Below are 57,671 nucleotides of genomic sequence, written 5' to 3' on the forward strand. Positions count from 1 at the left end.
TCCATATGCCCAGCCGTGCAACAAAACTTCGTCAAACCATTTTTTGAGCAGAGACGGACTGCTGAACCAATAAAAAGGAAATTGGAAGACAATTTTATCGTAGGCTTCAACGAGTTCCTGTTCTTTTTTAATATCTAATATTTCGTCAGGATAATTTTTGTACAGTTCGTGAACGGTATACTTTTCGGGAAATTTATTCAACTCTTCCACCCATCTCCTGTTGATTAAAGATTCTTCCATTTTGGGGTGAGTTACTATTACTAATGTTTTCATATTTTAAAAATTTCTTTTACAAAAATAACAGGTGTAACTTACTTTTCCGATATTAGCCACCAATTGTATGGTACTATAAAAAATGTAAGTAATGACTAAAATAAAAGAAACCTCAACCAATTTTGCCAATAAAAAAGCCCTTGTAGAAGAGTGTCCCGAGCTTTATGCTTCGAAACTGATTGGCGGACAATGGTCACTGGCGATCTGCAGTTATCTGATTAACGGTAAACTTAGATTCGGGGAACTCAGAAAAAGTCTGGGAAATATCACAGAACGTATGCTCACGCTTCAATTGCGAAGACTGGAGGAAGACAAAATCGTCACAAGAACTGTTTTTGCCGAAGTTCCGCCAAGAGTTGAATATGAGCTGACAGAGATTGGTTACAAATTAAAACCTGTCATCGAGGAATTAGATAAATGGGGAACGATGCATAAGGCAAGTATTGAAAATTAATAATCTTAAAATGCTATATCAATGAAAATAGTTATTCTTCCTATTTTAATACTAATCTTTACTTTAAATTATTCACAAAAAGGAAATTTTCAGATTTTTCAGTTTGAAAAAAAATATTCAAAAAAAACCTCTGAAATTTCCAGAGGTCTATTTTTTAATGCATCGCATCACTCAAATCTATTTTTTCTTTGCTTTTCCGCTCTTTAATAAATAAGATAAACGGAATACAGACCAGGAAAACGACTCCCAGATAAAGGAAAACATCCATATAAGATAGCACAGTCGCCTGTTTCGTGACAGTCATATATAGGACTTTGTAGGCAGCATTCATTGCGTTGTCAGGCGTCATTCCTTTAGCAATAAAATTCGCTTTCAGACCTGCCAGTCTTTGCTGAACATCCAGACTGTCGCCGTCGAGATGGGAAATTAAATTTACCCTGTATTTCTGACTTGCATTGGCAATAAAAGTCGTGATGGCAGCGATTCCGAAAGATCCACCTAACTGTCGCATCATTCCTGTGAAAGCTGCTCCCTGCCCGATCTCCTGCCCTTTCAGTGTACTTAATGAAAGTGAAGTAATTGGAATAAATAATAAACCTAATCCCATTCCTCTTACAATCAGCATCCAGAAGAAGGCTTCTTTACTGGTATCAGGTGTTAAAATTTTGTAACCCCAGAAACTGTAGACGAAGAAGATAAATAATCCTAATGAAACCAAAATCTGCTGTTTTGCTCCTTTAGAAAGCAATCTTCCGATAATCGGCATCATGAAAGCAGTCGTTAAAGCAGCGGGAATCATCAGAGCTCCGGACTGAAGTGCCGTCCAACCCAAAATACTCTGTGTATATAAAGGAACGATGAACGTTGATCCATACAAACCAAATCCTAATACAAAAGACATTACGGTTCCGATTCTTAAATTTCCATTCTTTAAAACACGGAGTTCTACAATGGGATATTTAAAGGTTAATTCTCGCCAAAGGAACAAGATAAATCCTAAAACAGCTGTTGTAGTAAAAGTAACGATCATTCCGCTTTCAAACCAGTCTTCTTCATGACCTCTTTCCAGAATAAACTGTAGAGAACCGACAGTCAGTGCCAACAGCATAATACCTAACCAGTCGACGTCTGAAGCTTTACGTTTTTCGGAAAACTTCGGACTTTTTACAAACTGCAGTGTCATTAAAGTCGCCGCAATCCCGATTGGAATATTAATGTAAAAAATATAAGGCCAGCTGAAATTATCAACGATATAACCTCCCAACGGCGGACCTAGTGTCGGGCCGATAATGACTCCCAAACCGTAAATCGCCTGAGCCATACTTCGTTTTTCCACCGGATATGATTCGGTGATAATGGTTTGTGAAGTTACGAGCAATGCTCCACCACCAATTCCCTGACAGAGTCTGAAAAATACCAGCTCCCAGATATTATCGGCGTTCCCGCAGAGAAATGAGAAAATGGTAAAAATCACAATCGAAGCGGCGAAGTAATTTCTTCTCCCGAACTGCTGAGAAAGCCAGCTCGTCATCGGCACCACGATAACGTTACCAATGGCATACGCCGTGATTACCCAACCCACTTCAGAAAGTGTAGCTCCCAGATTCCCCTTCATTTCATTGAGGGCAACGTTCACAATCGTGGAATCCACAATTTCAAGCAGAGCACAAAGAATCGCTGTGATCGTAATGATCACTCTCCTGGCTCCATATTCTACTAATGAATCTTGCATTAATTTATTTGTGTGTTTAAAGAAGGTTGAGGCTGAGGTTAAGGTCAAGGTTAAGAAATAGATACTTTTTAAACATTAACATCATCGTTCCTCTTCTTTAAGAATTTTTTATATAAAAGTGAACTGCCAATCATCATTCGACATCGTTGTCAATTTATTCTTCACCATTTTCAATCAACATTAATCTCCAGCATTTCCATTCTGACATTAATCTTCTCCAAAATCCTCCGCAATCTTCTGCATTGAATCTCTCCGCATTGAAAATCGACTTGCCCCTGCAAAACTGACAATTCACTTATTTAAATATTATGTGAGAAAAAGTAATTTATAAACAGTTTTAAAACTTTTTACCTTTTACTTTTTACCTGGCTCCTAAGTCCAGCTCTTATTTCAAAGAAACTTCTGCTTTCACATTCATTCCTGTTCTCAGTCTTTTGGCAATATTTGGATCCAGTTTTACGAAATCAATTTTAATTGGAAGTCTTTGAACGACTTTCACGAAGTTTCCACTCGCGTTATCCGGAGGCAGAATTGAAAATGTAGAACCTGTCGCCGGAGAGAATGAACTTACAACGCCTTCAAAATCGGTATCAGGAAAAGCATCGATCTCGATTTTCACTTTCTGTCCTTCCACCATTTTAGCAACCTGAGTTTCTTTAAAGTTGGCAATCACCCATTTCTGATCATTTTTAACCAAGCTGAATAACTGTGAACCAGCCTGCAAAAACTGTCCGGCCTGAATAGGAATTTTTCCAACAAAGCCATCTTCAGGAGCGGTAATAATCGTGTAAGAAAGATTTAATTTTGCACTTTCTACATCTACTTCTCTCTGTTTCGCTACTGAACCGGCAACAGAAATCTGCTGTGAGCTTGCTGCTGTCTGAGAAGACGCAATACCCGTTTGCTGTGCAATCTGATTTCTTGTATCAACCAAAACCTGCAGCTGCTTATCTGCAGACTGTTTTGCAGCCAATGCCTGCTCATACTGCTGCTCTGTAATCGAATGGTCTTTTACCAAAACTGAATATCTTTTTAAATCCTGAGAAGTTTTCCAGACGTTTACTTTTGCAGCTTCGATTTGTGCATTTGCCGTTGCTACTGCAGCCTGAGAACTTCCGATATTTTTTGAAGTGGCATCGGTAGAAGACTGTGCAGATGAAATATTACTTTTAGCTGTTGACAAAGCTGCCTGAGCCTGTTCCAAAGCCATTCTCTGATCTTTGCTGTCTAAAATTACCAAAGTATCGCCTTTTTTCACAAACTGGTTGTCTTTCACTTTCACTTCCGCCACGTACCCTGAAATTTTAGAAATTACGGGATTCATATTGGATGCAATCTGAGCATCATCCGTTTCTTCGTGAACCTGTCCGTACGAATAGGTTCTGTAACCGTAGATTCCTCCCACGATAATGATGACCGCTAAAATAATTGGGAAAACTAAACTTTTTTTCTTTTTAGGTTCAGTTGCTTGAGTATTATTATTTTCCATTTGGATATCGTTCTGTTTTTATTTGATTGTTAAAGTTCCTGTAGTCTGCAATAGTTTTCTGTAAGCCAAAGCTGCATCGGCTTTTGCATTGATCACTCCGACGTTGGCTGCAATTTGTGCTGCATCAGCATCCAAAAGTTCTGTCATCGTTGCCAGACCGTTGTCATATTTATTTTTTGTAATTCTGTAGTTTTCATTTGCCTGAACAGCTGCTTTTTCGAAAACAGTGATTCTCTTTTTAGAATAATCTGAATTCTGATATTCTCTGTTGACTTCCAGTTTAATATTGTCATTCATCATTTCATTGGTTGCCGACAACTGCATTTCTCTTGCCTGAGACTGCTTTAAAGCTGAATTTTCCTTCCAGAGATTTGATAAATTGTAAGAAACTCCTACTCCAACATTTACCGCATTGTAAATCGTTAAAAATTTTGGAATATCTGCTGCAACATAACCACCCGTAAAAGCAATCGAAGGAAGATTTTCTGCTTTTGCAGATTTCGTTCCCAGAGCTGCAGCTTTTCGCTGTTGATCCAAAGCCTGCAAATCTTTTCGGTTTTCTCTGGCTTCATTTAAATAAAAATCAACCGGCTTTACGTCATCTGATTCATTAATATATTGCTCATCAACTTCAATTTCGGTATTATCAGGAAGTCCTAACAGCAAATCCATATTAATATTGGCGATGTTGTAATTATTTTTCGCTTCTAAAAGTTGCAATTCGATATTTGAAGTCTGAAGATTTGCCTTTAAACGGTCGTTTCTTGCAATGACTCCACTATTTTCAAGCTTAAGAAAAGTTTCGTCTCTTTTTTGAGAAGCTGAAAGATTTTCTTCTAAAACTTTAATAGACTGATTGGCTTTGAACAAATTATTGTAAGCCTGAGCCACGTTGTAAGCAATGGCAACTTTATCATTTTCGGTACTTAATTTTGATGCTTCCACCAGATATTTTGCGGACTGAATTCCGTATTTAATTCTTCCGCCGCTGTAAATCGGAACAGTCACATTTGCAGAACCGTAGGCCACCTGATGTACTTCCGGTCCTCCTGCTGTGGAAACTCCAGGGATTTTCAAATCAATCGTTGGTTTCACCGGAAGATAAAGATAGCTTGCTGATACAGAAAGATCAGGAAGCTGTCTATTCTTTGCTGCCAACAGGTCTGCGGTTGCTTCTTCTATTTTGGCAGCATCTATTTTTAAACTTTTACTGTTCTGGATTCCCAACTGTACGGCTTCATCGAGGCTGAGCTGTTTTTTCTCCTGAGCATTGCTGTACATCATTCCTGCGAAAAGGGAAAGTACAAGAACTGAGTTATTTATTCTCTTCATAACCTAAAAGGTCTTTTAAAATATGTTTTATATGTTTTGTAAGCTCGTTGAAATACGTTTCTTCAAAAACCATTTCATCTTCCTCATTTTTAAGAAAATCCTTGTACATCTGTTTGGCATTGGAAGCGTAAAATAAAGTTCCGCTCACTGTAGAATGCAATAGATAGATCGGTGGATTTTTAGTGAAAATTCCTTTTTCCAAACCGCTTTCCAGAATTTTTGAATACATTGTAATGAAACTGAGTTTGGTTTCTTTCAGAAATTCGACTATCTGCGGATTATCGCTGTACAACTGCTCCCGCTGCATTATTCTGAAAAACATTTTGTGGTGTCTCACTCTTCCTGCAAACTGATCGACAATTCTTTCCACCTTTTCCCATTCGTTAATATCGGTACGCTCCAAGAGTTCTTTTGAAAAAAACTGTCCTTCCTTCATTCTGTACTCCACCAATTTCTCGTACAGTTTTTCTTTTGAACCGAAATAATAAGAGATCATTGAAATATTAACGTTCGCTGCTTTTGAAATCTCCCGTGTTGACGTACCGGAAAAACCTTTTTCGGCAAAAAGTTGCTCGGCTGCAAACAGAATATTTTCCTCTTTTGAAATCATTGTTGTGAATTTTACGGGTGCAAAGATACATCAGGCTTCCGAAAAAATCAAACGTTTGATTGATTTTTTAATTTTATTTTAATCATTCAAATTTTTCCAATTAATTTTTATATTTACTGAAAATCAATTTTATGGGCTTTTTCAGTTTTCTTTTCGGCAAAAAAAAACAAGCAGAGAAAATCACTCCTCCAAAAGAAGAGCGACCGGTTGTATCTCCGGAACTGGGAGAAAAATTTGACAGGGAAATTATAGAAGCTTATAAAAGATACCATTCTGATCCCGCTGCTGATATCAGTTTAAATATTGAAGACCAAAACGGAAATTCGGTACCACCGCACGCAGCGTACCATCAGGTATTTTCTGAGTGGGCAAAAATACAGTCGAAATGGGACAGGATGTCTGTTCTTTATGAACTCTGGGATCAGTCTCAACTGGAAAAACTGGAAGGCTGGAAAGTAATGGAACGGTTTACTAAAGACCGTTATGCTGCAAAATCGCTGAAATATTTCAGGGAAAATATTGAAGGAAAAGATCAGTTGTCTGTCGAAGAACTTGTGGCGGCATCAAAACTTCACAGAATGTTTTTGGATAACGATTCAGCAATGATGTACGCGGAAAAAGCTTACGGAAGATCGCCAAAAAACGATCTGGCAAAAGTGGAATATGGATCTGTGCTTCATTTATCTAAAGACACTGTAAAAAAAGAAAAGAGTCATCAGATCATTGCTGATGTTTTAGACAGAAAAATAAAACAAAACGATTCAGAAAATATATACGACTGTTTTATTTTCTCAGAAAATTATCTGGACTCATCAGTCTTTGCAATGGCTTACCTTATCACGACTGATGCAGACCTTGAAATGTGGGATTATGTTTCTGAAGAATACTATTACTGCCCAGTTTTCCGGTATGAGCATGCCGTAAAATTATCTGAATCTGAAAACGGAGCTTTGCGGGCACTTGCCAAACTGACATCTTTAAGTCAGGAATTTCCGTGGTTTACAACCGCAGTGCAGTCTACTGTGAAAAATATTGAATCGATGCGGGTTCAGCTGGGGAAAGCGGATTTTATGGAGGAGGAATATGCGGAATTTAAAAATACTTTAGGGAAATGAGTTTTGTAACGCTCGAATATTTTTTTTTGAGCTTGATAATAGTGAAAATCTTCAACTATTTTTGTGCGTTTTTTTACATTAAATCGATTATTCGACCATTCTCCAATTTAAATGGTCCTTTCAAATTAATATTTTCTGCCATCGCTTCGTCCATTGCGGAATAAAATTTCTCCCAATTTTCTTGTAGTAATCTTTCATTTCCTGTTTCCCAATATTCACTTTCGTCAAAAATTTCAAGATTTGAAAAACAATCTGTAACAACATTTAATAAGTCAATAATTTTTATATGCGTTTCAATTTCAGAAAATTGAGTTTTGCAGTATTCCTGGATATACAAATCTTTATCAAACTCAAAAATTAATGGTTCTGAATTTTCATGTGGTTGTACTTGAATGCCTTTCGTAATGCCAACATAATCCCAGTCTTCTTCATTCTTTACTCTTTCTAATTTTTTTACATCATTTTGGAATTCGAAAAAACTCCAACCATGAAACTCAGAATATTCACTCACTTTTTTAATAAGCAGATTGTAATTTTCATCATTTTTAAGTTTTCCTTCAAAGTGAATTGTTATTCCCATATTTGATTTAGTTTTTATTAAAATTTCGCATTTCGGTCACGCAATTGCCGGTCAATCTGAAATCTACGAACTCTTATGAATATACCGCGACAATTTAATCCCTAGATCCGTCCACACAATTTTTGGGTTTCCGTTTCGGGTTAAATGATGATCGGCTTCGTTGATTTCTTCTAAAATAGAAACGATGTTGGCTCCGCTGATGTATTTTGAAAAACCAGCCCAGTTGAATCCGTTGGCATCAATCTTTTTATAAACCAAATCCTGCGAACCATAATTCTGAAGCATCGCCAGCCTGAAAATCTCGGAACAGTAGTTAAGGAAATTCTTCTGTTTTTCACGGTTCCATGAAGCTACTTCTCTTGCCCAACTGATGATCGATTTCAAATATTCCGGTTTCTTTTTCACCATAAAAGCGTCGCGAACCCACTGTACAAAAAGCGCTTCAAAGTCACTGTTCTTATTTTGGGAATTCAAAAGTTTTAAAGCTTCATTCAAATCTCCCTGAGCCTGATGAATAATTTCGTTAATTTTTCCTTCATCAGCCTGCGTTTTTTCTTTCATATACATTTGAAGATCCTCATCCTCAATTCTTGGTACATCAATAATCTGGGTGCGGGAAAGAATGGTGGGCAAAATATCATCAATGCTTTCTGTGGTCAGAAGAATCAGTGTTTTGGCTGGTGGTTCTTCCAGAAATTTAAGGAATTTATTGGCTGCGGAAGTATTCATTTTATCGGCTCTCCAGACGATGAGGATTTTTGTGCCGCCTTCGAAACTTTTTAAGGCAAATTTCTGGTTCTGATCATCCATTTCGTCTGCTGAGATGAAAAGCTGTTTGTTTTCAGATTCCAAAACTGCGGACCAGTCGTCAAAACTGGCATAAGGCGATTCTAAAATCATCGATCTGAATTCCTCGAAATTCTTTTTGCTTAATGAATTATTTTTTTCGGTAAAAACGGGAAAACAAAAGTGAAGATCCAGATGATTGAGATGATCAACTCTGGAAGCTGAATGCTCATTTTCGCCTCTTAATATTTCTTTTGCATACGCCAAAACCAACGGCAAAGTTCCGTATCCCTCCTTCCCTACAAACAGCTGAGCATGGCTCACCCTGTTATCTGAAATACTTTCTTTAAGCAGTTTTTTAAGATTTTTCTGCCCTGCGATGTCGTCCCAATTCATGGTTCAAAGATAAAAATTTTTGTTGGATGATGGAAGTTGGAAGATGGATGTACGGGAGTTTTTTCTAATTGCCAAATTCTGCCAAAATTAATATGACAATACCGAAAAATCCTTAATACACGACCTTTCTGATCATAATTTAAGATTGACAATTCACCATATATTCCCCTTAACAAACTTTAACCTCGGTAAATTTTTACAATTCATTAATATTTAAGATATTTGCGCATTATTTTAAAAATCTAGAATGAAAAAAATCTTTGTACTATCATTCATTTCGGTGGGATATTTCCTTAACGCGCAAAGTATAAGCAATTCGCCATACGCAACTTACGGAATTGGAGATGTAAAGTTTGATAATACGATTGAGACATCCTCTATGGGAGGCATTTCAACAGCCTACATCAGTGATTTCACGAGTAACTTCAACTTCGGGAACCCTGCCAACAATACCAATTTTGAGCTTACCAGCATCAAATTGGAGGCAACCAACGAAAACAATTACTTCAAAACGAATTATAACAATACAAAGTCTACCAAGCATTCTACGTATTTATCTAATATTTCGCTTGCATTTCCGCTTTCACCAAAAGTGAAGATGGGATTTCTTTACCAGCCGTACAGCTCAAAAAGTTATGATGTTCTGACTTCTGAAACGTTTAAGAATCCTGAAACTAATGAAGAATCAATTCATGCAAATAGATTTACCGGTAAAGGAACCTTAAATACAGCACAGGCTGCAATCTCATATAACATTGGGAAAGGACTTTCAGTAGGTGCCAAAGCTAATTTTTACTTTGGAAATCTGTATGACATCAATGAATTTACAGTTTCCGGAGCTGAATTCATCAACGGTTACGAAACCAAAAATAACATCAAGAATTTTAATTTCACTCTAGGTACAAGCTATCAGAAAATCAATACCTCAACGGATAACAAACTTACCCTTGGTGCCACTGTTACATTCGGGAATACCGGAAATATGATGACTGACTACAAAAACAGCACCTACTATTACGGTACCGCGGAAACGAAGATCAACGAAACGATCATCGAACAGAGAAGCATAAATTCTAAAAATCTGATTCCGTTGCAGGCTTCATTAGGAGCTGGATATGGCAGTAATAATGAGTGGTTTGTTTCTGCACAGCTTGATTACAAAAAAGGTGAAGACATCTCTTACTTTGGAAAAAGTTTTGACTTTCAGGATACGTACAGAATCTCTGCCGGAGGTTGGTATCTGCCAAATTACAACAACTTCAGAAACTATTTCTCGAGAGTGGTTTACAGATACGGAGCTTTTTATGAAAGAGGCGGTTTGAAAATTGCCAATAACAGCATCAACAAATACGGTATTTCTGCCGGTGTACTTCTTCCGTTCAAAACCAGCAATATCCAGAGGATGAGCGGTCTTGAGATTGGTATCGAAGCCGGAAAAAGAGGAACGCTTAATGATAATCTGATCAACCAGAATTATATCAATCTGAAACTTGGATTTAACTTTGCTGACAAATGGTTCAGAAAGAATCTTTACAACTAAAATGTTTTTGACTCCAAAAAATATAACATTAAAAAATATAGCATACCTTTTCAGTTGTGCTATATTTTTTATATTCACATCCTGCGAAGACGACCTCACCAAAGAGAAGGGCACAGACAGCAAGGATTTTCCGTCGCAGATTATCAATAATGCCTACATTATTCAGCGGGATTCGGGCTTGATTACCATGAAAGCGTATGCGCCTATCATTGAAAAATACGAACTTATAGACAGCCCCTACGTTGTGGCAAAAAAAGGAATTAAAATAGATTTCTTTGATAAAAAAAATCCAAAACCGGGAACAATCACAGCTAAATACGCCAGAATTTTTGAATACAAAAAATTTTACGAAGCCAAAGGCGATGTGAAAATCACCACCAATGAAGGACGCAGATTTGCTACACAGAGCGTTTACTGGGATCAGCGGAAGCAACGCATCTATACCCGCGATACCGTTTACCAGACCATGCCAGACGGATCTGTTTTAATCAATGCCCACGGAATGACTGCCAAAGATGATTTTTCTGAGTACAGATTCTTTAAAAATTCGGGAGATCTTGATGTGAGTCAAAGCAAACTTGCCCAATAATTTTTCAGCATGAAAACCAGAGCTATCGGATTAATGTCGGGAACGAGCCTTGACGGACTTGATATTTGCTTCGCTGAATTTGATAAAACTGACAATCAGTGGCATTTTAAAATCATTGAAGCTGAAACCATTCCCTATTCTGAAAAATGGGAAAACAATCTTAGAAATTCTATTCATTTATCTTCTGCAGATCTTTTGGCACTGAACTCAGACTACGGATTTTATTTGGGTGAAAAAGTACAAGATTTTATCAAAAGTAAAAACATTTCAAAAGTCAATCTTATTGCTTCCCACGGCCACACGGTTTTTCATCAGCCTCAAAGAAAATTTACACAACAGATTGGGGACGGAAGGGCTGTAAAACTGGTCAATTCGATTCCAGTAGTTTATGATTTCAGAAGTCAGGATGTTTTGATGGGCGGAAATGGCGCACCACTCGTACCAATCGGTGATGAACTCCTGTTTTCAGAATATGATGCCTGTCTGAATCTGGGTGGATTCTCCAATATTTCATTTAAAAAAATGGATAAAAGAATTGCCTTTGATATCTGTCCGGTGAATATTGTTTTAAATAAAATCTCACAGGATTTAGGCAAAAATTTTGATGAAAACGGAGATTTGGCAAGAACTGGAAAAGTCGATTCAAACTTACTGGAAAAACTGAACAATTTAGAATTTTACAATCAGCAACATCCGAAATCTTTGGGAATAGAATTTTGTAATCAGCATATTTTTCCGCTTTTGGAAAATATAGATTCTCTCACAGCTTTGGCAACATTTACTGAACATTCAGCGTTTCAGATTTCAAATATATTCAATAAAAATCAATTTAAAAAAGCTTTATTTACCGGCGGTGGAACTTATAATTCTTATTTGATTGAAAAAATTCAATCTAAAACTTCCGCGGAAATCATTATCCCTGAAAAAACCATTATCGATTTTAAAGAAGCTTTGATTTTCGCTTTTATGGGCGTTTTAAGAATGAATAATGAGATCAATGTACTTTCTTCTGCGACGGGAAGCTCAAGTGATCACAGCTCTGGGATTATCGCATAAAAAAACCTTCATTGCTGAAGGTTTCGGTTTTATTTATAATTTTCAATTTTATCTGTAAGCGTATTGATAAAATTCTGAAGTGGTTTCTCCACCATCATTTTAATGAAAGGATTAAATTTTCCTTCAAATAACATCTGAACTTCAGTCTGATTTTCGTTTAAAGGTTTCAAAGCAGCAGTCAGAGCAAAATCAAGACTTGAACTTGCAGATTTCAAAACTGCTTTCTCTTCGGTTACTTCGTCAATCTTTAAAGCGATTTCCGGCATACCCTGAAGTCCGAATTTGAAGCCGTCTTCACGCGTTTCAAACTTCTGCAGACCATCCGGCATAAACTGTTTGTAGTTTTCAGGAGTTTTTAATACTTCAGAAAGCTCTTTTGCAGATTTATTAACGATTATTTTTCGTCCTTCTAAATTCATTTTTTATTTTTGTATTTAAATTATTACAAATGTATAAAGTTTTTGTCAACGAAAAAAAATTATTACTCTCTAAGACTCCCGAAAACTTAGAAAAAACAGTCGGTTACGAAAACTCTACAACGCTGGAAATTGCTTTGGATCTTCTTCAAAACACATCCACTTCAGAAATGAATGTTTATGGCGAAAATCTGGAAACGATCTGGGAAGAATTTAACCGACTTTTCAGAAAGATTGAAGCTGCAGGCGGAATTGTAAATAATCCTTCAGGAGAAATTCTCTTCATTAAAAGACTCGGAAAATGGGATCTCCCAAAAGGTAAAATGGAAAAAGGCGAATCGCGTGAAGAATCTGCCATTCGTGAAATTGAAGAAGAAACCGGACTGAGAAATGTTATTTTAAAAGATTTCATCAACACAACTTACCATATTTATGTGGAAAGAAACGGCGACAAAGTTTTAAAATATACGCACTGGTTTGAAATGTTTTTTGATGGCGAAGACACCTCAAAGCCTCAAATCGAAGAAGGAATCACAGAAGTTGCCTGGAAAAACGACAGTCTGATTACCGCTGAAGTTTTCCCAAACACTTTCAAAAATATTAAACTGATTTTATCTGATTTTAAAGAATCTAAGCTTAAATAAAAACCAGTGCTTTCTCCAAGGCAATTCCTCGGGAGGCCTTTAACAGAACGTTTTCTGAACTGATTTTATTTTTTTCTAAATATTCAACGAGTTCTGATGTATTTAAAAATGCTTCAGCTGAATCATTCACATTTTTAAACTGATTTCCGACAGTAATAATTTGGTTAAAATTGAGACTTTTAGCCAGATTTAAAATATTCTGATGTTCAGTTTCACTTTCATCCCCTAATTCAAGCATGTCGCCAATCACGATCGTTTTTGTACCTTCAAAAGTGACGAAATTGTGAAGTGATGCCGTCATAGAACTCGGATTGGCGTTGTAAGTGTCTAAAACAAGCGTTTTCCCATCCTTTTTCATGATCTGCGAACGCATGTTGGTAGGCGTATAGTTTTCTACGGCATGTTTAATCTTTTCAGAATCAATTCCAAAATGAAGTCCGAGACTTGCTGCTGCACAAAGATTTGTGAAATTGTACTCTCCTGTCAGTTTTGAAACAGCGGTAGTATTGTTAAAATTTAACCCGACAAAATGTTCAGAAGAAATCAATTCAAACTGATAATCAGAATTTTCCTTACCAAAACTGATTTTTGGCGAATAATTAAGCGTCTTTTCAAACTGAACCGTGTCATTGTCATTCACCAAAATGGTCTGCTGATGATTGATTAAGTAATCATACAACTCAGATTTACCTTTAATTACACCTTCAAAACCTCCAAAACCTTCAAGATGCGCTTTCCCAAAATTGGTGATGTAACCGATTGTCGGCTTTGCAATAGTACAGAGCAATTCAATTTCCTTCTGATGATTGGCCCCCATTTCGACAACCGCCATTTCATGTTCAGGTTTAATGGAAAGAATCGTCAAAGGAACTCCGATATGGTTATTCAGATTCCCAAAAGTGTACTGTACATTGAATTTTTCGGAGAGAACTGCATGAATGATCTCTTTTGTAGTAGTCTTCCCGTTGCTGCCCGTTAGACCTATTACAGGGATCGTGAGCTGATCTCTGTGATGAACCGCCAGCTTCTGAAGGAAATCTAAAGTAGATTCCACATAAAAAATATTTTTTCCTGTATTTTCAAAGTCTTTCTGCTCGACAATCACTGCCAGAGCACCTTTAGAGATAGCATCTTCAGCAAGTGTTGCAGCATTGAAATTATCTCCTGAAAAAGCGAAAAAAATATCATTTTCACCAATCTTTCTGCTGTCGATCGTTACTTTGTTTGCCTTTAAAAATATCTGATAAAAATCCTGTACGTTCATAGCCCAAAAATAAAAAACCTTCTGAATATTCAGAAGGTTTTTGTATAATATTTTGATAATAAATTATCTTCTCGTTCTACCTTTGTTTTTTGAACTCGCATCCTGCGCTACACGGAATCCGATCCATCCGTAACCAGCGTTTTCAGCTTTATATCTTCTTTGTCCCGGATCTAACCAGTACGCTGAATCCTGCCAAGAACCTCCTTTCACAACTCTGATATCGTTAGAGATCTGAGAAGTTCTCTTCCCGGTATCTTTCTGCAATTTTACTTTACCGTTTGCATCAACGAAGAAGTTTTGTCTTGCTCCGTTATACATATTGTAAGAAGAAACAGAATCAGAAGCATTTCTGTAACTTAAAGAAGACTGTTGATCTCCATCTCTGAAGTTAGCATAGTTTGCAATAGTTTCTCTTGAATACTGACCTGGAAGGTTTCTAGCAACCAATCTTCCGTCTCTTAGAGTATCATACTTCATGTTGGTTTCGTCTACCATCTGGTAAGTTCCGTCTCCGTTTCTTACGATAGCCTGAGGAGCATTCCCTCTGTAGTAGTTGAAATCGCTGTACTCATCATCCACGATTGGTCTGTAAACATCAGCAGTCCATTCTGCAACGTTTCCGTACATACCATAAATACCGATGGCATTTGAAGGATATTGTCTTACGTCTGAAGTTTTAGCTGAACCGTCGTTTTTCCAACCTGCAGGACCTGAGTAATCTCCCTGACCTTGCTTGAAGTTTTCAAGAAGCATACCTCTGTCTCTACCTTTAGTACCTCTCAAAGACTGGATTTCAGGAGCTTTACCTAAGTACATGTTGTACTCTCTGTTTTTCTCCATTCCCAAAGCTGCGTACTCCCATTCTACTTCACTAGGAAGTCTGAATTTGGTAACCATATCTGCACCAGGAGCTCTATTTGCAGCGATAAGTCTTTGGTTAGTAGTTTTTATACCAGTTTTCTGTTGTCTTCTCTGCTCGTTGATGTAGCCTTGCATTTCAGGATCATTCGATTTGAATTTATCCATATTGAAAGCAGTTCCACCCTGGTTGTTAGATTCATTAATATATAAATCTTTAGCAATGATTCCTGCATTCATTAATGCTTTTTCATTTGCTCTGTCTGTCAACCATTCACAATATCTGTTCGCCTGAGACCAAGCCACACCTACTACCGGGTAGTAATCGTAGTTAGCATCTCTGAAATAAGTTTCGTTGAAATCATTTCTTGAAAGCTTGTTGTCCCACAATAAAGTATCCGGCAAAGCACCATTGTAGATTTCTTTAAAGCTGGGATCGCTTGGTGGGAATACATACTTCAACCATGTAAGATATTCACGGTATTCGTAGTTAGTAATTTCTGTTTCACCGATGTAGAAAGAGCTCACCTGCATTCTGCGTGGCGAGTTATTCCAATCGTGCATTACATCATCTTTCACTAATCCCATTGTGAAAGTTCCACCTTCTACATACACCATTCCTGGCCATCCCTTCTGCTCCTGCTGCTTTCCAGCAAAAAACCAACCCTGTTTTTCGTTTGGTTTCCAGCCTGTCTTAGAGACAAAACTTTTCGTACCGCCTCCTTTGCCGGTCCCGGAACCACCACAACTGGTTAATGCAAGTGTAGAACTCAATGCTATTAATGAAAACAACTTTAGTTTTTTCATAGTCGATATAAATATTATTCAAAGTACAAAGAAAAGTAAATTATTCAATAAATCAAATAAAGATTTGTTTTTTTTGATAAATCACATGAAATTAATTTTATTGTACACTATGTAATTATAAAATTTTCATTTATTTTGTAATTCGGAAATTCATCCTACAAACATGAGACTGAAAATTATATTTATATCCCTTTTCTCTTTTGCAACTACATTAAAGGCACAGCGTGTTGCCATAGAATGGAACGGTTCTAAAACTGAAGATTTTGGTACAGTAAAAAGAGTGTTGCCTGCATTTAAGAATGAAGGATTTGCATTCAGCCGAAACAATATTTTTATTCATAACAAAATACAGACGGAATCAAACCGGCTGAAGATCTCCAATCTTCAGTGGGAAAATGTTTCTAATAAAGATCTTTTTGAACTTAATGCATCGCAACTTCCCAAATACGAGATTAAAGATATTACGTATGTTGATATTGAAGGTGAACGATACGCAAGCTACAATGTTTCTTTATTTAAGAAAATAAACGGTACGGTACAGAGACTATCTTCTTTTCAGATTACAGAAGACGGAGATCCTCAAAATCTTAATGCCGCAAAAGTAGGAACAACAGCAAACCCACTATCAACAGGTGGATTTTACAAAATCAGAGTAGATAAATCGGGAATCTTCAAAATTACAACCCAGTTTTTAAAAGATATCGGGATAAATCCCTCCAACGTAAACCCTAAAAATTTCAGAATTTACGGGAATGGAGGTATTATGTTGCCTGAATTTAATCAGGACACCAAATACAGTGCGCTGCAGGAAAATGCAATACAGGTATTTGGGGAAGAAGACAATGTTTGGAATGACAATGACTATGCTTTATTTTATGCTCAGGGGCCAAACGGTTACAACAACTATGATACTTCCAACGGAAACGGATTTAAACGGAGAGAAACACGAATCGACGACAGTAATGGTCTGAAAAATATTTATGAAGACTATTCTTATTATTATATAAATTTTGACAAAGGAGCTGGTAAACGTGTACAGAATGTGGATGTAAATCTTCCGGCAACACCTTTGATCACAAGATATGATGATTATCAGGTTATCAATGTTGATCAGAAAAACTTGCTGAAGGTTGGCAGGGTATGGGCAGAAGAAACACCTTTCTCTGCAGAAAAAAGTATTACAATTAATGTAGCAACGCCAATTCAGCCAAGTGACAATATTATGTACAGAACGCAGGTTGTAGGTTTTGGTGCTCAGCAAAACAGTGTGGCTTTTTCTGTTAACAACCTTAATCCCTTTACTTCAACAGTTCCGGCGAATTCTCCAAATTACGCTTATGATTTTTTTCTTCTGAGATATGAAGGAAACATTTCCAATCTTACAGGAAATCAGATAACTTTTAAATATCTTCCTAATATAAGTACCAACCCAAACGGAGCTTTCCATTTTGATTATGTTGAAGTACAATATAAACAAGACCTTACTTATAATGGTTCTCAAATGAGTTTCAGGGACTTTTCTCTTCAAAGCGGAACCAACACTACTTATGGTTTTGGTATATCGAATGTTGGTACAATGGAGCAGGTATGGGATGTTACAGACATTACGAATGCTAACAGAAGAGTAAATAAAGGAGGTGCAGGTTTATTTAATTTTGCTTATAATGCATCAAACCAATTTTTTAATAACGAATTTGTTGCTTTCAGGGCAGATGCCGCATTTGCGCCTCAGTTTGTGGAAAAAATTGCAAATCAGGATCTCTCTGCTATGCAGAACGTTGATTATCTTATTCTTACAACTCCTGAACTGATGGGTCAGGCTCAGAGATTAGCCAATTATCATCAGACTAAAAACAGTTTCAACGTTCAGATTGTAGATCCGGCAAAGATTTATAATGAATTTGGAAGTGGAAGCCGCGACCTTACTGCTATCAGGGATTTTATAACAAAACTTAATACTCCTGCAGGACGATTAAAATATGTGATGATTCTGGGAGATGCTTCATTTGACTACAAAAACAGGATTCCGAACAACAACAATATTGTATCGGGCTACGAAAGTGAAGAATCTGCAGATTTTGTAAGTTCATATATCACAGATGATTATATTGTGATGACCGCACCGCAAACCAGTCAAAGCCTTACCAGCAATTTACCCAATCTTCCAATTGGAAGATTACCTGCTGCCAATGTTACGGAAGCTGCAAACATGATTGACAAAACTCTGGCCTACTACAATTCTCTGCCCGGACAATCCAACTCTTTCGGAGAATGGAAAATGAAACTTGATTTTGTTGTTGATGATGACAATGATGGTGGTGCCCCTTTCCATACCGTAATGAACAATTCTTTGCAGAGTGTTTTTGAGATTCCTGCAAGTACAAATCTTAAAGAATATAATGTACGCAAACTTTACCTGGATTCTTTCCAGGGACAAAGTACGGCAGGTGGTCGTAGATATCCACAGGTAAATCAGGCGATTTCTAATGATATGGGAAACAGCCTTTATCTTTTCTACTTTGGCCATGGAGGAATTAACGGATGGGCTCAGGAAAGAGTTTTTACAACCGATGAAATTCAGGCTGCCAACAACTTTTCAAATATTTACAGTAGATTCCCATTCGTTTCCACCATTACCTGTGAATTTACGTTATGGGATGAGCCGGGAACTTTTTCTGCGGGTGAGCAGCTGATCAAATTGAAACAGGGAGGTCCGGCATCTATGATTACTTCAAGCCGTGCAGTGGGTGTAGGTTATGGTATAGATTTCACCAATCTTTATACTAGAGAAATGTTTAAGCTGACTGATGATGATTTTATTACCATCGGAAATGCTCATTTAAATGCTAAAAAACTTAAACCAAGTGATCCCAACCACTTTAAAGTAAACTTTTTGGGAGATCCTGCGATGAAACTTTCGAGACCATCAAGAAGATTGGTGATCGACAACATAGAATCCCCAGTTCCTGGATTGATCAGAGGTTTGGATTTTGTAAAAGTAACCGGACATATTAATAATGCCAACGGAACTCTTAACAATACCTTCAACGGTCGTGTAGTGATCAATATATTTGATAAAAAATTAAATAAAAACACTTTAAATAATCCAGGCAACCTTACCCCAATTCTCAATTACACAGAAGAAGGAAGTGCCATTGTGAAAGCATCCGGAATCGCAACGAACGGACAATTTACGGTGGAATTTTACGTGCCAAAAGATATTAATTACACGGTTGGTGAAGGCAGAATACTTGGTTATGCAGATAATAAGGTATCAGATGTATTTAATAATCAGGCAGTGCAGGTTGGTGACATTAATCCTAACGGAATCAATGACAACGAGCCACCGAAAGTAAAACTCTACATGAACAATACTAATTTTGCCAACGGAGGTATTACCAATCAAAACCCTACTCTACTGGCTTGTTTAACTGATGATACTGGAATTAATTCAACAGGATCAGGAGTTGGTCATGATATTACGACCTATCTTGATGGACAGATTATCAACACTCTTGTTCTGAATGATTTTTATGCGTCCGGAGAAGGAAATGGATGTATCAACCCTGCATTAGCGGAGTATCAGAAAGGTAATGTAACCTACCCTTTCAGAAATTTAGCGATTGGGCAACACCAACTAACTTTTAAAGTTTGGGACATCAACAATAATTCTACGGTCTCTACGTTAAACTTTGAGGTTAAAGACCAGTCTGACCAGCATTTAATTATCAACAGACCAATGAACTGGCCAAATCCATTTACTAATAAAACGTACATCCATTTTGAGCATAACTGTGATGATATTTTGGATGTGAATGTTCAAATCTATACTATCACAGGAAAATTGGTAAAAACAATTACCTCAGCAGTAATCGCAGAACCGTTCCTACAGGGCTACAGAACGCCGAAACAGGCAATTGAATGGGACGGAAAAGATGATTTTGGTGACACAGTAGCAAAAGGTACGTATATTTTTAAGATATTTGCAAAAAGTCAGAATCAAGAAAAATGCAAAGGAAGTGCTACAGCTGTAGAAAAAATGGTACTTTTGAAGTAAAATTATAATTTAATTGAAATATATCTATAAAACTGATAATATATAAAAGACAACATATGAATTTAACTACTAAACTGCTTTTAGGAATAGGTCTGAGTGCCGGCTTCTTAAGCTACGCTCAGGATTTAAGCCAGGTAAGACCTGTTTTGACAGGAGCACCTTTCCTTAGAATCGCACCGGACGCAAGATCAGGAGGTATGGGAGATCAGGGTGTGGTAACTTCACCGGATGCATTCTCACAATTCTGGAATGCGGCTAAATATCCTTTCAGCAGAACAAGTTCTTCAATTGGTTTGAACTATACGCCTTATATGAGTAAACTTACAAATGATGTATTTTTACTGTATGGTGCTTTTCATAAATTTTTAGGATCAGAAGAAAGATCTACCATCTCTGCCAGTCTCTACTACTTCAACATGGGTGAAGTGGATCTTACGCAGTTGGTAGGAAACGAAGTAACTTCTATGGGTACTTCAAAGCCAAACGAATTCTCTATTGACGTTGCTTATGGTCTAAAGCTATCAGATTCTTATTCAATGGCCGTTACAGGTAGATTTATCCGTTCAGACTTAGCCGGAGGATTCAACACTGATACGACTCTGAAACCAGCCAATACATTCGCTGTCGACATTTCAGGTTACTATACTTCACCAAGATTTCAGAGTTTCGGAAATTATGAAGGTAGGGTAAACGGAGGTTTTGCACTTACAAACTTAGGTCCTAAACTGGATTATACAGGAAACGAAGAATCAAGATCTTATCTTCCAACAATGGCAAGATTAGGTTTAGGATATGATATGTATCTGGATGATATGAACAGAGTTGGACTTTCTGTGGAAGGTTCTAAAATTCTGGTACCAGGATCTGAATTTATCGGAAACGATCCTAATACGAGACAGCCAATGTACGCAGTACCAAACGTAGGTGTAATGGAAGGAATAGGAAAATCATTTAACAATACCAATTCTATCATGTACAGCGGTGCCTTGGAATATTCTTACGACAATGCATTTGCTTTGAGAGGAGGTTACTTCCACGAAAGTGAAGAGCAGGGAGCAAGACAGTTTGCAACTGCTGGTATTGGTTTGAAATACCGTTCATTCGGTTTAGACATTTCTTACCTGATCAACATGTCTAAAATCAATACAGCTTTAGATAACACCCTTCGTTTTGGTCTTACCTGGAATATCGGTGCAGAAACATCTAATGTAGATTATTAAGATTTTAAAATCAATATACTCAAAAGCTCCATTAGTGGGGCTTTTGCTGTTTTATCCCATAATGTTGTCACTTATCAGTACAATGTTAGACTCCCATCTCCCATCTCCCATCTCCCATCTTCCAACACCCATCACCCAACACCCAACCAAAAAAAACACATTTTGTCCAAAAACTAAACCCACCAATTCACATATTACCCCTATTTTTGCAGTATGAATTATTCTTCTGAGCTCAAAAAATTTGTAACCAGCCAGTATGTGTATTCTGCGATCAGAATTACATTGTCTACGGTACTCCCGTGTTTGGTGCTGGCACATTTTGGGATGCTCAAAGAATATTTTCTTTTTCCTCTGGGAACCAGTTTTGTTGCGCTTACAGATCAGCCCGGTCCATTTATCCGAAGAAGAAACTCACTGACTTTTGCTATTTTCTGTTTCGTCGCTGTCGCCTCAATTGCAAGTCTGGTAAAAGGAATAATTCCTCTGGTCATTTTGGAAATCGTCGCTTTCGGGATGTTCTTTTCACTGATCGGCGTTTACGGACAAAGATTGGCAGCTGTTGGTTCGCTTGCACTGGTTGTATTGGCGATATTTATTGACGGACATTTGACAGGAACCAATATTTTTAAAAGTCTGATGATTTTTGCAGCGGGATCTGTCTGGTTTCTATTGATTTTCCTTGTTGTGACCACGATTCAGCCTTACAAACTGGCAAGTCAGATGATTGGAGAAAATTATCTTCAGCTCGCAGAATTTTTAAAAATAAAGGCTAATTTTTATCAGAAAAATCCCGATTTCAATAAACTTACAACGCAGGTGATTGCGAAACAGATCGAAATAAAAAATCTTCAGGAAGAAACCCGCGAAACTGTTTTCAGAACCCGAACGATTGTCAATGAATCAACGACGCTAAGCCGTTTGCTGATGTTGATGTTTCTGAATTCTCTGGATCTGCACGAAAAGCTGATGACCTCAGAAAGTGATTACAAAAAACTTCAGGAAAGCTTTGAAGACACCACCATTTTGGTTAAAATTCATGATTATCTCAATATCCTTTCAGACGAAATTGCCAACATCGGAATTGCGTTACAAAGCAGTACCAGAGCCAGACCAATTTCGAATCTTGAACTGCATTCTGATGAATTAAACATCAGCTATTTTGAATTGCGAAACAGAGAAATGATTCCTGAAACTCTGGAAAACTTTATGATTCTCCGTCAGATTATGATGCGAATCAGCGAGATTACCAAAGAGATTAATGAGATTTATAAAGTATTTTCCCAAAACGTAAAACTGGCAAAAAGTCTTTCCACTGGTTTAGATTTAAAGAAATTTATGCCTAATGAGGAAAAACTGAATTTTAAAGTTCTTAGAAGCAATATTTCATTGACCTCATCGCACTTCCGTCATGCCATCAGAGTGACTTCGGCGTTGCTGTTAGGATATTTGGTTTCTCAGCTTCCCTTCATCGAAATCGGCCATACATACTGGATTTTGATTACCGTAGTTGCTATTTTAAAGCCCGCCTACTCCATTACAAAACAGAGAAATCTTCTGCGTTTTTACGGGACGGTTGCCGGTGCGGTCATTGCTTATGCGGTTCTGCATTATATTCAAATCAATGCTGTATTGTTTTCGATCCTCCTGGTCAGTATGATTTTGTGTTTCAGCTTTCTGAAAGGACGATATTTCTGGGCTGTCCTGTTTATGACAATGTACGTTTTTCTGAGTTTTAATTTTCTGAATCCGGGAAACGTTAATGTCATTTTTAAAGATAGAATTGTAGATACCATCATCGCCGGAATCATTGCTTTTTTGGTTTCATATCTCATTCTTCCTGTCTGGGAACATACTCAGAATCTGCAGCTGATGAAAAAGTCTGCGGAATCAAATCTCACTTATTTCCACAGCGTAATGTCGAAATTTCTGAATGAAGATTTTGATATGGAAGATTATAAAATGAAGCGTAAAAATGCTATTATTTCACTTGCCAACCTTTCTGATAACTTTCAGAGAATGATTACCGACCCGAAGAATCAGAGAAAAAAACTGGAGGTGGTGCATCAGTTTGTTGCAACATCCCATTTGATTACGGCCTACACTGCTTCACTCTCTCAGTATTCCAAAAATGAAAAAAAATATCCTGAAATAGATTCTGAAAGCTGGACGAAAAAAATTGAAGCTGAAATGAATCAGGTTTCAGTTTTGCTGAATGGCGAAAAAATTCCTGAAACTTTAAGAATGGACAGCCGTCTGGAACCGGAAGATTCTTCTATAGAAGATTTGCTTTCAAAAAGAAAAACAGAGCTTTTGGAAAATGAACATTATGACACGCGGGATCCGAATAAAATCTCCCATTTGACGGAACTGAAGAATATTCATGATGTTTTGGAACTGATTTATGATGTAGCCAAGGAGCAGCGAAAAGTAATCGAAACGTACCGCAACGAAGAGATTATTCCTCAACAATCGTAAAGCAGTATTCATCAAAAAACTCGACTCTCGCTTTCAATTCATCCGAAATTTTATCGTCGTGAACACGGCATTTTATGGAACGGAGATATTTTAGTTCAAAAGGTCTTACTTCATAATGCTTCTTCAGAGACCAGTGTTTGGAATGATGAATTTTGTACATGCTCTCTTTTACACTCCAGATAATCGTGTAAAAAACCACTTCCGTATCAAAAGGAATAAATCCACGCTCGTTTTCGTAGGTAAATTTGTCAATAACCCTTAAAATTTTAGGATTAAATTTTTCAATATCAATCCCGATTTTATTTTTTGAAATGGCAATCGCTGCAAACGGAAAAGAATGCGTAATGGAGATTTCGGCATCTTTTGGAGACAAAAACGGTTCTCTCTCTTTATAAAGAATCTTGGAATTTGGTTTTAAACTTTTTAGAAGTTTTCTTACCATTAAAACCTCAAGCAATTTTTTCGGATGATAATCTTTCACTTTTTCGGCATTTTCGGGCTCTAAAAGTATATCGATATTCAAATCTTCATTCTCGTCGTATTTCCAGACCAGAATGGTGGCATTGTCATCAGAAAAATCACGGTAAAGAGGCATGGGTTTGAAATTATTCGGTAAAAATAGGGAAATTTTTTGGGCTGGAAGAGGGATGAGGGAAGATGGAAGTTTGAAGTTTGAAGATGGGAGATGGAAGTTTTGTGATTCAAAATCTAACGTGGAAATTATTAATCGACACTACCATAAAGTTTTCATGCTGAAAACATCAAAACTAATCATATAAAACCGCAGGGATGCTTTCAGCATTACAAACAGACCGTGAAACTTAATTAGGATTAAAATTTAAACAAAAAAATTCACTTAAATTCTGAGACTTAAGTGAATCTATATTATTTAAAAGCTAAAAAAAACTATGCGCAAACATTTAAAACTTCCCGCACCCAGCTTCCCGCTTCCATCTTATTTTGCCTGGTGATTCTGATCATTTCTGTGCTCCATAATTTCAAGATTTTCATCTACGAAATAGGCACTTCCGAAACCGTTTACGTAAGAACCTTTCACAGGATGAAGTCCGATTAAGATAAAATCTTTCATTTCAGAAATTACTTCAACTACTTTACCGTGAGTTTCTTTTAATTGAGAAACTATAGTATTCCAAGTTTCAGAATCTCTTTCAACCTGAGAAGTTGATGCTTCGATGGTTAATCTTTCTCTTGCGTAGATCTGTTTTGTAGCAGATTCGTCTTCGATAAACATGATAGAAGTTTTTCTTCCGTCTGCAAGATTTTTAGTATGTTTTGCCATGAAAGAAACCAGAATATAAAATGTATTTTCTACCTGTACGAATGGTGCATAGCTGGAGTTTGGCGTGCCTTCAGCATCTACAGTTGCCAGAATAATGCTTTTTGATCTTTCTACAAGTTCTTTTACTTTCGGGGCAAGTGGCTTTGCCTGTCTTTGAGCTTCTTCCTGAGTTGGAGTATGATTCATATATAAGATTTATTTGTACCACAAAAGTACGTTAATTAGAATTAAAATAAATAAAACTAAGGCTGTAAAATCTCATATCCCTTAAATCTCCCGTGTTTTTTTATCTAAATTATATGTTGTAATTTTGCACTTTAAATATTTGAATTTAAATCATTCATAAGATATGAGTACAACAACACAATACGTTCCTTATAAAGTTAAGGACATCTCCCTTGCAGAATGGGGAAGAAAAGAAATTACCCTTGCTGAAGCAGAAATGCCGGGCTTGATGTCTATCCGTGAAGAATACGGACCGTCTCAGCCTTTGAAAGGTGCAAGAATCGCAGGATGTCTTCACATGACGATCCAGACTGCAGTTTTGATCGAGACTTTGGTTGCTTTGGGAGCTGAAGTTACATGGTCTTCTTGTAACATTTTCTCTACTCAGGATCATGCTGCTGCTGCAATTGCTGCTGCAGGAATCCCTGTGTACGCATGGAAAGGTCTTAACGAAGAAGATTTTGACTGGTGTATTGAGCAGACTCTTTTCTTCGGAGAAGACAGAAAGCCACTGAACATGATTTTGGATGATGGTGGAGATTTAACAAACATGGTTTTCGACAGATACCCAGAATTCACGAAAGACATCAAAGGTCTTTCTGAAGAAACGACTACAGGAGTTCACAGATTGTACGAAAGAATGAAAAACGGAACTTTGGTAATGCCTGCAATCAACGTAAATGATTCAGTGACAAAATCTAAGTTTGATAACAAATACGGTTGTAAAGAATCTGCAGTAGATGCGGTAAGAAGAGCAACTGACATCATGTTGGCTGGTAAAAGAGTGGTAGTTTGCGGATACGGAGACGTTGGTAAAGGTACTGCTGCTTCTTTCAGAGGTGCCGGTTCTATCGTTACTGTAACTGAAATCGACCCAATCTGTGCTTTACAGGCTGCAATGGACGGTTTTGAAGTGAAAAGATTAGATACTGTAGTTGATAATGCAGATATCATCATCACGACTACCGGTAACTTCAACATTGTAAGAGGAGAGCATTTCCTTAAAATGAAAGACAAAGCTATCGTTTGTAACATCGGTCACTTCGACAACGAAATCGATATGGCTTGGTTAAACGGTAAATACGGTCACACTAAATCTGAAGTGAAGCCACAGGTTGATATTTACACTCTTGAAGAAGGTAAAGAAATCATCATCCTTGCTGAAGGTAGATTGGTAAACTTGGGTTGCGCGACTGGTCACCCATCTTTTGTAATGTCTAACTCATTCTCTAACCAGACTTTGGCTCAAATCGAACTTTGGAACAATTCTGAAGCTTACGGAAACGAAGTTTACATGTTACCAAAACATTTAGATGAAAAAGTAGCAGCTCTTCACCTTAAGAAATTAAGCGTTGAGTTGGAAGTTCTTTCTCCCGAACAGGCTGAGTACATCGGTGTAGAAGTACAGGGACCTTACAAACCGGAATACTACAGATATTAATTATCGGTAATGAGCAATTGGTAATGAGCAATCATTGGCAATCATCAATATACAACGCTTCGGAAATTTTTCCGGAGCGTTTTTTTATACAAATTTCCTGAAACTCTCAAACTTAAATCTAATCAACTAGACCACTAAATAACCTCTCCTCAAACTCTCACACTCCCCCACTTTCCTACTTAATAAGAAGCTATTTCCCGCTAAAAGTTTATCCTGAGCTTGACGAAGGACTGTATCTTTTGCTCTTCGTTCCTCATCACAAAAGGATGCCGCTTCTATCGGGGCTAGGCCATGACTGCGCATACACCACTCCGTCAAAAAATCAAAGATTTCTTGCCACCAATGCCTCATATCTTTTATGTCTTTGTGTTTCGGCGAATCTCGTTCCTCGATTTCCAAAGGAGGGGAATTTCACTTGATTGTCTACTTTTCCAATAAAAGTGATAAAATCAACATTTAATAAGAGGCATTCGTAAAAAAATAATATATTTGGTATTGATAATATTAAAAAAATAACAATTAATGAAAAAACAGGGAGTTTCAACTGCATTCGTAGCCGCATCGTGGGTTGCGCTGGGTGCAGGAATGATAGGATTTATCGTCGGACTGGCCAGAGCCGAAATGCAGCTTAACGAAAAAGGATATTATTTCACCATCCTTCTTTACGGTTTATTTGCAGTAGTTTCGCTACAGAAAGCCGTTCGTGACAGACTAGAAAACATCAAAGTAACTGATATTTATTACGGCATCTGTTGGTTTGCGACACTTTCATCCATCGTTTTGCTGGCAATCGGCCTTTGGAATGCCACCATTTTACCAAGTGAAAAAGGATTTTACGGATTTGCATTTTTACTGGCTCTTTTCGGGGCAATTGCCGTCCAGAAAAATACGCGAGACAATATGATGCAGGAATAAAAAATACCACAAAACCCACCAGATTCGGTGGGTTTATTTTTTTTGCTATCTTTATTTCCCAAATTAATGAAAATTAAAACCTTTATTCTTGATTTTTATTTTCAACACACCAAATTAATTTTAAGATTATTGAGAATTAACACCTATCAAAATATAATATGAAAAAATCAATCTTTACTTTAATCATCACGCTACTGTGTTTCTTTCCGAAGGCACAAAACGAATTTATCACCACATGGAAGCCCAGCAACAATCATTATATTCTTCCTAACAATCCACCTTTCCCCTCGTCTGCCACACAGGCATGGGCACCTTTCCGTGGAACAGATTTCACAATCTACTGGGAAGAAGTGGGCTATCCTGCACACAATTCTACTCTGAACAATGTCACTTCACAATACCAAGTTTTACTGGATTTTGGAACACCGTTCAATCCTGTGCCTGACAATGCAACATACACAGTAAAAGTAAGCAATGGCAATGGTAATTTTCACCGCGTAGCATTCAGAGAGAGTGATTTAGGAAACTCTTTAAGCAGCGGGATGGGAGACTTTTCAAAAATTGTGGAAATTAATAATTGGGGTACTGCTGTATGGTCTTCTATGCATAATGCATTTAACGGATGCCTTTACTTAAATATGATTGCCACAGATAGTCCCAATCTTTCTATGGTAACCGATATGTCGTATATGTTTAGCGGCTGCTCCTCTATGACTGGCACTAATTCTATAAATAACTGGGACACCTCAACAGTTACCACTTTACAGGGTACTTTCACTTCATGTATGCTGTTTAATCAACCTATCGGAAACTGGAATACCAGTAATGTAGAAAGCATGGGTGCCATGTTCCTGATGTGCCAGAACTTCAATCAACCCATCGGCAACTGGGATACTTCTAAAGTAACTGCCATGGATGCTATGTTTAATAATGCCAGAACTTTCAATCAGCCTATTGGGAACTGGAATGTTGCAAGTGTAGACGAAATGGAATTTATGTTTTCAAACGCCTGGGCTTTTAATCAACCTATCGGAAACTGGAACACATCCGGCGTGTGGCAGATGAACTACATGTTTCTGAATGCAAAAGCCTTCAACCAGCCGATTGGAAGCTGGGACACTTCAAGTGCAACAGCTATGCATGGAATGTTTCAAAACGCAACAGTTTTTAACCAACCCATAGGAAACTGGAATACTTCGAATGTGACTACTATGAATACAATGTTTCAAAATGCTTCAGCTTTTAATCAGAATATCGGAAGCTGGAATACGTCACAGGTTACCACGATGCAGAACATGTTCACCGGAGCTGCAGGTTTTAATCAAAGCCTTGGCAACTGGAACCTCAGTTCACTGCTTTATGCCAGCGGTATGTTTCAGAATTCGGGGTTAAACTGCCAAAATTATGACAGTACACTCTACGGATGGAGCCAAAACCCTGCGACACCCAATAATATCAACATCAGCAGCGCCTCGCCAATGATTTACACCCATCCTGCAGCGGTAATTGCAAGAAACTACCTTATCAGCAACAAATCATGGACGATTACAGGAGATTCTTACGATGACAAATGCATGTCTGCGCTCTCCACACACGAGAATATTTTAGAGGGTGATTTTGGTTTTTATCCTAATCCTGCATCAGACTTTATTTATTTTAAAAATTTAAAAAACGGTGTAAGCTACAGGATTTTCGACAGCAGCGGAAGGTTGGTTTTAGAAAATGTTTTAGAAAAAAACCAAATTGACATTAGAAATTTAGCTAAAGGAAACTACATTATTCAAATCGTAAGCAAAAACACAGTAAAAAGCCTTAAAATTGTAAAGAACTAACATTAATTGAATACAATATGAAATGGTCTGTTTTTACCCTTGTCATCTTGCTGCTGTGTTTCTTTCCGAAAGCACAGAACGAGTTTATTACAACATGGAAACCACAGAATTTCCCCAATGCACCCTTGGTTCAAGCGCCTTTTGCATCATCATCCACACAGGTTTGGGCACCTTTTCAGGGAAATAATTATACTGTGTACTGGGAAGAAGTAGGTTATCCATCACATAACATGACGATGACTAATGTTACATCTGCCAGTCAGCTGCTTCTTGATTTTGGTACACCACTTAATCCTGCAGCACAATTGGCTATGTACAGAGTAAAAGTAAGTAACGGGAATGGCAGCTTCCAGCGTGTTGCGTTCAGAGATAATTTTCAGAGCTCAAATATGAATTATTTAATGGGTGATGCTTCTAAGATTACAGAAATCAACCAGTGGGGTTCTACGGTCTGGTCATCTATGGAAGGGGCTTTTTATGGCTGCAGAAATTTGAATATGACAGCCACAGACAGCCCGAATCTCAGCAGTGTATCAGACTTATCTTACATGTTTGCAGAATGTGAAACGCTTACAGGCAATACTTCTTTTAATAACTGGAATACTTCTGGTGTGACTACATTGTTAGGAACTTTCAGCGGCTGTACTTTATTTAACCAACCTATAGGAAACTGGAATACATCAAACGTCCAGAACATGGACAGGACTTTTTCGCTGGCTCAAAACTTCAATCAGCCCATTGGAAACTGGAATACTTCCCAGGTCAGCACAATGGTGAGTATGTTTAATACGGCCAAAAGTTTCAATCAGCCTATCGGTGGCTGGAATGTATCTAACGTGACCGATATGGGAGTTATGTTTTCTAATGCATGGGTCTTTAATCAATCTATCGGAAACTGGAACACTTCTCAGGTAACAAATATGACCGGCATGTTTTTTACCGCAAAAGCTTTCAACCAACCGATTGGGAACTGGAATACCTCCAGTGTCACCCAAATGAACTCAATGTTTTACGGTGCTTTACTTTTTAATCAACCACTGGCAAACTGGAATACAGCTAATGTAACAACCGCTAATGGAATGTTTTTTGAAGCTCCGGTTTTTAACCAAAATATCAGCAGCTGGAATACATCACAGCTGACTTCTGCACAGAGCATGTTCAGCGGAGCATCAAGTTTTAATCAGAATCTGGGCAGCTGGAATTTATCATCGCTTGTTACCGCCTTTAATATGTTTTACAATTCTGGTTTAAACTGTCAGAACTACGACTCCACACTTTATGGATGGAGCTTGAATCCTTCAACCCCAAATAACGTCAGTCTCCAGAGTGCATCTCCGATGAATTACACCCACCCTGCTGCTGTTGCTGCAAGAAATTATCTCATCACCACCAAAGGCTGGACGATTAATGGAGACACTTACAATGCCACCTGCGAATCTGATCTCTCTACTTCAGAAACCGCATTAGATAAAGAAACTTCTGTTTACCCAAATCCTGCATCCGATTTTATATTCTTTAAAGATTTAAAAGACGGTCTGAGCTACAAAGTTTTCGACAACAGCGGAAGGATTGTTTTGCAGGGAAAATTGAATGAAGATAAAATTGATGTGAGAAATTTAACCAAAGGAAATTATCTGCTTCAGATCAAAACCAAAAACGATGTGAAAAATTTAAAATTTATTAAAAATTAAAATATTTCTAAACCAAATCACCTTACACCAAAGATCTATGAAAAAATTATTTTCGGTCATACTTTTAGCATTAACATTTCAAATCTTTCAGGCGCAAAATGAGTTTGTAACAATCTGGGAGCCCGGATTTACGACTACTCCTGAAATCACTGTAAACGCACCTTATCAGGCAGGTATCAACCAAATCTGGTTTCCCGGAATAGGAGAAAATTACACCATTGAATGGGAGGAGGTAGGCGCTCCACAAAACAACGGCATCATGACCAATGTAACATCCACAAGCCAGGTTCTGATAGATTTCGGGCCTGTCAAGGAAGGCAGCAATGGAGCCACACGATACAGGGTAAAAGTATCGAACGGAAACGGTATTTTCAGACAGATAAAATTTGCCAGCCATTTGCCTTTAAACCAAAACATCGAAGTTCATGTTCCTGTTCTTCAGTTTTATGGTAATGTCGAAAAAATAAGAGAGGTAGAGCAATGGGGAAATATTGTATGGGACTCTATGCACTGTGCATTTACCAATTGCCAGAAGCTGCAGATTACAGCTGCAGACGCGCCCAACTTAAGCATGGTTACAGACGCGTCTCTCATGTTTTACAAGGACTTTGAACTTCTTGGAGCAAGCTCAATGCAAAACTGGGATACTTCCAACATTCAGAATTTCAGTTTTATGTTTGCATCGCATTATAACGGATTAAATTATTCAGTCAATGCTAATCCTTTTAATTCCCCGTATATAACCACCTGGGATATGTCTTCAGCTACAAATTTAAGCTACATGTTTACCGGAAAAGGTCTTTTCAATCAAAACCTCAACAGCTGGGATGTTTCGAATGTGCAGAAAATGAACTGGATGTTTACCTTCTGTACAAACTTCAATCAGCCGCTGAATAACTGGAACACAGAAAGCGTTCAGGATATGCATTATATGTTTGGTCATGCCTCAGCCTTTAATCAGCCTATCAACAGCTGGAACACTTCTCAGGTCATCAATCTAAACCGAACGTTTGCATATGCGACATCTTTTAATCAGCCATTAGATGCATGGAATGTGGGAAATGCTACAAAAATGACAGAAACATTTACACATGCGACGAGTTTTAATCAGCCACTTAATTCATGGAATGTCAGTAATGTAACCAATATGACTGGTATGTTTCATACAGCCTCAAGTTTTAATCAGCCATTATCATCATGGAACACAAGTAAAGTGACCAGCATGTGGGGAATGTTTATCGACAACAGCAGTTTTAATCAATCTCTGGAAACCTGGAATTTGTCGGCATTGGTTCAGGCACAAAATATGCTTGCAAACACTGGTTTAGACTGCATCAACTACAGCAAAACACTTTCTGGCTGGGCAGATAATCCTGTAACTCCCAATTCTATCGACTTAGGAACTGCTTCTCCTCTGGTGTATGCAGCCAATATTGTCCCAAAAAGAAATTTCCTCATCAGTAAAGGCTGGACGATAGCCGATGATACAATGGGAACCTGCGTTTTATCAATTAGAGAAACCGCAACCGCAACAGATTTTGTAATTTACCCAAATCCTGCATCCGATTTTATATTCTTTAAAGATTTAAAAGACGGTCTGAGCTACAAAGTTTTCGACAACAGCGGAAGAATTGTTTTGCAGGGAAAATTGAATGAAGATAAAATTGATGTGAGAAATTTAAGCCAAGGAAATTATCTGCTTCAGATCAAAACCAAAAGCGATATGAAGAATCATAAGTTTCTTAAACAGTAGCATTTTTACCTGCTTACCGCTTGATTAGACTTCAAAGCTGAAATTCGAACTATGTTTCAGGGGAAAGTTTAAAACTTCCGTGCGACAGACTTTCCCGCAATGAGAAAACTCTTTTCACGGCTGCAAGTAGTTTTCTCCTCCTTGAAACAGTTTATAAAGAACAAAATCCGCTTCGTGGCGGATTTTGTTTTGTTTTTAAATATCATAATGATTGGGATGTTTAGATTTAATATCATCCACCGTTCCCAAAACTTTATCTTTCAAAGCATCCTGGTATTTCTGAAGATTTTCAGAAACTGCCTCGTCTGCACTGGCAATGATTTTTGCTGCCAGAATTCCTGCATTCAAAGCTCCGTTCAAAGCAACAGTCGCCACCGGAATTCCGCCCGGCATCTGAAGAATCGACAAAACAGAATCCCATCCGTCTATAGAATTGCTAGATAAAATAGGAACTCCAATTACAGGCAGTGTTGTACAACTCGCTACCATTCCCGGAAGATGTGCCGCTCCTCCGGCCCCTGCAATGATTACTTTCAGACCTCTTTCTTTGGCTGTTTTAGCATACTCAAACATTCTTTCGGGCGTTCTGTGGGCAGAAACCACCGTGAGCTCATAAGGGATATCGAGTGATTTTAAAAATGTTGCTGCCTGTTCCATGATCGGCAAGTCGCTCTGACTTCCCATTATTATTCCTACCATTTTTGTCAGTTTCTTAGATGGCTCAAAGATAGAGATTCAAGATTTAAAATTCAAGGTTTAAGATTTAAGATTCGGGATACGGGTTGCGGGATTTGAGATTTGAGATTTGAGATTTGAGATTCAAAACTACTTTAAATTGAAATACTAAAACACTAAACTATTAAACCGCTAAACCATTATCAAACTAAACCACTAAATAATTAATCAACTAAGCCACTAAACTATTAAACCACTAAATTACTCAATCACTAAACTACTAAACCACCCCAAATTCTCTATCTTTGCCGCTACAATTCTCTGTCTTGAAAGATCTCAAACTCACTTTAGCCATTCTCACCGTTGCCATCGTCTGGGGAACAACATTTTTATCAATACGGGTTGCTGTGGAAACCATTCCGGGATGGTTTGTGGCAGGGATCCGTCAGTTTCTGGCTGCTATTATCATGATGCTGATTCTTCTCTACCGAAAGGAATTTAAATGGATTGGCTGGAACAACCTGAAATATCAGCTTATTTTCTCAACGCTCATGCTCATTGTTGCCAACGGAATGACGACGGTTGCGGAAGAAAGAGTGACGAGCAGTCTGGCATCTCTGGTCAGTGCCTGTTCTCCGATTATCGTTTTTCTGGGAAGCATTGCAATTGGTCTGCAAAAGTTCAGTTTCCGGGCGATGACGGGGATTATTCTCTGTTTCAGCGGAATTCTTTTTATCTTTTGGGACGGTTTGAATGACCTTGCCAATCCGGAATATCTTTTGGGTGTGATTTTCCTGTTTATCGCTATTTTCGGTTGGGCATCAGGAACGATTTTCACAAAGAAACTGAATCTGCAAAGTGGTAATATTACCCTGAATCTCTTCTACCAGTTTATCTTTGCCGGAATTGTGCAGCTTTGTTTCGCATTGGTATTTTCAGATGATTACAATTTTGAAAACTGGAGCTTTAAAAGTATTTCAGCGATGCTTTATCTTTCGGTTTTCGGTTCTGTGGCGGCATTTTTTGCATTTCACTATGCTTTAACTAAAATTTCGCCTGTGCAGGTTTCTATTTTAACTTATTTCAATACGATTATTTCCATTTTCCTCAGCTGGCTGATTTTAAATGAAAGTATTTCAGCTAAATTTTTACTGGCTGCAGTTCTGATTATTGGCGGTGTTTTTATCATTAACTACACGCCGGAAATGTTTAAAAGAAAGCAGATTAAACAATAATTTATATCTGAAAAACGATCTGCTTCAGCGACAAAATCAATTAAAATCAGTCCGGAGATTTGTCTCTGTCAAAATTTTTGCCTATATTTTTAGAACAAAAAAGTGCCTTATGACAAAAAGATCTCCATTTCTACTTCTTATTTTATTTGTGTTTTTCCTCAACTGCAACGATAAAGAAAAAAATCAGCAACTTACCGATCGTGAAAATAAACTTTTGGAAAAGGAAAAACTTTTTGCAACTAAAGAATCAGAATACCAGTCTCTTTTAAAAATGAGAGACAGCATTTTCAGCAAAAAAGATTCTGTGGAAATCATTAAAGAATGGCCCGCAGAAGTTTTTGGCGCATGGACGGGCAAGGTGATCTGTACAGAATCATCGTGCAGCGACTATGTGATAGGCGATCAGAGAATTGATACATGGGAATTTGACAGTGATTCCACGCAGCTGTTTTCAAAAATCATCAACAATAACAAACTTGTGAGATTATACGCAGGAAAATTTGAAAATAACGAAGTTAAGCTCAATTACAAAACCGATTCCACTGCAGAAAAAGCTGTGGAAATGAATGTTCTTCTGAATGAGTTTTCAGACAATAAAATTCGCGGTCAGCGCACGGTAAATATCGACAACAAATGCATGGCGAAGTTTTCTGTAGAACTGACAAGAATCTCTAAATAAACACTTATGATTTTAAGCTTACACAATCTCAGCCTGCCTCTTGAGGATCCGGTTTTGAAATTTCTGATTGTTCTCATCATTATTCTGGCGGCTCCGCTTCTGCTGAATAAAATTAAAGTTCCGCATCTTTTGGGATTGATTATTGCTGGTGCCGTGATCGGCCCCAACGGCTTCAACGTGCTTGCCAGAGACAGCAGCATTGTAGTCACCGGAACTACCGGATTACTCTACATCATGTTTCTCGCCGGTCTGGAAATCGACATGGGCGATTTCAAAAAAAATAAATGGAAAAGTCTGACCTTCGGGCTTTATACCTTCATCGTTCCTTTTGTTTTAGGTTTTGCGGGAGCTTATTATATCCTTGATTTCTCCATTCTTACTTCAATACTGTTTGCGAGTTTATTTTCTTCCCACACACTGATTGCCTATCCTTTGGTGAGCAAGCTGGGCGTGGCAAAAAATCTTTCAGTCAATATAACAGTTGGCGGAACGATGATCACCGATGTACTTGCTCTATTGGTTTTGGCTGTAATAGTCGGGATGTCTCAGGGAGAAGTTGGAACTGAATTTTGGTTAAAACTTTCCGGATCATTTCTGGTATTTGGGTTGATTGTTTTGGTGATTTTTCCGATCATCGGAAGATGGTTTTTCAAAAAGGTGGATGATAAAATTTCGCAGTATATTTTCGTTTTGGTGATGATTTATCTCGCTGCACTTCTCGCCGAACTGGCAGGTGTGGAAGCGATTATCGGTGCATTCTTCGCAGGTTTGGCTTTAAACAGACTGATTCCGCATACCTCATCATTAATGAACCGTGTGGAATTTGTCGGAAATGCCATTTTTATCCCTTTCTTCCTGATCAGCGTCGGGATGTTGATTGATTTTAAAGTATTTTTCAAGAGCTGGGAAACACTGGAAGTCGCTGCGGTAATGCTTGTCGCGTCCATCATCGGGAAGTATATTTCTGCCGTTGCCACCCAAAAAACATTCAGACTCACCAAAGAAGAAGGAAAACTTATTTTCGGTTTGAGTTCTGCCTCTGCAGCTGCAACTTTGGCGGCTGTCATGGTAGGTTACAACATTATTCTTTCTGAAAGTGAATCCGGAGAACCCGTGCGATTACTAAACGAGCACGTGCTGAACGGAAGTATTTTACTGATTTTGATTTCATGTACAATTTCCTCTTTCGTATCGATGTCGAGTGCGCAGAAAATCGCTGAAAGCGAGAATGAAGACACTGTTTCAGGCAATAATCATGAAGAGGAAAATATTCTTTTAGCTTTAAATTACGAGAAAACCGTGGAAAGAATGGTAAATATGGGAATTTTAATAAAGGCTCATTCCAACACCAAAGATATTTTTGCTCTGAATGTCATTAACGAAGACAAAAATGAATCTTCTGTAAAAAATGCCGAGAAACTTTTACATCAGGCAACCGACACAGCGGCGGCGGCAGATGTGAATCTTCAGGCATTAAAAAGGTATGACAATGACGTGATTAATGGTGTAAACAACGTCATTAAAGAACAGAAAATCACTGATTTACTTATCGGTCTTGAAGATGAAAAAGGATTTTCTGCTTCATTTTCGCACAACCTTTATAATGGATATCTGCAAAACGATAATGTGAACGTTATTGTATATCATGCTGCTCAGCCGCTTTCTACTATTAAAAAATACGCAGTGATCATTCCTGAAAACGCTCACAAGGAAGCCGGATTTTTCCATGCACTCGTTCGTGTGTGGAATATTGCAAGAAATTCCGGTGCTACAGTTGTGTTTTATGCAAAAGAAAGTATTCTTGATATTCTACAGAAAATTGTGAAGAAAGCCAATATCGAAGCTGAATTTGTCATTATGAACAACTGGAAGGATGGTGAAGAAACGGCTGCCAAACTCAAAGAAAATGAAGGTCTTATTCTTTTTATGGCCAAACGCGGCATGAAATCTTACCTTCCAAAAATGCGCACGGTTCCTGATCTTCTCAACAGAGATTTGCGTGACAATAATTATTTATTGATATTTCCGTATTCTGAATATCAGGAAGATAATACCGAAAAACGATCCGTCGGAAATCACGATGATTTTATTGAAATTGGGAATGTGATTATGAAGATTTTTAAGTAATGTAAAGTGGTCTTTGCAAGATAAAACTCAATGTAAAAGTAAATTAAAGAGATTTTTTTGGAATAATTCCCATTAATTTCTCTTTAATTTTTTCAGTCTTAAACTGCCCTTCATGATAGTAGATCAAATTCTGATTTTCATCTAAAATAATCCACAAAGGATAAACAGGCTGACTTCTATTTTTAGACAAAGCCAAAACCAATTCATGAATCCCTGAATTTCCATTAGGTAAATAGTTAAATTCTTTTCCCTGAAAATTGATTTTCTCTTTTGTTTTTTCAGCTTCAAAATTGATAAAATAAAAATTTTCATTGATGGTTTTTATTAAATCTTTGTCTTTGTTCAAACTGAAAGATTCGATTTTACAGATGGAACACCATTCGGTGTAAATGTGAATAATAATTGGTTTCGGATTTACTTTTTGCTTCGATTCAAATTCAGCAAATGAAATTGATTTCATTTGCGAGAAATAAAATTGTGGAAGTACTAATATTAAAAACAGTATAGTTTTCATCATAATATCTTGAACCATTAAGCCCCATAAGTTATGAAGTTTTTTTACCGAAATATCTGAGATATTCATTAAGCGATCTGCTTAATCCAGATTCATCTGAATCTTAACAAAACTTAGATGCTAAAATATCTAAATGTTTTAAAATCTCTCTAAATCTTTATTTCAAATTATACTTCACACCCAAAAACCCCCTAATTCTCTGCATCGGCGCATATCCATACGTCGTATCGAAAGTATATTGATTCGGATTATTGATCGGGTCATTCACATTATTATCAAACGGATCAAACGGGCGCATCAACGGATCTCTCGGCGTAAAATTGAATAAATTCTTCACTCCGCAATACACTTCAAACCCAGATTCAAAACTCTTAGACACCTGAATATTCGCCAACGAATACAGCGGAGAATATTCCGGTCGGTAATCGTTCGGCAAAACCGGCAACCGCATCGGGCCGTAAAACTGTCCGGTAAAATCGATGGCAAGATTGTTCTTAAATTTATAGGTTAGATTGTATGTTCCGCTCCATTTCGGTGCATGCAGCTGGCGGGATTTTTCTCTTTCATCATCAAATTTCTGATAAACATCCAGATAAGTGACCCCAAGATTGACAGTCAGAGGAAAATTAAAACTAAAATCCACATTCACCGATGCACCTCGGGAAATTCCGTAACCATTCAGATTATCATAAATAATTTTATCGGGTTCAGAATCAAAATCACCGACGATTTTGTTGCTGAAATAGGTGTAAAATGCAGAAGCATCCACATTGATTAAACGATCTCCAACGGGAATTTTCCAGACATAATTTAAATTTCCGTTGATCGATTTTTCAGGTTTTAGATCAGCCTGAATCACCACTTCACGGGAGCCTGTCAAAGCCGCATGATCTTCGGTAAATAAATTCACCACTCTGAAACCCGTCCCGAAATTGAATCTGAAAGTATGATACGGATTGGGAGAAAATTTCCATGCAAAACGCGGTGAATGCACGGCATGATGGATTTTATCGTAATCAAAACGGTAACCCAGCAAGACCGTATTCTTTTCATTAATTTCCCACTGATCCTGAATAAACGCTCCAAAAATCGGTGACTTCATCGGCTGATTGATTACTTCATCCGAAGCCATCGTTCCGGGAGTATTATCATCATAAAATGTCTTTTTGAAGGTCAGACCCAAAATAAAATCATGATTTCCCAGCTTTTTATCCCAATACGTTTGTGCAAAGGCGACTTTCTGCAACGCTTCGTAAGGCGTGTTTCCGTAAAATGAATTCTGGTCGTGATAATTGTAAGAAAACTGTGTGAAAATCTGCTCTTTCAAAGGCAACTGATACATCCCGAAAGCTTCTACCCTGTTTGTATAGATGCTTTCTCCATACACTTCGTCGCCGCCACGATGCGATTTATTCCACTGCATTTCTCCGCCAAAACGGTCTTCGTATAAATATCTTAAAGCAAAACTTGCCATTCGGTTTTCTTTCCGTTTAAAATTCCATTTATTAAAAACTGAAATTCTGTTTTGAAGCGCCGCATCAGTGAAATTATCTTTATTCTGATCTACTTTTTCGTTAAAACTGAAATAATTTAAACTCAGTAAAGACGCCGCATTTTTACCGACATTAAATTTTGTTGAAAGATCTACATTGTTTTCCGACCAAGTCGTTGTCATCAAATTGACGCTTAGTTTTGGAGCAGTTAAGGCATTTTTTGTGATAATATTAATGACTCCACCCATCGCTTCAGAACCGTACAGCGACGAGGCAGGACCTTTGACCACTTCAATTCTTTCAATCAGGCTGTTGGGAATTCCACTCAAACCGTAAACTGTGGAAAGCGAACTGACAATTGGCATTCCGTCAATCAAAATCATGGTGTACGGCCCTTCCAGACCATTGATGTGAATGTCTCCAGTGTTACAAACCGAACAGTTAAGCTGTGGCTGAACACCGTTAACCATCGCGATCGCTTCAAAAACACTCGGCGTAGGATTTTTCTGAAAAAATTTCTGACTGTAAATTTCCACATTCACCGGACTTTTCGATTTGCTTACCGGTTTTATCGTTCCTGTAATCACCACATCGTCAATATCACTTACTTTTTCCTTTTTTACCGGAATTTTTACTGAGTCAGATTTTTTATTCAAATCTAAACTGTCCGTTTCCTGGGAGAAACAAAATCCTGAAAAAAGTACGGCAGAAAATAATATTCGCTTCATGAAATTAAAATTGTTAGACAAAACTAACAATTAATTTTAGAACAGCAAAACTATTTTTGTTAAACCACAAAAGTCACAAAAGCTTTCTTCGTTTTTAAAGTCTTAAAACTTTGAAAGCAGAAGTTCAAAAAAGCTTTATGTGAAAATTTTCGACGCTTATTTGAACTTCTCAGAAACATTCATTAAACTTAATCTTAAGCATTCAACTATTGTGACTTTTGTGGTTTAAAAATCTTTCCACCCAATTCATTAAAAAATATTAAATTTGAGAGTCAACATAAAAAATTAAAATGAGATATCATCATTCGGGAAATATCCCACAAAAAAGACACACGGTTTTTAAATCTCCGGAGGATAAATTCTACTACGAACAGCTTTTCGGAACGGAAGGTTTTCACGGAATTTCTTCTCTACTCTATCATATACACCGTCCGACGCAGATCAAATCGATTGGCGAGCCGAAAGACGTTGCTCCAAAAATTGCGGTTGATAAAAACGTGACGCCAAGAATGTTTAAAGGAATGAATGTGACTCCTGAAGACGATTTTATGGACAGCCGAAAGTTTCTGATGGTGAACAATGACCTGAAAATGGGATTGTCGAAGCCAAGGAAATCGATGGATTATTTCTACAAAAACGCCGAGTGCGATGAACTTTTATACGTTCACAACGGAAGCGGAACTTTGAAAACTTTTGTCGGAAATCTTGAATTTTCATTTGGTGATTATTTAATTATTCCCAGAGGTACGATTTATCAGGTGGAATTAAATTCTGATGACACCGTATTTTTCGTGGTGGAAAGTCACTCTCCAATTTATACTCCGAAGCGTTACAGAAACGAATTCGGGCAGCTTTTGGAACATTCTCCATTCTGCGAAAGAGACATCATCGCACCGACTTTTGTGGAACCGAAAGACGAAAAAGGCGATTTTTTAATTAAAGTAAAAAAAGAAAACCAGATTACCGATTTCATCTACGCAACGCATCCTTTTGATGTTGTGGGTTGGGACGGTTATTTTTATCCTTATAAATTCAATATCAAAAACTTCGAGCCGATTACGGGAAGAATTCACCAACCACCGCCAGTCCATCAGACTTTTGAGGCACACAATTTTGTGGTTTGTTCGTTCTGTGCGAGAATGTACGATTACCATCCGATGGCAATTCCTGCACCTTACAATCACTCTAATATCGATTCTGATGAAGTCTTATTCTATACGGAAGGTGATTTTATGAGCCGAAACCATATCGATTTAATGGATTTCACACTCCATCCAGGCGGAGTCGTTCACGGACCTCATCCAGGAGCGATGGAAAGGAGTATCGGGAAAAAATTCACTGAAGAATATGCGGTAATGGTCGATCCTTTCCGTCCGTTAAAAATTACTGAGGAAGCGATTAAAGTTGAAGATCCTTCTTATAAAACTTCGTGGCTGGAAAGTGAGGATCACAGTTTGGAGGACAGGTCGCAGGAATAGATTTGCTTTTAGCTTGTAAATTTCAGAGTAAATAATTATAATTGATTGATTTATAAATTTGTATCTTTGTAAAGTATGAAAAAGGAAGCAATAAAAAAGGAAATAATTATCAAATCAATATCTAAAATGATAGCTGATAAGGAAGCCGTACGTTCATACATCAAAGGAGAAACTTCAATTCAGACATTAGAAAAAAAAGGAATTAAGTTTGCAAAACCATTATAATTACGTTTTTGACTCCATAACAAACACGTATAATTTCGCAACTAAAAACAATATTCTATATCGAGTTATATTTGTTGTTGACGAAACTTTTTCAGCTATTTCGGGAGAAGAAATTCCTAATATTTTTCAGTTAATCATTGAAAAGACAAGTAACGAATTAGAACCATTTGACGCCAAAGTTTCAAAAACGATTGAAAATATTGTAGATAAATTTTTTCAAAAAACAGAAAATAGTTTAATCTATGTATGTTCAGAGGATAATCAGAAAGCTGAATCAAGACATAGAATATTCGACAGATGGTATCAAATTCAGAGTATAAAAATATAATCATTAAAATCGATAATATTATAAAATTGAATATTGATGAATCTACGATTCAGTATCTTCATACATCTTTTATGTCTCATAAAGAAAATTCTAATCATGAAAAATTGTTGGAAATTTATTACCAAATCGAAAAAGTACTCAATGAGGAAAAATAATTATAATAAAAGTAGGGACTGAATTTCAATTTCAGTCCTTTTTTTTCGCTCAAGTTTCACTAAAACATGACAAATATTTTCTCTTATTTATAGTCTGTAAAAATAAGATGAGCTATCTTTAATGGATTAAAGATAATCGTAGAATCTAGCTATAAAATTTAAGAATATGTATAATTATATCAGTGCAGAAGAAGCTATTTATACCATTAAAAGCGGTAACCGTGTGTTTTTTCATGGAAGCGCGTGTACTCCAAATCATTTGATTGATGAGCTGGCAAGACAGTCTCACCGTCTGGATAATGTGGAAATGGTCTCCATTACCCAACAGGGAAATGTGGAAATCGCAAAACCTGAGTACAAAGACAAATTTTTTGTGAATTCACTTTTTGTTTCGACGCCGGTACGTGATGCAGTCAATTCTGACCGGGGAGATTTTGTTCCGGTTTTTTTAAGTGAAATTCCAATCTTATTCAGAAAAAATATTCTGCCGCTGGATGTTGCTTTGATTACGGTTTCGCCGCCCGATAAACATGGTTTCTGTACATTGGGAACCTCTGTAGATGTTGCCAGAGCAGCCGTCGATACTGCAAAAATTATCGTAGCAATTGTAAATCCTTTGATGCCAAGAACGCACGGCGACGGAATGCTTCACATCAGTAAAATTCATAAATTGGTTTGGCATGAAGAAGAGCTTCCAACAGTAGATTACGGCGCAAAAGTAGGTCCTGATGAAATGCTGGTAGGGAAAAACGTTGCCGAACTTATCGACGACAGATCGACTTTACAAATGGGTATCGGAACTATTCCTGATGCGGTTTTAAAATGTCTGGGAAATCACAAAGACTTAGGCGTTCACACCGAAATGCTGAGCGACGGGGTGATTGATTTAATTCAAAATGACGTTATCAACAATAAATACAAAGGTTATAATGACAATAAAACCATCACGAGTTTCTGTTTCGGGACGAGAAAATTATACGATTATGTTGATGATAACACCGTTTTTTCTTTCGATGATGTAAGCACGGTCAATTTCCCGATTAATATTATGAGAAATCATAAAATGGTTGCTATCAATTCAGCCATTGAAATCGATTTGACAGGTCAAGTCTGCGCAGATTCTATCGGAACCATGCAATACAGCGGTATCGGCGGACAAATGGATTTTATGCGTGGAGCAGCATTAAGTGACGATGGAAAACCAATTATTGCCATCACTTCAAGGACGAAAAGAGGCGTTTCGAGAATTGTACCTTTCCTGAAACAGGGAGCTGGAGTTGTGACGACCAGAGGTCACATTCACTGGGTAGTTACAGAATACGGAAGCGTTTATCTCTACGGTAAAAATCTTAGACAGCGAGCTCAGGAATTAATCAGCATTGCGCATCCTGATGACAGAGAGATGTTGGAGAGAGCGGCTTTTGAGAGATTTAAACATTAAAATAGATATAAATCTTTGACACATCAGTCACCTGAGTTTTAGTTTAAATTATTGAGGATATTTTTAGAGCACATGAGATTTAAAAATCAAAGATTTTTATGAGGAATAACCGAAAATCTTTGATTTTCTCTGATGTGGTCGGAAATATTTTCAAACAGTTAGGAAACCTGATGTGACTGGTGTGTTTATCAGGTTTTGTTTTTTATTAAAACTTTAACTTTCAGCGGATTGTTTCAATTTTAACATTATCGCAGAATTTTGTAATTTGCAACATCAATAAAAGTAAAATACAGAAAATATGTCAACATTAACATTTGCCGAAAAAATTGCTCAGGCAGAGAACTTTTTGCCAATTAACGGTACAGATTATATCGAGTTTTATGTGGGAAATGCAAAGCAGGCAGCTCATTATTATAAGACAGCATTCGGTTTTCAGTCGGTTGCATATGCCGGTCCTGAGACGGGTGTGAGAGATCGTGCATCCTACGTTCTTCAGCAGGGAAAAATCAGATTAATCCTAACTACAGGTTTAAAATCTGACTCGCCAATTAGTGAGCATGTAAAAAAACATGGCGATGGTGTTAAAATTCTGGCACTTTGGGTTGATGATGCCTATTCAGCTTTCGAAGAAACTACAAAAAGAGGTGGAAAACCTTATTTGGAACCAACAACTTTAACTGACGAATTTGGCGAAGTAAGAATGTCCGGAATTTACACTTACGGAGAAACCGTTCACATGTTCATCGAAAGAAAAAATTATACAGGACCTTTCATGCCTGGCTACCAAAAGTGGGAAAGCGATTACAAGCCTGAAGAAGCAGGATTACTGTACGTTGACCACTGTGTAGGAAATGTAGACTGGGACAGAATGATCCCTACTGTTGAATGGTACGAGAAAGTAATGGGCTTTGTGAACATCCTTTCTTTTGACGACAAACAGATTAACACGGAATATTCTGCATTGATGTCTAAAGTAATGTCTAACGGAAACGGTTTTGCAAAATTCCCTATCAACGAGCCTGCAGAAGGTAAAAAGAAATCTCAGGTAGAAGAATATCTTGATTTCTACGAAGGAGAAGGTGTTCAGCACATTGCAGTAGCAACAAAAGACATTATTCACACGGTTACTGAATTGAAAAAAAGAGGTGTGGAATTCCTTTCTGCTCCACCGGAAGCTTACTATGATATGGTTCCTGAAAGAGTGGGTCACATCGACGAAGACATCAAAAAACTTCAGAGCTTAGGCATCCTGATTGACCATGATGAGGAAGGTTATTTGCTTCAGATTTTCACAAAACCAGTTGAAGACCGTCCTACCCTATTCTTCGAAATCATCGAAAGACACGGGGCTCAGAGCTTCGGTGCCGGTAATTTCAAAGCATTATTTGAAGCTTTGGAAAGAGAGCAGGAAAAAAGAGGAAATCTTTAAATTTTAAATCAAATAAAGAATTAAGACGTTGAAATTTTAAACCATTAAGAAAATTAATGAGTTAAGATTTTTTAAGGAATATCTAAAGATATTTAGTAAGCGTATCGCTTAATTTTAGATTTATCTAAATCTTAAGAAAACTTAAAGACTAAAATAACTTAATGTTTTAAATTAATTTAAATGTTTTTACATTCAACATTATTAAATCATCAGTTTTGTCAGGACAAACCATCCTGACAAAACTTTTTATAAACACAGGATTATGAACAAAATTTTCAGCGGATTAATGCTTATTGGGGCTAGTTTTTTTGCCAATGCTCAATACGGAAGTATCAATGCTATCCTTACAAAACTGGAGGAAAGAAAAGGCATTAATCAAAATTTAAGCGATGTCAATATTGATGATAAAAAATTTGTCTTGATTAAAGATTTTAAGGATCACACAGAAAGAAATTTCATTGTCATCAAAGGAAAAAATGCAACTTACGTAGAAATGTTTGACGATAAAGCCACCAATCAAAGTACATCGAATGTATTTTCCGGAGATATTGTGAGAAGCAGAAAAAATATTGTTTCTTTAAGAGCCGATATGCTTGAAAACAAAAAAGTTCCGATTCCTGTTACCAAAACGCTTTTGCTGACTAAACTGGATGACATTCTTTACCTCATCGACGTCAACAGCAAAGACCGTTGGATTGATGAAGCATCTTTTTCAAAAGCGAAATCTTCTAAAAATTAGTTAAGCTGTTGGCAAATGGCTTTTAGCTTTTGGCTTGCAGAACTATCCTGCTAATAATTGGGAGCCTATTAAAAAATCATCAAATAATTTACTTAAATTGATTTTTAATAGTTTGATTAATTTAGTCTTCGACAGGCTCAGACTGACAAATCTAATACTAATCACTCAATTTAGCGGTGTCACTCTGAGCTTGTCGAAGAGTTTTTGAGCCATAAAGTTTAATCGTTAAAAATTTAAACAAGCTTTAAAAGTTAAATAGATTTGAAACCATCTAAATAAACATTTAACAAACTGCATAGAAATTTCAAAAAACGATCACACTTAAATTAGTGGAATTCGAAAAAATTTGTGCAATAAAAAATTAAAAAATTATGAAATCATTTGTAGAATATAATTCAGATTCAGACTTTTCGATACACAATATTCCTTTCGGAGTAGCGGTGTTTAATAAAGAATTTATCGCTTGCTGTACAAGAATCGGTGATCAGGTGATTGATCTGGCGACATTGTATGACCTTGATTATTTTGAAAATATTAAAGGTCTTGAAGACAACGTTTTTGAAGCATACTCATTAAACGAATTTATCGAGCTTGAAAAACCTGTAACCAACGCAGTCCGTCTTAAACTTCAGGAATTACTTCTGGAAGGTTCTATTTTGTCTAAAGACGAAAAAACAATTGAAGCTGCGTTCTACGATTTGGATCAGGTGAAAATGATGATGCCGGTTCATGTTCCAAACTATACTGATTTCTACAGCAGCATTGAGCACGCCACCAATGTAGGAAAAATGTTCAGAGATCCTGCCAATGCATTGCTTCCAAACTGGAAACATTTGCCAGTGGGTTATCATGGGAGAGCTTCATCTATCGTCGTTTCAGGTACAGAAATCAACCGTCCGAACGGGCAAACCAAACCTGCAGATGCTGATAAACCAGTTTTCGGACCATCAAAACAATTGGATTTTGAACTGGAAATGGCCTTCATCCTGAATAAAAACACAGAAATGGGTGAAACTATTTCAACTAAAAATGCTGAAGATGCTATCTTCGGAATGGTGGTTTTCAACGATTGGTCGGCGAGAGATATTCAGGCTTGGGAATACGTTCCGCTTGGACCGTTTTTAGCAAAAAATTTCGGCTCGTCAGTTTCTCCGTGGGTGGTTACTCTGGAAGCTTTAGAACCATTCAAAACGACTTCTCCAACTCAGGATCCTGAAGTTTTGGATTATTTAAAATTTGAAGGAGACAAAAATTACGACATCAATCTTGAAGTATATTTACAACCCGAAAACGGCGAAGAAAACCTCATTTCTGAAAGCAATTACAAACACATGTACTGGAATATGACGCAGCAACTTGCTCATCACACAGTAAACGGCTGTAACGTTGAAGTCGGAGATATGTACGCCAGCGGAACCATCTCAGGTAGCGACCCAAAATCTTTCGGCTCTATGCTTGAACTGACTTGGAGAGGACAAAATCCAATCACATTAAGCAACGGCGAAGAAAGAAAATTCATCAACGACAACGATACGGTAACGATGAAAGCTTGGGCTGAAAAAGATGGTGTGAGAGTAGGTTTCGGGGAAGTTTCGGGTAAAATTATTCCTGCTAAATAAATTTTGACTGCGAGATTTAACACATTAGTCACAAAGGAGTTATATTGTTTGCGTAAATTAGATCACATAAGATTGAAAATCAAAGATTTTCGATGTGAATGTTAATAATTATCATGGAAGTAACGAAGAAATACATAAATGAACTTACATACAAAATTGTAGGTGCATGTATTGAAGTTCATAAAATTGTTGGTCCAGGTCTTTACGAGGATGTTTATCATAAGTGTCTGGAAAGAGAATTTGATTTGTTAGGATTAAAATATCGCAGTGAACTACAAATTCCTTTGATCTATAAAGAACTTAGTATCGACTGCAAAGTAAAATGTGATTTTCTAATTGAAGATTTGATTGTTTTGGAAATAAAATCAGCAGATCAATTCCATAAAATCCACAAGGCGCAGACAATGAATTATATGAATCTTTTAAAAGTTCCAAAATCTATATTGGTCAATTTTAATGTCTATAATTTATACCATGAAGGAACTGAAACATTTGTAAGCAAAGATTTTGAAACACTCCCATCCTGAAAATATTTGATTTTCAGACTTATATCTTCTAAGAAATTTTCAGAGATTAAAACTAAAATCGAAGGTGACTTATGTGTCAAATTAATTATTGAAAATGAAAAAAGTGATTCACCTGAAAATCTTTGATTTTCAGACTTATGTGCTCTAAAATATTTTCAAACATATAAACTAAAATCTAATGTGACTCATGTGTCAAATTAATTTTATCTAAAAAATGAAAACAGTAATCCCATCAGAAATAACCGCCGTTCAGCTGCAGACAATAATGCAGACAGCCGTTTCGCCACGACCTATAGCTTTGGCTTCAACTATTGATAAAGACGGCAACAGCAATTTATCGCCTTTCAGCTTTTTTAATATGTTCAGTACGGTGCCGCCGATTTTGATTTTTTCACCTTCGAGAAGAGTTCGGGACAATACAACGAAACACACTTTGGAAAATGTTCTGGAAGTTCCGGAAGTGGTGATTGGGACAGTCAATTTCCCGATTGTGCAGCAGATTTCTTTGGCATCAACCGAATATGGGGATGGTGTAAATGAGTTTATAAAGTCGGGATTGACGATGAAAGATGCTGATTTGGTTCAGCCAAAATTAATTGAAGAATGCCCCGTAAATTTTGAATGTAAAGTTTTGGAAGTAAAATCTTTGGGAGATCAGGGCGGTGCCGGAAATCTTGTGATTTGTGAAGTTCAGAAAATCCACATCAGAGAAGAATATCTGAATGAGGAAGGAAATCCGGATCAGGCAAAACTGGATATGGTAGCCCGTTTGGGTGGAAATTTTTATTCAAGAAGCAATGAGAACAGCCTTTTTGAAGTTCCGAAACCTTTGGTAACGAAAGGAATTGGTTTCGACCTTCTCCCCGACTCCATCAAACTCAGCAAAGTCTTTACAGGAAACGACTTGGGAATGCTTGCGAATGTAGAAGTTTTACCATCAGAAAACTGTCATGACGACGAAAATATTCATCTGGAAGCTCAGAAGTTTTTGCTAGAAAGTAAAATTGATGAGGCCTGGAAGGTTTTAATAAATTAAAAATTTTTATTTATAAGACAATGTTTAAATTTCATCAAAATTAATTTTCCCGACCCTAAAGGGAGTTAATTTCGATGAAATTTTCAAGGCATTTTTCCACCCTTTAGGGTTGGGGGAAAAGAAAAAATGACTTGAAAATTTCTTTTTTAATCATTTTTATAAAGGCTCTAAAAAACTCCTGAAGAAAAATCTTCGGGAGTCTTGCTGTTCATGATCTGCAGGTAAGGATCTTTCACACTTCCTCTTTGGAAATCCATTTCCCAACTGTCGGAGCCTGATAATTTCTCATTTTCTCTAAAAGCTCATCAATATTTTCGCTCACCAATAGCATTTCCTGATTGATTTGTTTTAAAAATCCTTTATTAACCATTGTCTGAACCAGTTTGATCAGATCATCGTAAAATCCGTCAATATTGAGAATGGCGATTGGTTTTTTGTGAAGTCCGAGCTGTGCCCAGGTGATCATTTCAAAAAATTCTTCCAGAGTTCCGTAACCGCCGGGAAGTACGATGACACCGTCGCAGAGGTCATTCATTTTGGTTTTTCTCTCGTGCATGGTTTCCACCAAAATCAGTTCGGTAAGATGCGTGTGTGCAATTTCCTTTGACTGTAAAAAGTGAGGAAGAACGCCGATCGCCTTACCACCTTCAGATAAAACGCCATCAGCGACAGCGCCCATCAATCCTACGTTGGCACCGCCGTAGATGAGTTGAATTTTTTGTTTTGCTAAAGTCTTTCCGAGCAAAACTGCCTGCTCTTTATATTTTTCGTCCGAACCGAAACTCGATCCGCAGAAAACTGTGATACTTTTCATTTGTTTATTTTCATTATTTGCAAACTAAAAATATCCAAAATCAAAAGACTTTGGATATTTAAAAAATGTATTTATAATTTTATTTCAAAGGAATATTCGCTAAAATATCCTTCGTAAAACCCCAGAATTTCTGGGTGGAAGAAATGCTTGCTTTTTCGTCGGGAGAGTGTGCTCCTCTGATGGTCGGGCCGTAGCTTACCATTTCCATTTCGGGATAATTGGCGCCGATGATTCCGCACTCCAAACCTGCATGACAGGCGACAACGTGAGGTTTTTCGCTGAATTTTTCGGTGTAGATTTTTTCCATCATCTGAACGATTTCAGAACCGGGTTTTGGTTTCCAGCCTGGATATGAACCGCTGAATTCTACATTCATTCCTGCCAGTTCGGCAACAGATTTCAACTGTTCGGCAACAGAATCTTTCGATGAATCAACTGACGATCTTGAAAGATTTAAAATCTTCAACCCACCTTCCTTCAACTCAACTCTTGCGACGTTATTTGATGATTCTACCAAATCCTGAACATCCGGACTCATTCTATAAACACCGTTGTGAAGTGATTTCAAAACCAGAATAATTTTCTTTGAATCTTCCTGAGAAAGTGCTTGATCAGAACTTGTAGAATTTTCAATATTGATTTGTAGTCCGGTCTCTATTGAAGCGAATTCTTCTAAAATTTCTTTTTTAATTCCTTCGGTTACATTTTCGATAAACTCAGCTGAATTTCTTACAGAAACCAGAGCCACCGCCTCTCTCGGAATTGCATTTCTAAGACTTCCACCGTCGATAGAAATCAGTTGGATATTCTCATTGGCTACACCTTTGTAAAGAATTCTTCCCAAAATAACGTTAGCGTTCCCAAAACCTTTGTGAATATCCATCCCTGAATGTCCACCCTGCAGACCTTTCACTTCTATTCTTACGATCTGTCCGTCTGCGGCTTCTGTCGGGTAGTTTTGATTAATGGTAACGTCAATTCCACCGGCACATCCGATATCGATTTCGTCATCTTCTTCTGTATCTAAATTTAAGAGAATCTGTCCGGTCAATTGTCCAGGTTTTAAACCTAAAGCACCGGTCATTCCTGTTTCTTCATCGATGGTAAACAAAGCCTCCAAATCAGGATGCGGAATGTCTGAACTTTCCAAAACCGACATAATCGTTGCCACACCCAAACCGTTGTCAGCGCCTAAAGTTGTACCTTTCGCCTTCACCCAGTCGCCTTCAACTTCCATTTGGATTCCCTGAGTTTCAAAATCAAAATTGACATCGTTATTTTTCTGACAAACCATATCCAAATGCGACTGCATTACGATGGATTTACGGTTTTCCATTCCTGAGGTGGCTGGTTTTTTAATAATAACATTTCCAACTTCATCTACAGTTGTTTCCAAGCCTAAATTTTCGCCGAATTCTTTGATGAAAGCGATCACTCTTTCTTCTTTTTTAGACGGTCTCGGAACAGCATTCAATTTGGAAAAATTCTTCCAGATAATCTGCGGTTCTATGTTTGATAGTTCCATAAAATTTATTTTTATCAAAATTACGGATAAAAAAAATGCTCCCGAAATTCAGGCAGGATTTTTTAAAGATGGATGAGGGGTGTTGGGTGCGAAAAGCCAAAAGCTAATCGCAAATGGCCAACAGCCATTTAACAACCACACTCTCCATAAATCGGAATGACAGTTTTAGTTCCATCTGGTTTTTCGATGGTTAAAGTTCCGTCAAAAAGCATGGCTTCTTCGGATTTCAATTTTTTACCTTTTACTGAAATCTTGTAATTTTCATTCTCAATTTCTTTGGTTAAAACATCATCTACTTCCATGTCACTTGACGAAATCAGGGGCAAAGCAAGACGCTTTCCATCAATTTTCATGTAAGCTAAAGTTCCGGCATTATCTGCGTAAATATAATTTTCGTTTTCAAAATCTTTCTTGCTGCGTGCAAAATAGCAGGAACATTCCTTAATTTCCGTTGGAAAAGGAAAAGTTTCCACCGAAATCGCCGAATTCGGTTTTTCGATGATAGAATCTTTCTTCAGAATCTCTGTGCTGTCGGAACCTTTGTTGGTATCAGTTTGAGTTTCTTTTTTGCAGGCTGTCAATAAAAGTGCAGTTGCGAAAACAAAAATATATTTCATTTGAAGTAGTAATTTAAAAAAACCTAAAATTTAAGCCAAAAGCCAGTTACCAGAAGCTAAACGCAACTTACCCTCTTGCTCTTTCCAGCAAAATCATCATTAGCAAAGAAAGGATCACCAAACTTTCGTCTTCATCATCAATATCGATCATTCTATCGAGTTGAAATCTTCTTCCAAACATCGACGGCATTTTTTTCAGTTTAAAATAATCTTTTCCGTCAATCCCTCTTACAGTGTAGGTAGGATTTAGGAAATATCCTGTAAACATACCTATAACAGGAATTTCGCCCACCATGCCATCAAGAAATTTCACCCATGCTTTGTCTTCAGTGATGGTAAATTTCGCTTTGTCATTGGTATCAAGTACATCGTAAGTTGATTTCCAGATCGAACGCATGCCTTTTCTCGCCAATCTTCCGAAGCTTTTTCCGGTCGCAATTTCGGTAAGGGAATACGAAGCATTAAAATCAATCCATTGGTTGGCTTTGATCCTGAAAAGTTCTTTTGTTTTGCTGTCATTTTCAAAAACGACAACATCTTCTTTCAGTTTAAACATTTTCTGACGCACGTACGCTACGGCATTTCCGTTTTTGTCGGTGATGTTGAAATCGCTTGCCAGCGTAGTCAGCTTGAATTTGAAATCCAGCGGATAATTGAGGTTGTTAAGTGCCATAATTTTTTTTCTGTTTATTGTTTGAAATTCAAAGATAAAGTTTTTTGCCGAAGATAAAATGCAAAACATGTACAGTTTTAAACCATCTGAATTAAAAACAGTTCACATCAAAACATCCAAAATGTAAATTCTCATCATTCACAAAACAAAAAGTAAAAAACCTATGAAATTTCATTCCAAACATTATTGAAATCATTACTTTTCTGAATCGAAAATCTTATTTTTGTGCAATGGATTATCCAAGTAAAGTTTTGGCAAAAGCAGTTGAAGAAATTTCGGGATTACCCGGAATTGGTAAGAAAACGGCTTTGCGGCTTGCACTTCATTTACTCAAACAACCCAACTCCAGAGCAACAGGTCTGGGCACTTCGATCATTAGTCTCGTGAATGAAATCAAGTACTGCCGTGAATGCCACAATTTTTCAGATTATGACATTTGCGAAATCTGTAGCAACGAAAAACGCAGCGACGAGCTGATCTGCATTGTGGAAGATGTACGGGATGTGATTGCCATAGAAAACACCGGAAAATACAGAGGAAAATACCTGATTCTCGGCGGGAAAATTTCTCCGATGGACGGCGTTGGACCTCATCAACTCAACATTCCGAGCATTGAAAAGAAGTTACAGCAAGGCTTGGCCAAAGAGTTTATTTTTGCTCTGAGCGCAACGATGGAAGGCGATACAACGGCATACTACATTTATAAAAAATTCAAGAATTCGGGAATACAGTTTTCCAGCATCGCCAGAGGAATCTCCGTGGGTGACGAACTGGAATATGCCGATGAAATTTCTCTCGGAAGGTCAATTATCAACAGGCTTCCATACAACGAAAAAGATTAAAATGACTCCAAAACTTTCAATCATCATCGTTAATTATAATGTGACTCAACTTTTGAGATCTTGTTTAATTTCCATTGACAAATACGCAAAAGATATTGATTACGAAGTGATTGTGGTGGATAACAAATCTACGGACAGCTCGTGGGGAGATTTAATTCCGGAATTTCCTAAAGTACATTTTATTGCTTCGGAAAATAATGAAGGTTTTGCCAAAGCCAATAATAAAGCGGTAAAAACGGCGTCAGGTGAATACATTTTACTTTTAAATCCGGATACCGAACTGGAAGGTTTTTATTTAGATGAAATTTTAAATTTTGCTGATTCTAAAACTGATTTCGGATGCCTCGGCGTAAGAATGCACGATGCCAACGGAAACTTTCTACCGGAAAGCAAAAGAGCCGTTCCGGACATGTTTAATTCTTTTGAAAAACTCTTTACCGGTTTTAAAAAGAACAATTCAAAATCCTATTACCGAAATGATATTAATGAATTTGATGTTGCTGAAGTAGAAGTCATTACCGGCGCATTTTTCCTATGTAAAAAAGAAGTTTACGAAAATTCCGGAGGTCTTGATGAAAGGTATTTTATGTACGGCGAAGATGTAGATCTTTGCTATACTTTTCTTCAGAAAGGATTAAAAAATTATTATTACGGAAAAGTTTCCATCCTTCATCATAAAGGCGAAAGCACGATAAAAGATGAAATTTATTTGGAAAGATTTTACGGGGCAATGCAGATTTTCATTGATAAATACTATAAAATTCAAAAGCCTGTACAATATTCATTTCTGAAAGCGGGATTGAAATTAAGGCATAAAATTGAGCAGATAAAGCTTAAATAAGCCTGACAAAATATTTTCGAAATTTTTTAATACTTAGAGCCTGTTTAAAAAATGATTAAAAATATATTTCAGGTCATTTTTCTTTCCCCCAACTCTAAAGGATGGAAAAATGCCTTGAAAATTTCATCAAAATTAACTCCCTTTAGGGTTGGGGAAATTAATTTTGATGAAATTTAAACAGGCTCTAAGTTTCGGCTGAAGCCATAAAGATTATATTTCTTGTAAAATGGGCTTCCTTCGGCAAGCTCAGGATGACAAGCCCATTCCTATTGATATTAAAATTACATTTATCGAATCAGATAAAATCTTAATTCAAACAAAAAAGCAACTCCGAAATGAAGTTGCCTTAGTTTTATATAAATCGTTCTGATTATTTTGCTGGAGCTACCGGAGTAGTTTGTGCCGGTGCACTTTGTGTAGCCGGTGCAGATTGTGCCGGAGCTGCACCCTGAGATGCCGGAGCTTCTTTTGATGTTGGAAGAGCCGGAGCTTTTGCAGTTGGCTTTCCTGTAATAACTACACTTACCAAAATCAAAATGATGATTACTGCACCCAAAGTCCAGGTTGCTTTTTCCATAAAATCATTGGTTCTCTGTACGCCAAACTGTGCAGATGAAGCACCTCCGAAAGTACTTGAAAGGCCTCCTCCTTTAGGGTTCTGTGCCATGATAACGATTACCAATAAAACGCTGGCAATCATAATAAGAACCATCAATAGTATAAATATAGTCTCCATTAATTTTGATATCTTTTTGAATGGGCAAATTTAATCTTTTTTTGGCGAACGGCAAAATAAAGATTTCCTTTAAAATAAAAAACGGCAACAAAAGTTGCCGTTCAGATTAATTATGTTGATTATTATTTGAAATCAGCATCTTTTGCCTGGTTTACTTCGATAGATTTTACTTCCATCGTCATATCCATTCCCATTTGGTTTACCGTGATGGTGTAAGGCATTTTCACACCAGCAACATCTTTGTAATTTGAAAAAAGCGTAGGAATCGTTAGTTCCTGCCCCTGAGCTTTAACTGTTTTGGTTTCACCTGTTTTAAGACCAGATTTTACACTGTAATAATATGTTGTGTCGCCACCTTTTACTACGTAAGAATCTTCTCCACCCACTTTTTCAATACCTGCAATTTTCAGATCCGCAGATTTTGCGAAACCAAGTTCTTCAAACAGCTCAGTGTTTTTCATTCTGTCTGCAATTTCTTCCTTCGCCATCGGAACTTTCTGTCCCTGCTGCTCAGAATATCCTGTTTTACCGTCAAAGACCTGCTTTTGAAGAGTCATTGCACCCATGCTAATCAAATTAAGCTCTTTACCGCCTTGAGCTTTTACATTTTTGATATCAATGGTTTGTCCCTGCATAGACATAGTCGCATTCACAGAGTAGGAGTTCACTTTTGCAAGATTTGCCTTACCTCCGATTGCAGCGATATATTTATCGGCAACTGTAGCTACGGTTACGCCGGAATCAACTTTTTGGGCGGTTGGTTTAGCAACAGGATTGGCATTACTGTCGTAATATTTTACCGGATAGCCTAATTTCTCAAGACCTTCAGAAATATCAGAAGCTTTACCAGCTATGAAAATTCTGCTCTGGTTAGGATAAACGGTGGCTTTCACAGCATTTGAAACATCTGCAGCAGTAACTTTGTCAATTGATTTTAAGTAATTGGTATAAAAATCTGCCGGAAGATCATTTACTTTCTGGCTCACTGCAAATCTTGCGATAGTAGCAGGCTGCTCAAGAGACATAATGAAACTTCCTTTCAGTTTTGCTTTTGCGTTTGCCAATTCGTCAGCTTTCACAGAAGAAATCCCGTTGATTTCGTTCATGAACTCTTTCACAGCTTTATCTGTAACTTCATTTCTTACGCTCGCATCCGCCGAAAATTCAGGGGAATATTTGCTTGCGCTCATATTTGAATAAGCTCCATAAGTAAAACCGTTTTTCTCACGAAGATTCATGAAAAGTCTTGCTTCACCTCCTCCACCAAGGATGTAGTTGGCTATTGTTGCAGGGAAATAGTTTGCATCTTTCATTTTCAAGCTGTTGATGTTTCCTACGGATACCACAGATTGCACTGCGGTTGGTACATCTACAACATTGATTTCTGTTTTGGCAACATTTGTGGCTGGCTCAAGAGCAGGAAAGGTGGTATTGGCTTTTTTCCAGTTGGCAAAAGCTTTTTCAACCATTGGTTTCACTTTATCAAACTTTACATCACCTACAATTACAAGATATGCGTTGTCTGGAGCGTAATATTTTTTGTAAACATTCTGTACATCAGCCAGCTGAATTTTATTGATTGATTCAATCGTTTCAAATTCTCCTCTTGATGTGTTTTTACCGTAAACCAAAGCGTTGGAAACCCTTGAAGCGATAGATGAAGCATTTTTTTCTTCACTTTTAATGCCTTCAATAGATCTTTCTTTAGATTTCTGAATTTCGTCTGCAGAAAATTTAGGGTTAATGATTGCATCCGCCATTAAATTTAAAACTTCAGGGAAATATTTTGAAAGTGAATTGGAAGAAGCGCCTCCGGAATTGAAACCTAAGTTGGCACCCAGATAATCAATTTTCTTATTAAATTCGTCTTTGCTTAAAGTTGTAGTTCCATTACCCAACTGATCAGCCATGATTTCGCTTACTCCTGTTACAGGTCCTTCATAGTAAGGCTGTCTGTCCATAGAAAGGCTCATGTTTACTCTAGGCAACTTGTTGTTTTCAACCACCATCACAGTTAATCCGTTTTTTAACTGGAATGTTTTTGGCTGAGCAATGTTGATTGTAGGTGTTGGCCCTGCTTTCGGCATTGCATTCAGGTCAATTTTCTGTGCAGTAAGCATTCCTGAGAATAAAAATGCCGCTGCTATATATGTTAATTGCTTTTTCATTTGTAAAAATTTAAGGGGTATAATTATTTAAAAACCAGAAGTCTTTAAATGATTATTTTTTTTCAGGTACGTAGTTAATGATTACTCTTTGGTTAGAATTAAGATACTTCTTCGCAGCATTCTGCAGATCCTGTTTTGTGATCGATCTGTAAATGTCGATCTCTTTATTGATTAAAT

At 37.3% G+C, this 57,671-nt stretch carries 50 protein-coding genes (2 of these 50 running past the window's edge); 28 read left to right on the forward strand and 22 right to left on the reverse strand.

Going from position 1 to position 57,671, the window contains the following annotated elements; genetic code table 11:
- A protein-coding gene (locus NG809_RS05485) for an NAD(P)H-dependent oxidoreductase (RefSeq protein WP_262148744.1) crosses the window boundary here: on the reverse strand, positions 1-273 show its 5' portion. Its footprint begins 258 nt before the window's first position; only the first 273 of its 531 coding nucleotides appear in the window; it begins with the start codon at positions 271-273; its stop codon lies off the left edge, out of view.
- A 91-nt stretch (positions 274-364) separates the two neighbouring features.
- On the opposite strand from NG809_RS05485, the gene NG809_RS05490 reads away from it, so the two are divergent.
- Positions 365-727: a winged helix-turn-helix transcriptional regulator gene (locus NG809_RS05490; protein ID WP_262148746.1), complete on the forward strand. Its 363-nt coding sequence runs from the start codon at positions 365-367 to the stop codon at positions 725-727.
- Between the two features lie 154 nt (positions 728-881).
- Here the strand turns inward: NG809_RS05490 and NG809_RS05495 are convergent, their stop codons facing one another.
- The 4 genes from NG809_RS05495 to NG809_RS05510 all read right to left on the reverse strand — a co-directional run bounded on the left by NG809_RS05495 (position 882) and on the right by NG809_RS05510 (position 5,890).
- Positions 882-2,459: a DHA2 family efflux MFS transporter permease subunit gene (locus tag NG809_RS05495; protein ID WP_262148749.1), complete on the reverse strand. Its 1,578-nt coding sequence runs from the start codon at positions 2,457-2,459 to the stop codon at positions 882-884.
- 385 nt (positions 2,460-2,844) lie between these two features.
- Positions 2,845-3,948, reverse strand: coding sequence for an HlyD family secretion protein (locus tag NG809_RS05500; RefSeq protein ID WP_262148750.1), 1,104 nt, complete (start codon positions 3,946-3,948; stop codon positions 2,845-2,847).
- An 18-nt stretch (positions 3,949-3,966) separates the two neighbouring features.
- Complete coding sequence (locus NG809_RS05505) at positions 3,967-5,280, reverse strand: TolC family protein (RefSeq protein WP_262148752.1); 1,314 nt, start codon at positions 5,278-5,280, stop codon at positions 3,967-3,969.
- Entirely contained in the window at positions 5,264-5,890 is a 627-nt protein-coding gene (locus NG809_RS05510) for a TetR/AcrR family transcriptional regulator (RefSeq protein WP_262148754.1), read from the reverse strand. The genes NG809_RS05505 and NG809_RS05510 overlap by 17 nt, the downstream gene beginning before the upstream one ends.
- Positions 5,891-6,021: 131 nt before the next feature.
- On the opposite strand from NG809_RS05510, the gene NG809_RS05515 reads away from it, so the two are divergent.
- Positions 6,022-7,005, forward strand: a complete 984-nt coding sequence (locus NG809_RS05515) for a hypothetical protein (RefSeq protein WP_262148756.1) — start codon at positions 6,022-6,024, stop codon at positions 7,003-7,005.
- A gap of 73 nt (positions 7,006-7,078) precedes the next feature.
- On the opposite strand, the gene NG809_RS05520 is transcribed toward NG809_RS05515, so the two are convergent.
- A complete protein-coding gene (locus NG809_RS05520) occupies positions 7,079-7,585 on the reverse strand; it encodes a hypothetical protein (protein WP_262148758.1) in 507 nt (168 codons plus the stop codon).
- A 63-nt stretch (positions 7,586-7,648) separates the two neighbouring features.
- The gene (locus NG809_RS05525; RefSeq protein ID WP_262148760.1) at positions 7,649-8,767 is read right to left on the reverse strand and encodes a DNA polymerase III subunit; all 1,119 of its coding nucleotides are present in this window, start codon (positions 8,765-8,767) and stop codon (positions 7,649-7,651) included.
- Between the two features lie 247 nt (positions 8,768-9,014).
- On the opposite strand from NG809_RS05525, the gene NG809_RS05530 reads away from it, so the two are divergent.
- From NG809_RS05530 to NG809_RS05540, 3 genes are read left to right on the forward strand one after another with little or no spacing between them, the layout of a single operon-like run.
- Entirely contained in the window at positions 9,015-10,307 is a 1,293-nt protein-coding gene (locus NG809_RS05530) for a hypothetical protein (RefSeq protein ID WP_262148762.1), read from the forward strand.
- 1 nt (position 10,308) lies between these two features.
- Entirely contained in the window at positions 10,309-10,896 is a 588-nt protein-coding gene (lptC, locus tag NG809_RS05535; RefSeq protein WP_262148763.1) for an LPS export ABC transporter periplasmic protein LptC, read from the forward strand.
- 9 nt (positions 10,897-10,905) lie between these two features.
- Entirely contained in the window at positions 10,906-11,952 is a 1,047-nt protein-coding gene (locus NG809_RS05540; RefSeq protein ID WP_262148764.1) for an anhydro-N-acetylmuramic acid kinase, read from the forward strand.
- A gap of 29 nt (positions 11,953-11,981) precedes the next feature.
- On the opposite strand, the gene NG809_RS05545 is transcribed toward NG809_RS05540, so the two are convergent.
- Positions 11,982-12,371, reverse strand: coding sequence for an SRPBCC family protein (locus NG809_RS05545; protein WP_262148766.1), 390 nt, complete (start codon positions 12,369-12,371; stop codon positions 11,982-11,984).
- Between the two features lie 29 nt (positions 12,372-12,400).
- On the opposite strand from NG809_RS05545, the gene NG809_RS05550 reads away from it, so the two are divergent.
- Complete coding sequence (locus tag NG809_RS05550) at positions 12,401-13,012, forward strand: NUDIX hydrolase (protein WP_262148768.1); 612 nt, start codon at positions 12,401-12,403, stop codon at positions 13,010-13,012.
- On the opposite strand, the gene NG809_RS05555 is transcribed toward NG809_RS05550, so the two are convergent.
- Together NG809_RS05555 and gldJ are read right to left on the reverse strand one after the other, a co-directional pair.
- Positions 13,005-14,276 (reverse strand): UDP-N-acetylmuramoyl-tripeptide--D-alanyl-D-alanine ligase, encoded by a 1,272-nt coding sequence (locus tag NG809_RS05555; protein ID WP_262148770.1) that lies wholly within the window; start codon positions 14,274-14,276, stop codon positions 13,005-13,007. The two genes, NG809_RS05550 and NG809_RS05555, sit on opposite strands and share 8 nt — an antisense overlap.
- 63 nt (positions 14,277-14,339) lie before the next feature.
- On the reverse strand, positions 14,340-15,941 hold the full coding sequence (gene gldJ / locus NG809_RS05560; protein ID WP_262148772.1) for a gliding motility lipoprotein GldJ: 1,602 nt from the start codon (positions 15,939-15,941) through the stop codon (positions 14,340-14,342).
- 163 nt (positions 15,942-16,104) lie between these two features.
- Here gldJ and porU point away from each other — a divergent pair, with 163 nt between their 5' ends.
- The 3 genes from porU to NG809_RS05575 all read left to right on the forward strand — a co-directional run bounded on the left by porU (position 16,105) and on the right by NG809_RS05575 (position 23,693).
- A complete protein-coding gene (gene porU, locus NG809_RS05565) occupies positions 16,105-19,998 on the forward strand; it encodes a type IX secretion system sortase PorU (RefSeq protein ID WP_262148774.1) in 3,894 nt (1,297 codons plus the stop codon).
- Between the two features lie 56 nt (positions 19,999-20,054).
- On the forward strand, positions 20,055-21,218 hold the full coding sequence (gene porV, locus NG809_RS05570) for a type IX secretion system outer membrane channel protein PorV (protein WP_262148776.1): 1,164 nt from the start codon (positions 20,055-20,057) through the stop codon (positions 21,216-21,218).
- Positions 21,219-21,431: 213 nt separating this feature from the next.
- Positions 21,432-23,693 (forward strand): FUSC family protein, encoded by a 2,262-nt coding sequence (locus tag NG809_RS05575; protein WP_262148778.1) that lies wholly within the window; start codon positions 21,432-21,434, stop codon positions 23,691-23,693.
- Here NG809_RS05575 and NG809_RS05580 read toward each other — a convergent pair.
- Complete coding sequence (locus NG809_RS05580; protein WP_262148780.1) at positions 23,674-24,288, reverse strand: 4'-phosphopantetheinyl transferase family protein; 615 nt, start codon at positions 24,286-24,288, stop codon at positions 23,674-23,676. The two genes, NG809_RS05575 and NG809_RS05580, sit on opposite strands and share 20 nt — an antisense overlap.
- Positions 24,289-24,648: 360 nt before the next feature.
- Complete coding sequence (locus tag NG809_RS05585; RefSeq protein ID WP_262148782.1) at positions 24,649-25,179, reverse strand: HugZ family pyridoxamine 5'-phosphate oxidase; 531 nt, start codon at positions 25,177-25,179, stop codon at positions 24,649-24,651.
- A gap of 163 nt (positions 25,180-25,342) precedes the next feature.
- Here NG809_RS05585 and ahcY point away from each other — a divergent pair, with 163 nt between their 5' ends.
- The 5 genes from ahcY (at position 25,343) to NG809_RS05610 (ending at position 32,850) form a co-directional block, all read left to right on the forward strand.
- Positions 25,343-26,659 (forward strand): adenosylhomocysteinase, encoded by a 1,317-nt coding sequence (ahcY, locus tag NG809_RS05590; protein WP_262148784.1) that lies wholly within the window; start codon positions 25,343-25,345, stop codon positions 26,657-26,659.
- Positions 26,660-27,181: 522 nt separating this feature from the next.
- On the forward strand, positions 27,182-27,574 hold the full coding sequence (yiaA, locus tag NG809_RS05595; RefSeq protein WP_262148786.1) for an inner membrane protein YiaA: 393 nt from the start codon (positions 27,182-27,184) through the stop codon (positions 27,572-27,574).
- 158 nt (positions 27,575-27,732) lie between these two features.
- Positions 27,733-29,406 carry a BspA family leucine-rich repeat surface protein gene (locus NG809_RS05600; protein ID WP_262148788.1) on the forward strand — a complete coding sequence of 558 codons (1,674 nt, stop codon included), beginning with the start codon at positions 27,733-27,735 and terminating at the stop codon, positions 29,404-29,406.
- 17 nt (positions 29,407-29,423) lie between these two features.
- Entirely contained in the window at positions 29,424-31,097 is a 1,674-nt protein-coding gene (locus tag NG809_RS05605; protein ID WP_262148790.1) for a BspA family leucine-rich repeat surface protein, read from the forward strand.
- Between the two features lie 37 nt (positions 31,098-31,134).
- A complete protein-coding gene (locus tag NG809_RS05610; protein ID WP_262148792.1) occupies positions 31,135-32,850 on the forward strand; it encodes a BspA family leucine-rich repeat surface protein in 1,716 nt (571 codons plus the stop codon).
- A 195-nt stretch (positions 32,851-33,045) separates the two neighbouring features.
- On the opposite strand, the gene purE is transcribed toward NG809_RS05610, so the two are convergent.
- Positions 33,046-33,549, reverse strand: a complete 504-nt coding sequence (gene purE, locus NG809_RS05615) for a 5-(carboxyamino)imidazole ribonucleotide mutase (protein WP_262148794.1) — start codon at positions 33,547-33,549, stop codon at positions 33,046-33,048.
- Between the two features lie 302 nt (positions 33,550-33,851).
- Here purE and NG809_RS05620 point away from each other — a divergent pair, with 302 nt between their 5' ends.
- The 3 genes from NG809_RS05620 to NG809_RS05630 all read left to right on the forward strand — a co-directional run bounded on the left by NG809_RS05620 (position 33,852) and on the right by NG809_RS05630 (position 37,566).
- Positions 33,852-34,760, forward strand: coding sequence for a DMT family transporter (locus tag NG809_RS05620; protein ID WP_262148796.1), 909 nt, complete (start codon positions 33,852-33,854; stop codon positions 34,758-34,760).
- Between the two features lie 109 nt (positions 34,761-34,869).
- Positions 34,870-35,439, forward strand: coding sequence for a hypothetical protein (locus NG809_RS05625; protein WP_262148798.1), 570 nt, complete (start codon positions 34,870-34,872; stop codon positions 35,437-35,439).
- A 6-nt stretch (positions 35,440-35,445) separates the two neighbouring features.
- Positions 35,446-37,566, forward strand: coding sequence for a cation:proton antiporter (locus NG809_RS05630; RefSeq protein WP_262148801.1), 2,121 nt, complete (start codon positions 35,446-35,448; stop codon positions 37,564-37,566).
- A gap of 43 nt (positions 37,567-37,609) precedes the next feature.
- Here the strand turns inward: NG809_RS05630 and NG809_RS05635 are convergent, their stop codons facing one another.
- A complete protein-coding gene (locus NG809_RS05635) occupies positions 37,610-38,026 on the reverse strand; it encodes a thiol:disulfide interchange protein (RefSeq protein ID WP_262148803.1) in 417 nt (138 codons plus the stop codon).
- Positions 38,027-38,237: 211 nt separating this feature from the next.
- Positions 38,238-40,301, reverse strand: a complete 2,064-nt coding sequence (locus NG809_RS05640; protein ID WP_262148805.1) for a TonB-dependent receptor plug domain-containing protein — start codon at positions 40,299-40,301, stop codon at positions 38,238-38,240.
- A 290-nt stretch (positions 40,302-40,591) separates the two neighbouring features.
- On the opposite strand from NG809_RS05640, the gene NG809_RS05645 reads away from it, so the two are divergent.
- The 9 genes from NG809_RS05645 to NG809_RS05680 all read left to right on the forward strand — a co-directional run bounded on the left by NG809_RS05645 (position 40,592) and on the right by NG809_RS05680 (position 49,278).
- Positions 40,592-41,779, forward strand: coding sequence for a homogentisate 1,2-dioxygenase (locus NG809_RS05645; RefSeq protein WP_262148807.1), 1,188 nt, complete (start codon positions 40,592-40,594; stop codon positions 41,777-41,779).
- A gap of 75 nt (positions 41,780-41,854) precedes the next feature.
- A complete protein-coding gene (locus NG809_RS05650; RefSeq protein ID WP_262148809.1) occupies positions 41,855-42,004 on the forward strand; it encodes a hypothetical protein in 150 nt (49 codons plus the stop codon).
- Positions 41,988-42,332: a DUF6169 family protein gene (locus tag NG809_RS18400; RefSeq protein ID WP_396124820.1), complete on the forward strand. Its 345-nt coding sequence runs from the start codon at positions 41,988-41,990 to the stop codon at positions 42,330-42,332. Before NG809_RS05650 ends, NG809_RS18400 begins: the two co-directional genes overlap by 17 nt.
- Positions 42,333-42,653: 321 nt before the next feature.
- On the forward strand, positions 42,654-43,928 hold the full coding sequence (locus NG809_RS05655; RefSeq protein ID WP_262148810.1) for an acetyl-CoA hydrolase/transferase family protein: 1,275 nt from the start codon (positions 42,654-42,656) through the stop codon (positions 43,926-43,928).
- Between the two features lie 298 nt (positions 43,929-44,226).
- Complete coding sequence (gene hppD, locus NG809_RS05660) at positions 44,227-45,357, forward strand: 4-hydroxyphenylpyruvate dioxygenase (RefSeq protein ID WP_262148812.1); 1,131 nt, start codon at positions 44,227-44,229, stop codon at positions 45,355-45,357.
- A 262-nt stretch (positions 45,358-45,619) separates the two neighbouring features.
- Positions 45,620-46,096 (forward strand): hypothetical protein, encoded by a 477-nt coding sequence (locus tag NG809_RS05665; protein WP_262148814.1) that lies wholly within the window; start codon positions 45,620-45,622, stop codon positions 46,094-46,096.
- Positions 46,097-46,467: 371 nt separating this feature from the next.
- Positions 46,468-47,715, forward strand: coding sequence for a fumarylacetoacetase (gene fahA / locus NG809_RS05670; protein ID WP_262148816.1), 1,248 nt, complete (start codon positions 46,468-46,470; stop codon positions 47,713-47,715).
- A 98-nt stretch (positions 47,716-47,813) separates the two neighbouring features.
- Positions 47,814-48,242 (forward strand): GxxExxY protein, encoded by a 429-nt coding sequence (locus NG809_RS05675; RefSeq protein ID WP_262148818.1) that lies wholly within the window; start codon positions 47,814-47,816, stop codon positions 48,240-48,242.
- Between the two features lie 214 nt (positions 48,243-48,456).
- The gene (locus NG809_RS05680; protein ID WP_262148820.1) at positions 48,457-49,278 is read left to right on the forward strand and encodes a flavin reductase family protein; all 822 of its coding nucleotides are present in this window, start codon (positions 48,457-48,459) and stop codon (positions 49,276-49,278) included.
- Positions 49,279-49,510: 232 nt separating this feature from the next.
- On the opposite strand, the gene NG809_RS05685 is transcribed toward NG809_RS05680, so the two are convergent.
- The 4 genes from NG809_RS05685 to NG809_RS05700 all read right to left on the reverse strand — a co-directional run bounded on the left by NG809_RS05685 (position 49,511) and on the right by NG809_RS05700 (position 52,907).
- Positions 49,511-50,092, reverse strand: coding sequence for an LOG family protein (locus NG809_RS05685; protein ID WP_262148822.1), 582 nt, complete (start codon positions 50,090-50,092; stop codon positions 49,511-49,513).
- A gap of 79 nt (positions 50,093-50,171) precedes the next feature.
- Positions 50,172-51,617, reverse strand: a complete 1,446-nt coding sequence (locus NG809_RS05690) for an aminoacyl-histidine dipeptidase (RefSeq protein ID WP_262148824.1) — start codon at positions 51,615-51,617, stop codon at positions 50,172-50,174.
- A 128-nt stretch (positions 51,618-51,745) separates the two neighbouring features.
- Positions 51,746-52,234, reverse strand: coding sequence for a hypothetical protein (locus NG809_RS05695; RefSeq protein WP_262148826.1), 489 nt, complete (start codon positions 52,232-52,234; stop codon positions 51,746-51,748).
- Between the two features lie 67 nt (positions 52,235-52,301).
- Positions 52,302-52,907 carry an LURP-one-related/scramblase family protein gene (locus NG809_RS05700; protein ID WP_262148828.1) on the reverse strand — a complete coding sequence of 202 codons (606 nt, stop codon included), beginning with the start codon at positions 52,905-52,907 and terminating at the stop codon, positions 52,302-52,304.
- A gap of 230 nt (positions 52,908-53,137) precedes the next feature.
- Between NG809_RS05700 and recR the strand changes: the two genes are divergently transcribed.
- Positions 53,138-53,749 carry a recombination mediator RecR gene (gene recR / locus NG809_RS05705; RefSeq protein ID WP_056084704.1) on the forward strand — a complete coding sequence of 204 codons (612 nt, stop codon included), beginning with the start codon at positions 53,138-53,140 and terminating at the stop codon, positions 53,747-53,749.
- 1 nt (position 53,750) lies between these two features.
- Entirely contained in the window at positions 53,751-54,590 is an 840-nt protein-coding gene (locus tag NG809_RS05710; protein ID WP_262148831.1) for a glycosyltransferase family 2 protein, read from the forward strand.
- 370 nt (positions 54,591-54,960) lie between these two features.
- Here the strand turns inward: NG809_RS05710 and secG are convergent, their stop codons facing one another.
- The 3 genes from secG to NG809_RS05725 all read right to left on the reverse strand — a co-directional run.
- Positions 54,961-55,326 carry a preprotein translocase subunit SecG gene (gene secG / locus NG809_RS05715; protein ID WP_262148832.1) on the reverse strand — a complete coding sequence of 122 codons (366 nt, stop codon included), beginning with the start codon at positions 55,324-55,326 and terminating at the stop codon, positions 54,961-54,963.
- Positions 55,327-55,448: 122 nt separating this feature from the next.
- Complete coding sequence (locus NG809_RS05720; protein ID WP_262148834.1) at positions 55,449-57,494, reverse strand: M16 family metallopeptidase; 2,046 nt, start codon at positions 57,492-57,494, stop codon at positions 55,449-55,451.
- Between the two features lie 52 nt (positions 57,495-57,546).
- Positions 57,547-57,671: the final stretch of a M16 family metallopeptidase gene (locus tag NG809_RS05725; RefSeq protein ID WP_262148836.1), read on the reverse strand. Its footprint extends 1,189 nt past the window's final position; the window shows 125 of its 1,314 coding nt (coding positions 1,190-1,314); the start codon falls outside the window, past its right edge; its stop codon occupies positions 57,547-57,549.

Origin of the sequence: Chryseobacterium foetidum, assembly GCF_025457425.1 — a bacterium.
In the GTDB taxonomy this organism is placed as follows: Bacteria; Bacteroidota; Bacteroidia; order Flavobacteriales; family Weeksellaceae; genus Chryseobacterium; species Chryseobacterium foetidum.

Bases quoted from the DNA above. Each gene is read 5' to 3' on its own strand.
- NG809_RS05490 (WP_262148746.1), top strand. From the start codon at position 365: ATGACTAAAATAAAAGAAACCTCAACCAATTTTGCCAATAAAAAAGCC.
- NG809_RS05495 (WP_262148749.1), bottom strand. From the start codon at position 2,459: ATGCAAGATTCATTAGTAGAATATGGAGCCAGGAGAGTGATCATTACG.
- NG809_RS05500 (WP_262148750.1), bottom strand. From the start codon at position 3,948: ATGGAAAATAATAATACTCAAGCAACTGAACCTAAAAAGAAAAAAAGT.
- NG809_RS05505 (WP_262148752.1), bottom strand. From the start codon at position 5,280: ATGAAGAGAATAAATAACTCAGTTCTTGTACTTTCCCTTTTCGCAGGA.
- NG809_RS05510 (WP_262148754.1), bottom strand. From the start codon at position 5,890: ATGATTTCAAAAGAGGAAAATATTCTGTTTGCAGCCGAGCAACTTTTT.
- NG809_RS05515 (WP_262148756.1), top strand. From the start codon at position 6,022: ATGGGCTTTTTCAGTTTTCTTTTCGGCAAAAAAAAACAAGCAGAGAAA.
- NG809_RS05520 (WP_262148758.1), bottom strand. From the start codon at position 7,585: ATGGGAATAACAATTCACTTTGAAGGAAAACTTAAAAATGATGAAAAT.
- NG809_RS05525 (WP_262148760.1), bottom strand. From the start codon at position 8,767: ATGAATTGGGACGACATCGCAGGGCAGAAAAATCTTAAAAAACTGCTT.
- NG809_RS05530 (WP_262148762.1), top strand. From the start codon at position 9,015: ATGAAAAAAATCTTTGTACTATCATTCATTTCGGTGGGATATTTCCTT.
- lptC (WP_262148763.1), top strand. From the start codon at position 10,309: ATGTTTTTGACTCCAAAAAATATAACATTAAAAAATATAGCATACCTT.
- NG809_RS05540 (WP_262148764.1), top strand. From the start codon at position 10,906: ATGAAAACCAGAGCTATCGGATTAATGTCGGGAACGAGCCTTGACGGA.
- NG809_RS05545 (WP_262148766.1), bottom strand. From the start codon at position 12,371: ATGAATTTAGAAGGACGAAAAATAATCGTTAATAAATCTGCAAAAGAG.
- NG809_RS05550 (WP_262148768.1), top strand. From the start codon at position 12,401: ATGTATAAAGTTTTTGTCAACGAAAAAAAATTATTACTCTCTAAGACT.
- NG809_RS05555 (WP_262148770.1), bottom strand. From the start codon at position 14,276: ATGAACGTACAGGATTTTTATCAGATATTTTTAAAGGCAAACAAAGTA.
- gldJ (WP_262148772.1), bottom strand. From the start codon at position 15,941: ATGAAAAAACTAAAGTTGTTTTCATTAATAGCATTGAGTTCTACACTT.
- porU (WP_262148774.1), top strand. From the start codon at position 16,105: ATGAGACTGAAAATTATATTTATATCCCTTTTCTCTTTTGCAACTACA.
- porV (WP_262148776.1), top strand. From the start codon at position 20,055: ATGAATTTAACTACTAAACTGCTTTTAGGAATAGGTCTGAGTGCCGGC.
- NG809_RS05575 (WP_262148778.1), top strand. From the start codon at position 21,432: ATGAATTATTCTTCTGAGCTCAAAAAATTTGTAACCAGCCAGTATGTG.
- NG809_RS05580 (WP_262148780.1), bottom strand. From the start codon at position 24,288: ATGCCTCTTTACCGTGATTTTTCTGATGACAATGCCACCATTCTGGTC.
- NG809_RS05585 (WP_262148782.1), bottom strand. From the start codon at position 25,179: ATGAATCATACTCCAACTCAGGAAGAAGCTCAAAGACAGGCAAAGCCA.
- ahcY (WP_262148784.1), top strand. From the start codon at position 25,343: ATGAGTACAACAACACAATACGTTCCTTATAAAGTTAAGGACATCTCC.
- yiaA (WP_262148786.1), top strand. From the start codon at position 27,182: ATGAAAAAACAGGGAGTTTCAACTGCATTCGTAGCCGCATCGTGGGTT.
- NG809_RS05600 (WP_262148788.1), top strand. From the start codon at position 27,733: ATGAAAAAATCAATCTTTACTTTAATCATCACGCTACTGTGTTTCTTT.
- NG809_RS05605 (WP_262148790.1), top strand. From the start codon at position 29,424: ATGAAATGGTCTGTTTTTACCCTTGTCATCTTGCTGCTGTGTTTCTTT.
- NG809_RS05610 (WP_262148792.1), top strand. From the start codon at position 31,135: ATGAAAAAATTATTTTCGGTCATACTTTTAGCATTAACATTTCAAATC.
- purE (WP_262148794.1), bottom strand. From the start codon at position 33,549: ATGGTAGGAATAATAATGGGAAGTCAGAGCGACTTGCCGATCATGGAA.
- NG809_RS05625 (WP_262148798.1), top strand. From the start codon at position 34,870: ATGACAAAAAGATCTCCATTTCTACTTCTTATTTTATTTGTGTTTTTC.
- NG809_RS05630 (WP_262148801.1), top strand. From the start codon at position 35,446: ATGATTTTAAGCTTACACAATCTCAGCCTGCCTCTTGAGGATCCGGTT.
- NG809_RS05635 (WP_262148803.1), bottom strand. From the start codon at position 38,026: ATGAAATCAATTTCATTTGCTGAATTTGAATCGAAGCAAAAAGTAAAT.
- NG809_RS05640 (WP_262148805.1), bottom strand. From the start codon at position 40,301: ATGAAGCGAATATTATTTTCTGCCGTACTTTTTTCAGGATTTTGTTTC.
- NG809_RS05645 (WP_262148807.1), top strand. From the start codon at position 40,592: ATGAGATATCATCATTCGGGAAATATCCCACAAAAAAGACACACGGTT.
- NG809_RS05650 (WP_262148809.1), top strand. From the start codon at position 41,855: ATGAAAAAGGAAGCAATAAAAAAGGAAATAATTATCAAATCAATATCT.
- NG809_RS05655 (WP_262148810.1), top strand. From the start codon at position 42,654: ATGTATAATTATATCAGTGCAGAAGAAGCTATTTATACCATTAAAAGC.
- hppD (WP_262148812.1), top strand. From the start codon at position 44,227: ATGTCAACATTAACATTTGCCGAAAAAATTGCTCAGGCAGAGAACTTT.
- NG809_RS05665 (WP_262148814.1), top strand. From the start codon at position 45,620: ATGAACAAAATTTTCAGCGGATTAATGCTTATTGGGGCTAGTTTTTTT.
- fahA (WP_262148816.1), top strand. From the start codon at position 46,468: ATGAAATCATTTGTAGAATATAATTCAGATTCAGACTTTTCGATACAC.
- NG809_RS05675 (WP_262148818.1), top strand. From the start codon at position 47,814: ATGTTAATAATTATCATGGAAGTAACGAAGAAATACATAAATGAACTT.
- NG809_RS05680 (WP_262148820.1), top strand. From the start codon at position 48,457: ATGAAAACAGTAATCCCATCAGAAATAACCGCCGTTCAGCTGCAGACA.
- NG809_RS05685 (WP_262148822.1), bottom strand. From the start codon at position 50,092: ATGAAAAGTATCACAGTTTTCTGCGGATCGAGTTTCGGTTCGGACGAA.
- NG809_RS05690 (WP_262148824.1), bottom strand. From the start codon at position 51,617: ATGGAACTATCAAACATAGAACCGCAGATTATCTGGAAGAATTTTTCC.
- NG809_RS05695 (WP_262148826.1), bottom strand. From the start codon at position 52,234: ATGAAATATATTTTTGTTTTCGCAACTGCACTTTTATTGACAGCCTGC.
- NG809_RS05700 (WP_262148828.1), bottom strand. From the start codon at position 52,907: ATGGCACTTAACAACCTCAATTATCCGCTGGATTTCAAATTCAAGCTG.
- recR (WP_056084704.1), top strand. From the start codon at position 53,138: ATGGATTATCCAAGTAAAGTTTTGGCAAAAGCAGTTGAAGAAATTTCG.
- NG809_RS05710 (WP_262148831.1), top strand. From the start codon at position 53,751: ATGACTCCAAAACTTTCAATCATCATCGTTAATTATAATGTGACTCAA.
- secG (WP_262148832.1), bottom strand. From the start codon at position 55,326: ATGGAGACTATATTTATACTATTGATGGTTCTTATTATGATTGCCAGC.
- NG809_RS05720 (WP_262148834.1), bottom strand. From the start codon at position 57,494: ATGAAAAAGCAATTAACATATATAGCAGCGGCATTTTTATTCTCAGGA.